Origin of the sequence: Methanobrevibacter sp. UBA188 (genome assembly GCF_905234905.1) — an archaeon.
Classification (GTDB): Archaea; Methanobacteriota; Methanobacteria; order Methanobacteriales; family Methanobacteriaceae; genus Methanocatella.
Map to the genome: position 1 here is coordinate 1 of NZ_CAJOJM010000004.1, position 57,671 is coordinate 57,671.

At 33.1% G+C, this 57,671-nt stretch carries 55 protein-coding genes and 5 tRNA genes (1 of these 60 running past the window's edge); 38 read left to right on the forward strand and 22 right to left on the reverse strand.

What is annotated here, in order from left to right; translation table 11 throughout:
• Window positions 1-290: 290 nt before the first annotated feature.
• Complete coding sequence (locus QZ143_RS01445) at window positions 291-908, reverse strand: KH domain-containing protein (RefSeq protein ID WP_292880493.1); 618 nt, start codon at window positions 906-908, stop codon at window positions 291-293.
• Window positions 909-1,210: 302 nt separating this feature from the next.
• Complete coding sequence (locus QZ143_RS01450) at window positions 1,211-1,723, reverse strand: hypothetical protein (RefSeq protein ID WP_292880494.1); 513 nt, start codon at window positions 1,721-1,723, stop codon at window positions 1,211-1,213.
• A gap of 154 nt (window positions 1,724-1,877) precedes the next feature.
• Here QZ143_RS01450 and QZ143_RS01455 point away from each other — a divergent pair, with 154 nt between their 5' ends.
• Entirely contained in the window at window positions 1,878-2,636 is a 759-nt protein-coding gene (locus QZ143_RS01455; protein WP_292880495.1) for a TMEM175 family protein, read from the forward strand.
• Between the two features lie 211 nt (window positions 2,637-2,847).
• Window positions 2,848-4,302 (forward strand): sodium-dependent transporter, encoded by a 1,455-nt coding sequence (locus QZ143_RS01460; protein WP_292880497.1) that lies wholly within the window; start codon window positions 2,848-2,850, stop codon window positions 4,300-4,302.
• A gap of 152 nt (window positions 4,303-4,454) precedes the next feature.
• Here the strand turns inward: QZ143_RS01460 and QZ143_RS01465 are convergent, their stop codons facing one another.
• The 3 genes from QZ143_RS01465 to eif1A all read right to left on the reverse strand — a co-directional run bounded on the left by QZ143_RS01465 (window position 4,455) and on the right by eif1A (window position 6,467).
• A complete protein-coding gene (locus QZ143_RS01465) occupies window positions 4,455-4,697 on the reverse strand; it encodes an Ig-like domain-containing protein (RefSeq protein WP_292880602.1) in 243 nt (80 codons plus the stop codon).
• Window positions 4,698-5,322: 625 nt separating this feature from the next.
• A complete protein-coding gene (locus QZ143_RS01470; RefSeq protein ID WP_292880499.1) occupies window positions 5,323-6,096 on the reverse strand; it encodes a serine protein kinase RIO in 774 nt (257 codons plus the stop codon).
• A gap of 29 nt (window positions 6,097-6,125) precedes the next feature.
• Entirely contained in the window at window positions 6,126-6,467 is a 342-nt protein-coding gene (eif1A, locus tag QZ143_RS01475; protein ID WP_292605355.1) for a translation initiation factor eIF-1A, read from the reverse strand.
• Window positions 6,468-6,539: 72 nt separating this feature from the next.
• On the opposite strand from eif1A, the gene glp reads away from it, so the two are divergent.
• From glp to QZ143_RS01490, 3 genes are read left to right on the forward strand one after another with little or no spacing between them, the layout of a single operon-like run.
• Complete coding sequence (glp, locus tag QZ143_RS01480) at window positions 6,540-7,763, forward strand: gephyrin-like molybdotransferase Glp (RefSeq protein ID WP_292880501.1); 1,224 nt, start codon at window positions 6,540-6,542, stop codon at window positions 7,761-7,763.
• Window positions 7,764-7,789: 26 nt separating this feature from the next.
• Window positions 7,790-8,251, forward strand: coding sequence for a GyrI-like domain-containing protein (locus tag QZ143_RS01485; protein WP_292880503.1), 462 nt, complete (start codon window positions 7,790-7,792; stop codon window positions 8,249-8,251).
• Between the two features lie 8 nt (window positions 8,252-8,259).
• Window positions 8,260-8,508 (forward strand): hypothetical protein, encoded by a 249-nt coding sequence (locus QZ143_RS01490; RefSeq protein WP_292880505.1) that lies wholly within the window; start codon window positions 8,260-8,262, stop codon window positions 8,506-8,508.
• Window positions 8,509-8,524: 16 nt separating this feature from the next.
• Here QZ143_RS01490 and QZ143_RS01495 read toward each other — a convergent pair whose 3' ends face one another.
• The 3 genes from QZ143_RS01495 to hypD are packed head-to-tail and all read right to left on the reverse strand — an operon-like array spanning window position 8,525 to window position 11,599.
• Complete coding sequence (locus QZ143_RS01495) at window positions 8,525-9,835, reverse strand: TldD/PmbA family protein (RefSeq protein WP_292880507.1); 1,311 nt, start codon at window positions 9,833-9,835, stop codon at window positions 8,525-8,527.
• Window positions 9,836-9,843: 8 nt separating this feature from the next.
• Window positions 9,844-10,548: a phosphoglycolate phosphatase gene (locus QZ143_RS01500; protein ID WP_292880509.1), complete on the reverse strand. Its 705-nt coding sequence runs from the start codon at window positions 10,546-10,548 to the stop codon at window positions 9,844-9,846.
• A 4-nt stretch (window positions 10,549-10,552) separates the two neighbouring features.
• Entirely contained in the window at window positions 10,553-11,599 is a 1,047-nt protein-coding gene (gene hypD / locus QZ143_RS01505) for a hydrogenase formation protein HypD (protein WP_292880603.1), read from the reverse strand.
• An 88-nt stretch (window positions 11,600-11,687) separates the two neighbouring features.
• Between hypD and QZ143_RS01510 the strand changes: the two genes are divergently transcribed.
• Together QZ143_RS01510 and QZ143_RS01515 are read left to right on the forward strand one after the other, a co-directional pair.
• The gene (locus tag QZ143_RS01510) at window positions 11,688-13,352 is read left to right on the forward strand and encodes a UDP-2,4-diacetamido-2,4,6-trideoxy-beta-L-altropyranose hydrolase (RefSeq protein WP_292880513.1); all 1,665 of its coding nucleotides are present in this window, start codon (window positions 11,688-11,690) and stop codon (window positions 13,350-13,352) included.
• Between the two features lie 8 nt (window positions 13,353-13,360).
• The gene (locus QZ143_RS01515; protein WP_292880515.1) at window positions 13,361-14,413 is read left to right on the forward strand and encodes an N-acetylneuraminate synthase family protein; all 1,053 of its coding nucleotides are present in this window, start codon (window positions 13,361-13,363) and stop codon (window positions 14,411-14,413) included.
• 37 nt (window positions 14,414-14,450) lie between these two features.
• Here the strand turns inward: QZ143_RS01515 and QZ143_RS01520 are convergent, their stop codons facing one another.
• From QZ143_RS01520 to QZ143_RS01535, 4 genes are all read right to left on the reverse strand, one after another.
• Window positions 14,451-14,630 (reverse strand): 4Fe-4S binding protein, encoded by a 180-nt coding sequence (locus QZ143_RS01520; protein WP_292605371.1) that lies wholly within the window; start codon window positions 14,628-14,630, stop codon window positions 14,451-14,453.
• 100 nt (window positions 14,631-14,730) lie between these two features.
• Complete coding sequence (locus QZ143_RS01525; RefSeq protein WP_292880518.1) at window positions 14,731-16,278, reverse strand: NERD domain-containing protein; 1,548 nt, start codon at window positions 16,276-16,278, stop codon at window positions 14,731-14,733.
• A gap of 137 nt (window positions 16,279-16,415) precedes the next feature.
• Window positions 16,416-18,128 carry a glycosyltransferase family 39 protein gene (locus tag QZ143_RS01530; protein ID WP_292880521.1) on the reverse strand — a complete coding sequence of 571 codons (1,713 nt, stop codon included), beginning with the start codon at window positions 18,126-18,128 and terminating at the stop codon, window positions 16,416-16,418.
• Between the two features lie 12 nt (window positions 18,129-18,140).
• On the reverse strand, window positions 18,141-18,983 hold the full coding sequence (locus QZ143_RS01535) for a UbiA family prenyltransferase (RefSeq protein WP_292880524.1): 843 nt from the start codon (window positions 18,981-18,983) through the stop codon (window positions 18,141-18,143).
• Window positions 18,984-19,142: 159 nt separating this feature from the next.
• Between QZ143_RS01535 and QZ143_RS01540 the strand changes: the two genes are divergently transcribed.
• The 5 genes from QZ143_RS01540 to QZ143_RS01560 all read left to right on the forward strand — a co-directional run bounded on the left by QZ143_RS01540 (window position 19,143) and on the right by QZ143_RS01560 (window position 26,513).
• Window positions 19,143-20,237: an inositol-3-phosphate synthase gene (locus tag QZ143_RS01540; RefSeq protein ID WP_292880526.1), complete on the forward strand. Its 1,095-nt coding sequence runs from the start codon at window positions 19,143-19,145 to the stop codon at window positions 20,235-20,237.
• 168 nt (window positions 20,238-20,405) lie between these two features.
• Window positions 20,406-22,118 (forward strand): sodium-extruding oxaloacetate decarboxylase subunit alpha, encoded by a 1,713-nt coding sequence (oadA, locus tag QZ143_RS01545; RefSeq protein WP_292605381.1) that lies wholly within the window; start codon window positions 20,406-20,408, stop codon window positions 22,116-22,118.
• A 114-nt stretch (window positions 22,119-22,232) separates the two neighbouring features.
• Window positions 22,233-23,234: a tRNA-dihydrouridine synthase gene (locus tag QZ143_RS01550; protein ID WP_292605383.1), complete on the forward strand. Its 1,002-nt coding sequence runs from the start codon at window positions 22,233-22,235 to the stop codon at window positions 23,232-23,234.
• A gap of 392 nt (window positions 23,235-23,626) precedes the next feature.
• Window positions 23,627-24,595, forward strand: coding sequence for a transposase (locus tag QZ143_RS01555; protein WP_292880530.1), 969 nt, complete (start codon window positions 23,627-23,629; stop codon window positions 24,593-24,595).
• 214 nt (window positions 24,596-24,809) lie between these two features.
• On the forward strand, window positions 24,810-26,513 hold the full coding sequence (locus tag QZ143_RS01560) for a hypothetical protein (RefSeq protein WP_292880534.1): 1,704 nt from the start codon (window positions 24,810-24,812) through the stop codon (window positions 26,511-26,513).
• A 396-nt stretch (window positions 26,514-26,909) separates the two neighbouring features.
• Here the strand turns inward: QZ143_RS01560 and QZ143_RS01565 are convergent, their stop codons facing one another.
• A complete protein-coding gene (locus tag QZ143_RS01565) occupies window positions 26,910-27,629 on the reverse strand; it encodes a DUF4012 domain-containing protein (protein ID WP_292606394.1) in 720 nt (239 codons plus the stop codon).
• A 112-nt stretch (window positions 27,630-27,741) separates the two neighbouring features.
• Window positions 27,742-28,347: a hypothetical protein gene (locus tag QZ143_RS01570; RefSeq protein WP_292880537.1), complete on the reverse strand. Its 606-nt coding sequence runs from the start codon at window positions 28,345-28,347 to the stop codon at window positions 27,742-27,744.
• Window positions 28,348-28,424: 77 nt separating this feature from the next.
• On the opposite strand from QZ143_RS01570, the gene QZ143_RS01575 reads away from it, so the two are divergent.
• Entirely contained in the window at window positions 28,425-29,441 is a 1,017-nt protein-coding gene (locus tag QZ143_RS01575) for a M48 family metallopeptidase (protein ID WP_292880540.1), read from the forward strand.
• A 145-nt stretch (window positions 29,442-29,586) separates the two neighbouring features.
• Complete coding sequence (locus QZ143_RS01580; protein WP_292606400.1) at window positions 29,587-30,198, forward strand: vWA domain-containing protein; 612 nt, start codon at window positions 29,587-29,589, stop codon at window positions 30,196-30,198.
• Here QZ143_RS01580 and queC read toward each other — a convergent pair whose 3' ends face one another.
• Together queC and larC are read right to left on the reverse strand one after the other, a co-directional pair.
• Window positions 30,199-30,876 (reverse strand): 7-cyano-7-deazaguanine synthase QueC, encoded by a 678-nt coding sequence (gene queC, locus QZ143_RS01585; RefSeq protein WP_292606402.1) that lies wholly within the window; start codon window positions 30,874-30,876, stop codon window positions 30,199-30,201.
• Window positions 30,873-32,042: a nickel pincer cofactor biosynthesis protein LarC gene (gene larC / locus QZ143_RS01590; RefSeq protein WP_292880552.1), complete on the reverse strand. Its 1,170-nt coding sequence runs from the start codon at window positions 32,040-32,042 to the stop codon at window positions 30,873-30,875. Before larC ends, queC begins: the two co-directional genes overlap by 4 nt.
• A gap of 83 nt (window positions 32,043-32,125) precedes the next feature.
• Here larC and QZ143_RS01595 point away from each other — a divergent pair, with 83 nt between their 5' ends.
• The 3 genes from QZ143_RS01595 to QZ143_RS01605 all read left to right on the forward strand — a co-directional run bounded on the left by QZ143_RS01595 (window position 32,126) and on the right by QZ143_RS01605 (window position 34,796).
• A complete protein-coding gene (locus QZ143_RS01595) occupies window positions 32,126-33,196 on the forward strand; it encodes a phosphatidylglycerophosphatase A (protein WP_292880557.1) in 1,071 nt (356 codons plus the stop codon).
• A gap of 2 nt (window positions 33,197-33,198) precedes the next feature.
• Window positions 33,199-33,981, forward strand: a complete 783-nt coding sequence (gene cobS, locus QZ143_RS01600) for an adenosylcobinamide-GDP ribazoletransferase (protein WP_292606408.1) — start codon at window positions 33,199-33,201, stop codon at window positions 33,979-33,981.
• Window positions 33,982-34,253: 272 nt separating this feature from the next.
• A complete protein-coding gene (locus QZ143_RS01605) occupies window positions 34,254-34,796 on the forward strand; it encodes a tRNA (cytidine(56)-2'-O)-methyltransferase (protein ID WP_292880606.1) in 543 nt (180 codons plus the stop codon).
• On the opposite strand, the gene QZ143_RS01610 is transcribed toward QZ143_RS01605, so the two are convergent.
• Window positions 34,793-35,887, reverse strand: a complete 1,095-nt coding sequence (locus QZ143_RS01610) for a DUF763 domain-containing protein (RefSeq protein WP_292880560.1) — start codon at window positions 35,885-35,887, stop codon at window positions 34,793-34,795. The genes QZ143_RS01605 and QZ143_RS01610 overlap by 4 nt on opposite strands.
• A 210-nt stretch (window positions 35,888-36,097) precedes the next feature.
• On the opposite strand from QZ143_RS01610, the gene QZ143_RS01615 reads away from it, so the two are divergent.
• Entirely contained in the window at window positions 36,098-36,832 is a 735-nt protein-coding gene (locus QZ143_RS01615) for a peptidylprolyl isomerase (RefSeq protein ID WP_292606412.1), read from the forward strand.
• 79 nt (window positions 36,833-36,911) lie between these two features.
• The gene (locus QZ143_RS01620) at window positions 36,912-37,487 is read left to right on the forward strand and encodes a sugar O-acetyltransferase (RefSeq protein ID WP_292606414.1); all 576 of its coding nucleotides are present in this window, start codon (window positions 36,912-36,914) and stop codon (window positions 37,485-37,487) included.
• Here QZ143_RS01620 and QZ143_RS01625 read toward each other — a convergent pair.
• Window positions 37,484-37,975 carry a fumarate hydratase C-terminal domain-containing protein gene (locus QZ143_RS01625; RefSeq protein ID WP_292606416.1) on the reverse strand — a complete coding sequence of 164 codons (492 nt, stop codon included), beginning with the start codon at window positions 37,973-37,975 and terminating at the stop codon, window positions 37,484-37,486. The genes QZ143_RS01620 and QZ143_RS01625 overlap by 4 nt on opposite strands.
• A gap of 137 nt (window positions 37,976-38,112) precedes the next feature.
• On the opposite strand from QZ143_RS01625, the gene QZ143_RS01630 reads away from it, so the two are divergent.
• The 5 genes from QZ143_RS01630 to sucC are packed head-to-tail and all read left to right on the forward strand — an operon-like array spanning window position 38,113 to window position 42,062.
• Window positions 38,113-38,379, forward strand: coding sequence for a ferredoxin family protein (locus QZ143_RS01630; RefSeq protein ID WP_292880565.1), 267 nt, complete (start codon window positions 38,113-38,115; stop codon window positions 38,377-38,379).
• A gap of 10 nt (window positions 38,380-38,389) precedes the next feature.
• A complete protein-coding gene (locus QZ143_RS01635; RefSeq protein ID WP_292880568.1) occupies window positions 38,390-39,520 on the forward strand; it encodes a 2-oxoacid:acceptor oxidoreductase subunit alpha in 1,131 nt (376 codons plus the stop codon).
• Window positions 39,521-40,384, forward strand: coding sequence for a 2-oxoacid:ferredoxin oxidoreductase subunit beta (locus QZ143_RS01640; protein WP_292606422.1), 864 nt, complete (start codon window positions 39,521-39,523; stop codon window positions 40,382-40,384).
• Window positions 40,385-40,392: 8 nt separating this feature from the next.
• A complete protein-coding gene (locus QZ143_RS01645; RefSeq protein ID WP_292606424.1) occupies window positions 40,393-40,941 on the forward strand; it encodes a 2-oxoacid:ferredoxin oxidoreductase subunit gamma in 549 nt (182 codons plus the stop codon).
• Window positions 40,942-40,949: 8 nt separating this feature from the next.
• Window positions 40,950-42,062: an ADP-forming succinate--CoA ligase subunit beta gene (sucC, locus tag QZ143_RS01650; RefSeq protein WP_292880571.1), complete on the forward strand. Its 1,113-nt coding sequence runs from the start codon at window positions 40,950-40,952 to the stop codon at window positions 42,060-42,062.
• Between the two features lie 111 nt (window positions 42,063-42,173).
• Here sucC and twy1 read toward each other — a convergent pair whose 3' ends face one another.
• Window positions 42,174-43,091: a 4-demethylwyosine synthase TYW1 gene (gene twy1 / locus QZ143_RS01655; protein ID WP_292606428.1), complete on the reverse strand. Its 918-nt coding sequence runs from the start codon at window positions 43,089-43,091 to the stop codon at window positions 42,174-42,176.
• Window positions 43,092-43,222: 131 nt separating this feature from the next.
• Between twy1 and QZ143_RS01660 the strand changes: the two genes are divergently transcribed.
• Genes QZ143_RS01660 through QZ143_RS01675 form a run of 4 tightly spaced genes read left to right on the forward strand, consistent with a single transcriptional unit; the run spans window position 43,223 to window position 46,914 of the window.
• Window positions 43,223-44,092 carry a hypothetical protein gene (locus tag QZ143_RS01660; protein ID WP_292880574.1) on the forward strand — a complete coding sequence of 290 codons (870 nt, stop codon included), beginning with the start codon at window positions 43,223-43,225 and terminating at the stop codon, window positions 44,090-44,092.
• A gap of 1 nt (window position 44,093) precedes the next feature.
• The gene (locus QZ143_RS01665) at window positions 44,094-44,972 is read left to right on the forward strand and encodes a site-specific DNA-methyltransferase (protein ID WP_292880582.1); all 879 of its coding nucleotides are present in this window, start codon (window positions 44,094-44,096) and stop codon (window positions 44,970-44,972) included.
• Between the two features lie 46 nt (window positions 44,973-45,018).
• A complete protein-coding gene (gene tpiA / locus QZ143_RS01670) occupies window positions 45,019-45,687 on the forward strand; it encodes a triose-phosphate isomerase (protein WP_292880584.1) in 669 nt (222 codons plus the stop codon).
• Between the two features lie 9 nt (window positions 45,688-45,696).
• Window positions 45,697-46,914, forward strand: coding sequence for a phosphoglycerate kinase (locus QZ143_RS01675; RefSeq protein WP_292880609.1), 1,218 nt, complete (start codon window positions 45,697-45,699; stop codon window positions 46,912-46,914).
• Between the two features lie 90 nt (window positions 46,915-47,004).
• On the opposite strand, the gene QZ143_RS01680 is transcribed toward QZ143_RS01675, so the two are convergent.
• From QZ143_RS01680 to thiM, 3 genes are all read right to left on the reverse strand, one after another.
• The gene (locus QZ143_RS01680) at window positions 47,005-47,907 is read right to left on the reverse strand and encodes an AEC family transporter (RefSeq protein WP_292880587.1); all 903 of its coding nucleotides are present in this window, start codon (window positions 47,905-47,907) and stop codon (window positions 47,005-47,007) included.
• 189 nt (window positions 47,908-48,096) lie between these two features.
• On the reverse strand, window positions 48,097-48,717 hold the full coding sequence (gene thiE / locus QZ143_RS01685) for a thiamine phosphate synthase (protein WP_292880591.1): 621 nt from the start codon (window positions 48,715-48,717) through the stop codon (window positions 48,097-48,099).
• Window positions 48,714-49,580, reverse strand: a complete 867-nt coding sequence (gene thiM / locus QZ143_RS01690; RefSeq protein ID WP_292880595.1) for a hydroxyethylthiazole kinase — start codon at window positions 49,578-49,580, stop codon at window positions 48,714-48,716. Before thiM ends, thiE begins: the two co-directional genes overlap by 4 nt.
• A gap of 115 nt (window positions 49,581-49,695) precedes the next feature.
• Here thiM and QZ143_RS01695 point away from each other — a divergent pair.
• The 10 genes from QZ143_RS01695 to rpoA2 form a co-directional block, all read left to right on the forward strand.
• A tRNA-Thr gene (locus QZ143_RS01695) sits at window positions 49,696-49,769 on the forward strand.
• A gap of 115 nt (window positions 49,770-49,884) precedes the next feature.
• Window positions 49,885-49,959 (forward strand) — tRNA-Pro (locus tag QZ143_RS01700).
• Window positions 49,960-49,963: 4 nt separating this feature from the next.
• Window positions 49,964-50,037, forward strand: a tRNA-Tyr gene (locus QZ143_RS01705).
• Between the two features lie 134 nt (window positions 50,038-50,171).
• Window positions 50,172-50,243, forward strand: a tRNA-Asp gene (locus QZ143_RS01710).
• A 30-nt stretch (window positions 50,244-50,273) separates the two neighbouring features.
• Window positions 50,274-50,347, forward strand: a tRNA-Lys gene (locus QZ143_RS01715).
• 43 nt (window positions 50,348-50,390) lie between these two features.
• On the forward strand, window positions 50,391-50,624 hold the full coding sequence (locus tag QZ143_RS01720) for a DNA-directed RNA polymerase subunit H (protein WP_292606440.1): 234 nt from the start codon (window positions 50,391-50,393) through the stop codon (window positions 50,622-50,624).
• 245 nt (window positions 50,625-50,869) lie between these two features.
• Complete coding sequence (locus tag QZ143_RS01725; RefSeq protein WP_292606442.1) at window positions 50,870-52,414, forward strand: DNA-directed RNA polymerase subunit B''; 1,545 nt, start codon at window positions 50,870-50,872, stop codon at window positions 52,412-52,414.
• An 18-nt stretch (window positions 52,415-52,432) separates the two neighbouring features.
• On the forward strand, window positions 52,433-54,238 hold the full coding sequence (gene rpoB / locus QZ143_RS01730) for a DNA-directed RNA polymerase subunit B (protein ID WP_292606444.1): 1,806 nt from the start codon (window positions 52,433-52,435) through the stop codon (window positions 54,236-54,238).
• A gap of 25 nt (window positions 54,239-54,263) precedes the next feature.
• A complete protein-coding gene (locus tag QZ143_RS01735; protein WP_292880599.1) occupies window positions 54,264-57,479 on the forward strand; it encodes a DNA-directed RNA polymerase subunit A' in 3,216 nt (1,071 codons plus the stop codon).
• Between the two features lie 8 nt (window positions 57,480-57,487).
• On the forward strand, window positions 57,488-57,671 hold the beginning of the coding sequence (gene rpoA2, locus QZ143_RS01740) for a DNA-directed RNA polymerase subunit A'' (RefSeq protein ID WP_292606448.1). Its footprint extends 1,010 nt past the window's final position; 184 of the gene's 1,194 nt are visible here — the first part of the coding sequence; its start codon is at window positions 57,488-57,490; its stop codon lies beyond the right edge, outside the window.

Sequence of the window (57,671 nt, forward strand, 5' to 3'; positions counted from 1 at the left end):
AAAAATATAGTATTTACACTATGTTATCTATATATCTTGGTTAAAGTATATAATAGTTTGCTATTACTAATGTTATTTTTACATGTATCTTTCATTAAAATTGATTTGATAATATACTATTAGTTCCAATTAAATTTTGGATAGGAATCTGAAAATTGTATTGGTATTATTAATGAAATTTCCAGTGTGGCTAGTGAATAATACAATGTAATATTGTAAGTGGTCAACTCCTAATTTGGTGAATGTTATTGGTGTTATAAATTAAAAAATAGGGTTAGGAGTTCAAACTCCTAAAAATCTTTTTCGTCAAATTCGATTCCATCTTTAAATTCGATTTTATCGTCTTCGATTCCAACTAAGTCTTTGAATTCTTTCATTTTTAATGTTTCTTTTTTATGTTCTAAGAATCCATAAACTGATTTGTGTCTGGAACCATTTAAAATCATTTCAACAGCTTCTTTAGCAATCATGATGTTTTCCATTTCACCAATAAATGAAACGGTTTTACCATACACTGCCATGTCAACTTCTGCCATTTCCATAATTATTTCACGTGTTTTTCCATCTTTTCCAATAATTCTTCCTTTATGTCTTGCAAGGGCTTTTTTTGATTTTCCAATATATAATGGTAAGCTAATTACTTCAAGATAAATGTCATCACTAACTAATTTAAGTGCAACTTCTGGATTAAATCCACGGGCTACTGCTTTAACAATATGGTTTGCATTCCATACTCCTAATGGATCCTCCATGTCTTCTCTAGGTGTGATATAAACTGTGCCTTCATCACTATCGATGTCTAGGATGGTTCCGGTAGCTTTTTCAATGGATTTTTTAACATTACCATTGCTTCCAATCAATGCTCCTACTCTATTTTGAGGTATTTTCAAATAATCTGTTTCTGGCATAATATCACCTTTTTTTAGTTAATAATATTTTTTTAATCTATTTTATATAATAATTTCTAAAAAAGTGGTTAGATTTTAGAGTTTCATTGTTTTCAAATCTTTGTGTTGAAGTTAGTCAATGAAATTTGGAATTAAGGGGGTTGGTATTGAAAAGATGTTTGCATCCATACTCTTTTAGTTATAACTGAAAAGATGCAATAGCCATATTTAAAATTGGTTGATATTTCTGTAAAAAAAGAGATTTTGGTCATAAAAAAGAAATAGTTGAAATAAAATTTCAACATTATTTCCTTTAAAATTAATTATTCTTTAGATTTTAAGCTAAGGGTTTGTTTTTCAATTGCAATTTTTTGATCTAAGATATCTGAAATTTCATCCATTTCTTCATTTAAAAATTCGAGATCTTCTTCAATAGATGCTAATTCGATTACTCTTTCCATATCTTTTTCAAGATTTTTAATTAAATCATTTTTAGCTTTTTGCATTTTTAATTCATATTTCAATAAGATTTCTTCTAAATTATTTGTTGCTTTAAATAAAATGAATTCGATAGGTTTTTCGTCTTCTTCTACAATTTCCTTGTCAACAGCATCTAATAATTTAGTAATCTCTTTATCAGCATCATCTTCCACTTTATCGATTATTTTAATGGCTTTTTCAAGATGTCCTTCAATTTTTTTGTCAGCATAGGATGCTTTCATTTTTAATTTTCTTTCTTCATGGTTGATTTTAGCTTGTGCTTTTTTTTCTTCTAATTTTGCTTTTTGTTCATCGATTTTTACTGAAAATTTTGCTTTTTGTTCATCAAAACTCATAATTTCACCTATATTTTATTTAGATAAATTAATTTTTATATTATATATATTAATATATTTTTTTATAACCTTATGATTGGAATATATTTTTTCAAGTGAATAATGTCTTAATATTACATAATCTTAAATAAAATAAATTCATTATTTATTATTGATGGCAAATAATATTTTTAATAAGTTAACTGATAGGCATGCTGCCATTACTGATGGTGTTTTTGCAATCGCTATGACAATTCTTGTTTTGGAATTTGCGGTTCCAACAGTAGCGGAAATATCATCTGGTGTTGCTTTGAACGAATATTTTATAAATTATCTGGCACCGTCCATTTTAATTTATTTCATAAGTTTTTATATTGTTTATAATTTCTGGGAAAATACTGTCATTCTTTTTAATTTTAATAAAATAAGCTATGGTATATTAACCTTAAACATACTTACAATGGCTTCTGTTTGTTTAATACCATTTGCAACAGGATTTCTTTTTAAGTTCTACAATTATACTAATGTAAACTTATTCTTTTCATTATTGGTACTAGTTATTAGTTTATTATACGTATTGATATTTATATTATTAATTAGGAATAATTTTAAGGGATATTTCGATAAAAAAGATGAAATAAAAAACTCTCTTCAGAATGATGGAATTGAATTGCCTAATTTAAAATTATATGTTAAAGGGGTCATATTAACATTGTTTTATATCTTGTTGGCGCCGATTGGCACTTCATTAATATCTATTGGATTGGCTTTCATATCTCCATTATTGAGTGTTTTATCCTTTTTATTAACTTTAGTTTTCGTATCTGTAATTCGTATGAAACGTATAAGCAAAGACAGTCTGGAAAATGTTGATTTAACGGATGATGAAAAAGAGTTTGTTGACAATATTCGAAAAAGCATTTATGGTGAATGAGGATGTTCATTTAATATAATTGTATTTAACAAAAATGATATGTGGAAATGCATTGTTTTTAGTGTATTATTTGATAATCTACAATAATTCACATTTCATACTTTTTTTTTAACTGGTATTAGGTTGGCTATGGATGTCTACAACAATTTGTGAATATTAATCAATATATTTATATTATTTTTAAAAGAAAGAAATAATCGGTGCAAGATTAATGAATAATCAAAGTCAATGGAATTCAAGAATTACTTTTCTTTTAGCCATGATTGGTGCGGCTGTTGGATTGGGAAATATTTGGCGTTATAGCTATGTGGTTTATTCCAATGGTGGAGGAACATTTTTTATACCATATCTGATTGCAATTCTAATTATGGGCATACCATTTCTTGTATTGGAATATGGTATTGGGTTTAGACATAAGGATTCATTTTCCAATATTTTAAAAAGCATTAATCCTAAATTGGAGTATGTGTCCTGGGCATTAGTTTTAATTATCTATTTTGTTTTAATTTATTATGTGGTTATAATAAGTTGGGATTTGGTATATTTGGGTGCTAGTTTTAATTTTAGCTGGGGAGCGGATTCTGCACTTTATTTTGTAAAAAATGTTGGTGGGAGCTCAAATTTATCTAATATGGCAAGTTTCATAATTCCAACAACTATTTCAATGGTAATTGTATGGATTTTTGTCTGGTATATCTCACATAATGATTTAAACGATGGAATAGGTAGGGCTTCAAAAATTTTAATGCCTTTGCTTTTTTGTATAATGGCTTTTATTATTGTTTTCGCATTAACACTTCCTGGTGCGGGCATAGGAATAAATGCATTATTGAAACCGGATTGGCAAATGCTTTTTAATATTAATATTTGGCTGGCTGCTTTTTCACAAATTATTTTCTCATTAAGCATGGGAGAGTCCATTTCATTAACATACGCAAGTTATTTGCCTGAAGGATCAAAATTAACTGACAATGTTTTGATTGTGGTTTTTGCAAATTGTGTATTTGAGGTATGTACTGCATTTGGAATATTTTCTATTCTAGGATATATGTCTTATACTTCCGGAACTCCAATGGTTGAATTGGTAAGTGAAGGTACTGGTTTGGTATTTGTTGTTTTTCCAATGATTTTTAATATTATGGGTCCTATTGCCCGTATAATTGCTCCATTATTATTTGTAGCGATATTATTTGCCGGAATATCTTCTGCTGTTGCAGTATTCGAACCAATGATTAATTCATCAATCCATAAATTCAATTGGTCTCGTAAAAAAACAGTAACTGTATGGTCCATAGTTGGTTGTATACTTTCATTATTGTTCACAACAGGAATTAGCAGTTATATGGTGGGGATTGTCGATAGTTTCATTACAGGATTTTGCATTCTTTTTTTAATTGTAATTCAATGTATAATATTCACATGGTTCTATGATGTTGAGGGCGTTATTCCTATATTGAATGAAAATGATAGGGTTAAAGTTGGAAAAACATGGTTATTTGTACTTAAATATGTATTGCCTTTATTCTTATTGTTCATGTGGATTACTGGGGTATATCATTTACTTTTAAATTCAAATAATTTTGAATTAATTGTTTATGGAATCATTTCTGTTGTTGTGTTAATATTGAGCTATATTTTTACAAATATCAACAAAGAACATCATTGAGTATATTTCCTGTAAAAATTTCGATTATCGATGAATTCTTTGGCCTGTTGGTAAAAGTGTAGTCAACAGGTTGATTTTCATTGATATGATGGATTTGTAATCAATTAAAAAAAGGGAGAGTTTTGAGTTTAAAACTCAAAACATTTTAAAATTTATTTTATGACAACTTTAACCTTTTTACTAATAGCTTTGTAGGTATTGTCTCCTGCAAATTTAGCTAATGCAGTATATTTGCCTTTTTTAGCAAAGTTCACTTTAATGGTAGCCACACCTTTATTGTTGGTTTTAGCTTTGAAAGTTTTATTTTTAATTTTTAAGGTGACATATTTGCCTTTAATGGCTTTTCCTTTTGCATTTTTCAAAGTTACTTTAACTGTTTTTTTAGCTTTTACTATCTTTTTATTATTCCTCCATGCATATTAAAAAATTTAGAATATTTTAAACATTCGTATATATTATTCTAAATCAGAGGGTATATAAATTTATTTAAAATATTGAATTTTATTTAAGTATTGTCATAAAAAAATGTGTAAATGATAATATAATGTAATATATTTCTTTATAATATTAAATATTCTAAATTAAAATTGAATTAAATATTATTTATAATACTTTATTATTATTAAAAATTATTAACAAATATATAAAATAAAATTAATAACTTTCAAATTAATGCTTTTATCAGAAAAAAATTTTCTATAAAAAAATAAACTTATAGATAAAAATTATATAAAATGCGATTTTGAACAAAAAAATTTAAAAAGAAATTAAATATTCAAAAAATTACAAAATTATTTGACAATTGAATATATTTAATTATAAATTGGAGCAAAATATTTCGTATTTTCTAAAAAATTATTTTTGCATTGGTTATTGCTAATGTTTAGATTAGTTATCAATTTTAGCACTTATTTTAGGATTCTTTAAATTTGTTTTCAGCATATGCAATCTCTTCATCATTGGCATTTTGGGGGTGATGTCTAATGTTCGTTGATTTTTTCCGATTTCTTATTGATGTATTTAAAACTTCGGATTAACATATTCCCAAATTTCATCAAAATTGGTTTTAACGCCTAATTTGGTATATTCCCTTACTAATGTGTTAATGTCACGTTCAAGCAATTCTTTTGAAATGGGATTGTCAAGAACTACTGACTGGGATACGTCAATTATCACAGGCTTTTCATTTAAATTTAGGATATTATAATTGGACAAGTCTCCATGCACCAGTTTTGCTTCGTTCACGAATAATTTTAATTGAACCAATAACTTATTGAAGAATTCCTCCGGATTTTGTGGAGGTTGATTTTTAACTGGTTGTGCAGGATTTCCTTCGTCATCACCAATAAATTCAATGAGTAACACATTATTGGAGCTTGTAATCGGTTCTGGAACATTAACTCCTGCAGAGTATAATCTGGTTAGGTTCTTGAATTCTTTTGTAACCCAAGAATAAATAATTTTTCTTTTATTTTTGGTTTTAACGTTAAATCTTGGATCACCTTTAAGGTAATAATCCATTTTTTTAAAATCAGAAGTGGCTATCCTATAGATTTTAACGGCCACAAACTTTTCATCATCGGTAATGCCTGTAAGTACATTGGCTTCTTTTCCGGTACTTATGGCACCATTTAAAACATCAATGTATCCCTGATTAGCTAGCTTGTATAATGTCTCTAAAGTAATTTTATCAAAAATTTCATTCCCGGTTTTTCTCTCGGAATTGTCCTTTTTTCTTTTTTGTGAATGTAACTTTTCATGCTTGGCGTCAGCTTTAGCTACTTTAGGATCCATTTAAATCAAAAAAAATAAGTTAATAAGGCTTACATTTTTAAGTAGCCTTTTCTTTCAAGCCAATTTGATTCGGTTTTTGTGTATCTCCAAATTACATCGGCTTTTTCATCAGATTGGAAATCCCATGGTTTTACAAGGATTACGTCTCCTTCACGAATCCAAATACGTTTTTTCATTTTTCCAGGGATTCTGGTCATTCTGATATTTCCATCAGCACAGCGGACTTTTAATTTTCCATGTCCCATGATTTGTTCAACTACTCCAGGGATTTCTCCTTTTTTAGGAGTCCTCACTCTTCTGTATTCTTGTTGTTGATTTTGATTAGGTTTAGACAAATACTCTCCTCCAAAAATATAATAGCATTTAAGCATAAGATTAAATTATTTATATATTTATCAAGATATTATATATTAAGTTATTGGATTTTATATAAAGTGAATACTATGGGTACTGAATTTTTAAAAATTAAGGAATGCGAAGAGGCAATTGATATTATTCAAGAATTATTTGATGAAAATCTAAAGCCCCAAAGCGAAGAAATTGATGTTGGCGAAGCTTACGGCAGGATTTTGTATGGGGATGTTTATTCCAGAATGGATTTTCCACCATTTGATAAAGCATTAAAGGATGGATTTGCTGTTTTGTCAGAGGATAGTTTTGGAGCTTCTGAAGAATCACCAAATACTTTGGAAGTCATTGATTTTTTAGAGGCTGGTGCCATAACCGACAAAAAGGTTGAAAAAGGAAAATGTATTGAAATTAGTACTGGTGCGGCTATGCCTGAAGGTGCAGATGCTGTTTTGATGGTGGAATATGCTGAAAAAATGGGTGATAAGGTTAATCTCTTAACTACTGTAACACCTTCACAGGATGTCGCCCGTAAAGGTTCTGACATTGAAGAGGGAAACCTTATTCTTAAAAAAGGCGATTTCTTAAATCCTGGTAAAATTGGAGTGTTGCTTTCGCAGGGCTTTGAAACTATTGAAGTTTATAAAAAACCGAGTGTCGGCATAGTATCTTCTGGTAATGAAATAACTCTTCAGGGCGAAGAGCTTGAATATGGAAAAATCTATGATGTAAACGGTGGAATGATTAAAAACGATGCCGTTTCCTGTGGTGCTGATGCTAAATTTTTAGGTGTCATGAGAGATGACTATGATGAAGTTAAGCAGAAAATCACAGATTCCCTAAATGAAGTGGATATATTGTTCTGTTCCGGCGGAACCTCTGCAGGTCTTGGAGATGTCCTAAAGCATGTATTGGATGAGCTGGGTGAAGTTCACATTCATGGAATTTCAGTTCAACCTGGAAAACCGACAATTGTTGGAGTCATTGATGGGAAACTTGTAATTGGCCTTCCGGGAAATCCTGTTTCCGCTTTGATGATATTCAATGCATTTGTAGCTGAACCTTTAACAAAACTTGCCGGCATTGAAAAAGACTTTGAACTTGAAACTGTTAAAGGCAAAATCACAAAAAGAATCCATTCGCAAGTCGGAAGGATGCAATATCAGCTTGTAAAAGTTGATGGGGAGAATATTCAGCCAATTTTTAAAGATTCAGGTGCAATCTTTTCACTTTCAACTGCCGATGGTTATGTAAAAATTCCAAAATTGGTGGAACTGGTTGACGAAGGTGAAGAAGTAGAAGTTTATTTATTTAATTAGATTATAAAATTTATGTAGGTGTAATTATGGATTATGAAGTAAAAGTAATTCCAGAACAAAAGTTGGGTGTTATTAACTGTAAAACCCCAATCGAAGATTTAGGTGTATTTCTTTCTATATTGATGGATTGGGTTGATACTGAAGATATTGAAACAGATGGTGATCCATTCATTGTTTACTTTTCACCAAGACATGAAGTAAACCAGGGCGACGTGGTTTATGATGTAAGTATTCCAATTAAACAGGATGCTGAAGAAACTGATAGAATTCGTGTTGTAGACATGATTGAAAATAAGGTTTTGAGTGGAATGCACTATGGCTCAACTGAAAATATTATGGATACCTATGCCGAATTGGTTGAAGTTGCTCAAACTAATAATTATGATATAATAGGTTCTCCAAAAGAAGTTTTAATCAAGAATTTCTACAACTGTGATGATGAAAAAGATTTCATTACCGAAATACAATTGCCTATTATAGAAATGTAGGTGATGATATGTCTAAAAAAGAATTGGATTTGGATAAGGAAGTCGAAAAGCTTGCTCGAAAATCCAACTTAAATATGAGAAAATCGGAATATGCTTTTGAAAAGCAGCTAAAAAAATTGGATGCTGATATTGACAGTCTTGTAAATGAAAAGATAAAAGATTTTGACATTGATAAAAAATTGACTGAGCAATATCTAACAATCGACTACAGCAATTCCACAGTTGACAGGTATAGAGAAAAGTTAAAGAAAATTTAAATTTTCTCTCTTTTTTTTAATTTTGACCAACCACTCTTAAATCATGCACCAATAATTTTGGAAGAATAAATGAACCGTATTGCTTGATTTCTGATTTTAATCCTTCTACTTGTTTCATGATTTCAAAGATATTTCCTGAAATCATTGCTTTATTGATTGGTTCGGTAATTTCTCCATTTTCTATTTTGAATGCGTTATTTGCTTCTACTGAAAAGTCTCCTGAAATTGGGTTGGCAGTATGCGCTCCAAGTACGCTGGTAGTCAGCACTCCTTTTTTAATTTCGGATAAATCTTTCATTTCATCAAATTTGAACTCAAGATTTGATGGGGAAATCATTGGAGTTGATAAATAGCTTCCTCGATATCCATTTGATGTTGTTTTTACACCTTCCTTATTTGCTGTGTAGATGTCATATATAAATGAATTTAAAACACCGTCTTTAATCAATTCAGTAGTTTCGGATACGCTTCCTTCACCATCACATCTTGTTGTATTCATTCCCTTTTCCAATAATGGGTTATCAATAATGCTCAATGATGGATTGACTATTTCGCTGCCGATTTTATCTTTCAATATTGATCTTCCTCTTGCCACATTTTCCCCATCAAATGCTGTGATGAATGTTTGAAGAAGTCCTGTAGCAGCATAATAATCTAAAACAACATTATAATTGTCTGTTTCAATAGGTTTTGAATTTAGGGAACTTTTGGCCAAATCACATACTTCATTGGCTAATTTTTCACCATCCAAATCATAAAATCTTGATGATGCGGAATTATATGCTGTTGCAACTTCACCATCCTTTTGAATGGTCACAGATAATGAGATTCCAAATCCTGTTCCGTTATTTTCTATTGAAACACCGTTTGAGTTAAGTATTAATGACCTTCCAGCACTTGCAGAAAAACCAGATTCCGTAACTTCACATCCGCTATCGATAGCCTGTGATATTACACTTTTTAGCAATTCTACGGATTCATTCAGGTCAAGGTCGTTAAATCTTTTATCATAAACTTTTTTGACATCTTTTACTTTTTCCACTTCTGCGAAGGAATAATTTTCATCGATTTTGTTTAATTTTGTATTTTCAATTGACTGTTTTGCGGTTTCGGAAATTTTATTGAGGTTTGAAGTAAATGCAAAACCAATTTTATTGTCTTTTATTACTCTAATTCCTATTCCTGCTTCAATTTCTTCTTTTGCAAAATCTAATTCGTCCTGTTTAGAATCCAGTTCAATTAGTTTGGATTCATCAACATAAATTTCATAAGCATCACAATTGTTTTCAACTTCTTTTTTTGCTTTTTCGGCTATTTCATAAATCATATTATCACTTATAGGGCAAATTTTTCAATAGCTTCAGCTACGCCGTCACCAAACTTATTTTCGCAGGTATATGTGCTTATCTGTTTTAATTTATCTTCTGCATTTCCGACAGCTATTTTATAACCTGCTTGCTTTAAAAAGTCTTCATCGTTTTGGCTGTCTCCAATGGCCATGACATTGTCCATGTTGATTCCATTCCTTTCACATAAATATTTAAGTGAAGTTCCTTTGTTAACTCTTTTATCAGTAATGTGGAGAGCAAATCCGCTGTCGTATAATTCTAATTGATCGATGTACTTAAAATCTTTCAGTGCTTCTTCAAGTTCGCTTCTGGCCAAGGTTTTGTAGAATACGGTTTCTGTCAAGCGATACATATTGTCATGGGATGCATGTTTGTCGAATTTTTTACCCAATTTCTCTTTCAGGTGTTTTTCTGCGGATGTTACAAAATCCCTTTCAACCATTGTCTCGACGGCATTGTTGTTTTCTCCTTCTTTAAAAACAACGCCACCATTTTCAGCAACTAGTCCTCCGCTGCATCCGATTAATACTTCTGCTGCATAAGCATAATTTACAACATTTCCTGTAACGATGATGGTGGGAATCCCATTTGATTCCGCTTTTCTCAATGCTTCAATTGCAGAAATGCAAATTTGTCTTTTTTCATCTGTAATTGTACCATCAATATCTACTGCAATCGCTTCTATTGTCATTTTATCACTGTCTTGAATATCTATGTGCAATATTACAGGTTCCTTCTTTACTTACCATACACGCTCCGATTGGATGTAATGGGTTGCATGCTTTTCTAAATAGTTTGCAATCTTCAGGACGTGCAAGTCCTCTTAAAATAGGTCCACATATGCATCCTTTAGGAGCTTCATTAACGTCTTTCACTTCAATGTCATATTTTTCACGGGCATTGAATTCACTGAATTCATCTTTTATTTCCAAAATGGAATTAGGTATTTTTGGAAATCCTCTCCATTCTCTTGAAGTAACATCAAATACCTGATCAATCATGTCCTGGGCAATGACATTTCCTTCTTCTCGAACTGCCCTTTTGTATTCGTTTTCTATTTTCGGTGTTTCATTATGAATTTGTCTTAGAATCATATAAACTGACATCAATATGTCTAATGGATTGAATCCGGCTACTGCCTGTGGGATTCCAAAGTCTGTTGAGAAGTATTCGAATGGTTTTGTTCCAATAATTGTACAAACGTGTCCTGGCTGTATTAATGCATTTAAGCTTGTTTCTCCCGAATTGATTAAAAAATCAATTGCCGGTGGAATTAATCTGTGGCATGAAAGTACTGAGAAATTTTCAGGAGGTTTTGCTAATAATTCTGCAGCTGTTGTAGGTGCGGTTGTTTCAAAACCTGCGGATATGAATGCAACATCGTTGTCTTCTTTTTCAGCTATTTCAATAGCTCTGTTGATTCCATATACTACTCTCACATCACCTCCCTCAGCTTTAGCATCAGCAAGAGACCTTTCAGAACCTGGAACTCTTAGCATGTCTCCAAATGTTGTGATTGTAACTCCTTTGTCGATAAGTTCCAATGCTTCATCAATTTCACGTGATGGAACGACACAAACTGGACAACCTGGACCTGCAATAATTTCAACTTCATCCGGAAGCAAACTTCTAATTCCGTTTTCCATGATTGTGTGTTCATGAGATCCACATACATGCATTATTTTCACAGGTGCGGATAATTCTTTTATTCTTTTTAATAATTCTTGTGACATATTTTTCATATTCATATTAACACCGAAGATTTAATATTACATAATAAATATATTAATTGTATTAATTAAATTTTGTTGTAAAATTCTAGGGATTGTTATGTTTAATAATAATAAAATTTTAGTAGTAATTCCGGCTCGGGGCAGTTCTAAAGTCATTCCTCGTAAAAATATGCGTTTACTTTACAGTAGGCCATTAATATATTACTCAATTAGAACCGCTAAACTATCCCAATATGTTGACGATGTTGTTGTTACTACTGATGATTCTGAAATTGCATTGCTTGCTGAAAAATTTGGCGCAAGTGTGATTAGATATACTAATTTGGTTGAAGAAGAACCTGTTTCTTTGGATGCACTTGTTCACAATGCAATGATTCAAAAAGAAAAATTAACTTTTGATGAATATGATATTGTAATAACTCTAAAGCCTACTTCTCCGTTGCTTAAAACACAGACACTGGACAAGACTATTGAAAAATTTGAAGACTTCTCAATAGATAGTGTTGTTACTGTTGTAGATGATAGGCATTTAAATTGGGGATATGATGAGAATAACAAGAGATATTTCCCATTATACATTAAAAGAGTTGAAAAAGAGTTGTTGCCAAAGTCATTTAAGGAAACTGGAGCTATATTGGCTACTCGTAGATCATTTGTACATGAAGATTCACGTTTGGGAACCAATATTGATTTGGTTGAATTATCAAGGGAAGAAAGTATCGACATTGTTAATAAGGAAGATTGGATTGTTGCTGAAAATTACCTTCAAAAGAAAAGGGTTGCGATTATTGTAAATGCATATGAAGAAATTGGAACAAGACATATTGACAGATGCTTATCTATGGCTTCAAAATTCGTTTTCCATGATATCCTATTTTTAATTGATGAGAATCATCCATTAGGTATTGATATTTTAAAGAAATATAATTATCCTTTTGATGTTTACGATGGTGAAGATGAGTTATTTGAAAAATTACGAAGATTCCATACTCAAATTGTTGTTAATGATATTTTGGACACATCTTCGGAATATATTCTTAAATTAAAAAATGAAGGTTATTTCGTTGTTAACTTTGAAGATTTGGGTGTTGGCAGTGAATTTGCCGATGTTGTATTTGATTCACTCTATGAGCATGATTCCTCTCAGAAAAATATATTTTCAGGTTATAAATATTATATCTTGAAGGAAGAATTCTATTTCCAACCTCAAAAAATAATCACTGATGAAGTAAGAAATGTATTGATATTTTTCGATGGAAGCGATTTGGACAACTTAACCGGAAAGGTATTGAATTCTATTTTGGCTACTAACTATCAAGGTAGAATAAACATTATTTTGGGATTGGATTATCCTAATAAAGAAGAGTTTGTATCTAAAATCGAATCAAATCCTGCCATTCAGGTTTATACTAACGTATCAGATATAAGCGAATTCATTTTTAAAGCAGACATTATTTTTACTTCCGCTGGAAAAACAACATATGATATCTGTTCATTGGGTGTTCCAACAATTTGCTTAAGTCAGGATGAAAGGGAACTTACTCATGTCTTTTGCAGTGAAGCAACTGGATTTATCAACTTGGGTCTTGGGGTGAATGTTGACGAGACGGAAATTGGCGAGCAATTTGTGAGTCTTGTAAATAATTTTGATCAAAGAATTGAAATGAATAAAAGAATGCTCTCCATTGATTTGAAAAATGGATTTGATAATATTTCATCAACTATTAAAGCTGAATATAGGCGGTTTAAATTACGTAAATAGGTGTTAATTTGAATATTTTTAATAAAAGACCATTTTTAATTGCAGATGTTGGATTTAATTTCTTTGACATTGCTCAAAAAGAAGGGATTTCAGACATTGATGCCGCAAAGCTTATGATTGATGAGGCAAAGTCATGCGGTGTTGATGCAGTAATGTTTCAGTCATACAGTTTGAAAAATATAATATCTCAAAATGCTCCTGCTTATTGGGATTTGTCTGACGAACCAATTGATTCTCAGTTTGAATTGTTTAAAAAATTCGATAAATTTGGTCGTGATGATTTCAAACAGTTATCTGATTATTGTAATGATGTTGGAATCATGTTTTTGTCAACACCTTATGATTTTGAAGCTGTTGATTATTTGGATGAGTTTATGGATGTTTATGCCATATCCTCTTCAGACATAACAAATATCCCATTCATTGAGTATATTGCAAGTAAGAATAAGCCGATATTGCTTTCAACAGGAGCATCGACTTTGAAAGAAATTAAAGATGCAATTGATGCAATTGAAGAGGTTTCTACTGTAGATATAGCTATTTTGCATTGTGTTTTATCACATCCTACATTTTATGAGGATGCAAATCTTTTAATGATTAAAGATTTAGCCAAAAATTTCCCGGATTATGAAATTGGGTACTCTGACCATACAAAATCCGATGAAAACATGATGATTTTAACAACAGCATATAATTATGGTGCAGTAATTTTGGAAAAGCATTTCACTCTAGATAAGACTTTACCTGGTAATGACCATGCTCATGCAATGGATGTTGATGATGTTTTAAAATTTAAAGATAATTTAAACTTCCTATCTAAAATTAGCGGTCGCATCAATAAACAACCTTTGATTTGTGAATCTGCTACAAGAAAAGAAATAAGAAGATCTGTTGTGGCTAAAAAAGATATTGCTAAGGGTAAAGTAATCGAAAAATCAGATATTGCATTTAAAAGGCCAGGAACTGGCATATCTCCAACCGATGTTGGTGATGTTATTGGAAAAGTTGCAACTGTTGATATTTTGGAAGATACTTTAATTGATTTTGAAATGTTGCAATGATGTTGGTGATGTGGTGTTTTTTTTTTAAATATTTGACCTATTCTATTGTAATGCATTCGTTAGGGCACATGTCAACACATGTTTCACAGTAACTGCATTCATCAGGGTCATTAATAGTTATTTTGCCGTCTTTAAGTACTAAAACTTCCATAGGACAAACATCGCTACAATCACCGCAGTGGTCACATTTTTCCATATCTATTGTAATATCTGCCATTTTTTCAATCTCCATTTTATTTATATAATTTAATTTAGATTTTTAGTATATAAATATGATATTTTTTTAAGTGATTTTAAAATAATAATAAAAAAAGAAATTAAATTTCTGCAGAACAATCTGCAGAATATTTGTTAATTAAAACAGCGCATTTGTCAATTGTTTCACTATCCAATTTTATTGTGCCTGTTTCGATTTTATTTAAAAGTTCTTCAACAAACAAGTCCTCATCAGTTAGTGGCATATTGATTACAACAACTTCATTGTTGATAAATCCGACTAAAGGTTCAACAAAACAGTTTTTGATATTGTTGTCGTTAAGGAAATTAATTAAATCTTCACCTAAACTCAATGATTTTTGCTTAATTTTATTGTCTTGTGAAAATTTAGCTTGCTTAGTTGTATACCTGAATTTGCTCTTGTTTTCTGAAGTGGTTACTTCTTCAATTTTGTCTTCATCTAATTCACTGGATCCAATCATGTTCAAGTTTTCATTTTCTGATTCTAACCTGAGTTTTGGATTGTATTTTTGTGAGAGAAGTGCATAGATTCCAGTTGGACCAACAACTAAATGGTTTATACTGGATGATGAAGTTGGGGTTTTAACATTGTAGAAGACATAGTAATCATCAGGAAGGGTTAATAAATGTTCTCTAATAATTCTTGTTCTTTCTTCTACTTCTTTTACATCACGAGTTTTATAAAATCCATAAATTAAGATAACCACGCCAATAATTAATGTAAATATACCAATTCCACTGTTGATAATGAGAATCTCAATTACACTTAATATAAATATGACTGCACCTATGGCAAGAATTGTTGTATTCGGATCCATATCCGGCATGTTAAATTCAGGTCCGCCATTTTCAATAAATGAAATATTTGATTCTTCAGCACTTTCATCGGGTTCTTTAATACTAATTTTATCTATTAAACCTCCAAAAGACCCATTAGATTTGCTTTCTTCAATTTTTGGATAAGTTTCGTTGATTCCTTTCATGAATTCCTCTTTAAGGAAGTTTTTCATGATGTTATAATCATTTGTTTTTGGAACCGCAAATTCTTTTCCAAATTTGGTCATGACTGCTTGAGGTATGGTTGTTCTAGCAGTTCTAACAGCTTGTTCCTGTTCTTTTTCTTGTTCTTGCTGTTTTTTCTCATCATCAGCTATTTCTAACATATGTTCTTCTGAGAAGAAGTTTTCTAGTTTATTAGTAAATGATTTTAAGGATAGGTTATCTTCTGTTTTTGTTTCTTCAGGTGTTGAATCATTAGACTTTGATTTAGATTCTTCTCTGAATTTAGCAGCTTCTTTTTTCCTTTCTTTTAGATAATTGTCCAGTTCCTTATTCATATCATCATCAAGATATCTTAAAGAACCTCCGCAACTATCACATTCATAATCAAGTATGCTATCGCTACTTTTAATTTTATATTTTAATCCACAATCCTCACATTGGACAATATATGAATTATCATATCTGAATGAATCTATAAAAGATGAACGGGATTTTTTGCTATCATCAGAATACTCTTCTAAATATTCTAACTCTCCTGCACATGAAGAACACTCGAATGTAGTAACGTCGTCGTTATCATCGAGTTGGTATTTCGCACCACAGTTCTTACAGCATACAACTTTCATATTATCCTCTTTATAATTACTTGTTATGATATTACTTTTTTATTTTTTTTATTATATATGTTTCTAAAGTAAGGTAATTTTTGATGCAATATTATTATTTAAATTTTTCCTTATTTTCATCAGTTAATTACTTATTTTTATTTATTTTTATTTGAATATAAGTAAACCTCTCCGTTTTGGTATATCTTTGTAAATGGTTCTTTGATTGTCTTATTGTCTTTGGCAATGAAGTAATCAACATTATTTTTAACCATCTCGTCCGTGAAGTTTGTTTCATTAGATTGTTTTTCGTATGAGTCTATCTGCATTTTCAGTATAAATGACATGTCTCCACCACGATCTGCCCAAATTGTTTTATTCATATATTGGGGGTCGTGATTTACTAACCATTCACCCACCGCCTTTTCTTCGGATGCTGCACTTTCAAAGTTTGGATGCATCTGATTGTCAAAGGTGTGCGGTGAATTTCCCATTGCATAAATTCCTGTACATAACAGTATTATGCAAATCAGTGCAATCGGAGCTATCACCTTAATCTTGTCCATGTATCTGATGGATTTCAATTTGTCAAAGATTAATGCTAATGATAAAATTATGTAATACACGATGGCTGGAAACATCGGTATGAAATATCTGTCCACTTTTATGTGATGGTAGGTAAAGAATGATAAATTGACTACAAACCAGTAAATCATTATAAAATCCAGTGGAAAATCATCCATGTCTGTTTCATATAATCCTCTATAAAGCGCCAAAAGGGCTAATGAAATAATTATTATTGAAAAAATAATTGAAATTTTGATGAATGTTAATACGAATATTGCTGTTCCTACGATAAAAATTGCCAGGCATATCTTATTCTTTTTATTTTTCATTATTTCTCTATTCTGGGAGCTGAATAATTTTGTCAGATATATTATTGCTCCAACAATTAATATGGTTAGGAATAGGTATGATATTCTTGATGGGTGTCCTCCAATCCATTGCATTTGGGAGATGTTAAATGCTCCTGGTTTGAGGGAATATGGAATGAAATGATTGGCTCCCATATAAATTAAAAAGTTGTCTTTATAATAAAAGATGTTGTTGTATGTTGTATCAATGACTGCATGAGTTGAAGCTGAAATGTCCTGGCCTTGGCTTAAGAAAAACATTCCAATGTTTAGATATTGATAAATTCCAATGAATATTGCAAAAACCAATGCTCCAAAACCTACTCCAATGAGAATGTCTTTTAAATTCTCTTTAATGTAAGTGATAGGTTTTTTGACCATGAAAAATTGAATCAAAAGTACGGGTATCATTAAGACTACCGTAAATCTTGTGAAAAATCCAAGGGCAACTAATGGGAATGCAATGTAGAAATATTTCGTATTTTTCCGGAATGCTAAAAGCATGAAGTAAACGGACCAGATTGAAAAGCACAATCCAGGTATATCAAGCATTCCTTTTGTAACCCATACAATAATCAGCGGAAATGTTGATAAAATCATTGATCCTGTAAAACTTAAAACTTCGTCAAATCTTAGCCTTAGTAAAAAATACATTCCCAAAGCCGAAAATATGTAAAATACGCTACTTACAATGATTATTGTTCCATCGGATATGAATCCCATTCTAAAAAAGATTGAGGTTATCATTGGAATTAAAGGAGATAATCCTCGTGTATTTGCTAATCCAGTATCATAGCCGGCATAAAACAATGCATTGTTCAAATAGAAGAATACGTCTCTGACATAGTAAACTCCGACTTTCAAATCAATATTTAGAAGCAATAACGTTATTGCAGTCACGATTATTAACAGGGATGATATTGCGAGTATATCCTTTTTATGTTCCTGTAAATTCATTTTGATACCTCATTAAAATGATCCGAATATAAAAGCCACAAATGCAATCAGCATTCCAATTTTTAGATATTTTGAGACTTTGGCTGCTGTGGTTTTATCCTGATTTTTAATTATTAAAAATGCGGAGTATAGGAATAGTAGAACTGCAATGGCTATTACTATAAGATAATATAAACCGAAGATATTGACATAGTATAGCAAGGGGCATAATGCACAATCAATGATTATTAGTATGAATGCCAAAATTGAAGTTATTTTTTCTCCATATAGTATTGGCAGTGTTTTTGCACCCTCTAACTTGTCTCCTTCCATATCTTCAATATCCTTTACAAGTTCCCGTGCAGTTGTCATGACAAATGCAAAAAATCCTAAGAATATGGATGTGATTATTATGCTTTCATGGTTTAATGTAAATCCTCCAAATACAAATCCAAATCCAGTCATAAATCCTACTGCAAGGTTTCCAATCAATGGTGTTGACTTTAATTTGTAAGCGTACAGATAAAGCACAACATCAGCCAGTAAAACAATCAAAAATGGAATCCAGTTATTGGTCAAGTAACTTATTAGAAAACCGCAGATTGTACCAAGAATAAATAATAGGTATCCATAGTTTTTCCCATTTTTTAGAGATATTCGTCCGGAAGGAATAGGTCTTTCAGGCTTATTTATCAAATCGATATGGTAATCGAAATAGTCATTGATTACATTTCCAGCAGCAGTTTCAAAAAATACTGCAAGCATTGCAAGAAATATTGGCAAATTAAAGCTTCTATCAATAATTGCAACTAAAATTATGACAATTGCACTCATAATTGCATTGCCTGGTCTTATAATTTCAATATAGGGATTCATATTATCTCTCGTAAGAATAATAATCATTTATTTTTTTATTATTTTTTTTAAATTGTATTAAATAAAGCATACTTTTATATAATTTTATTATATACATAATATTAGTATTTTATTTAATAAAAATTATACTCAAATTAAATTATTTAGCTGGTGTTATATTTGAATAAAATTAAGATAGCTATTGTTGGAATTGGTAATTGTGCAAGTTCCCTTATCCAAGGAATTCATTATTATGATGGTAAAAAACCAGAAGATGCAATAGGACTTATGCATTGGGATATTGGAGGATATGAACCTAGTGATATTGAAGTCGTTGCGGCTTTTGATGTTGATGCAAGAAAAGTAGGAAAAACAATTGATGAAGCAATTTTTGCGAAACCTAATTGTACTACTGTCTTCCAAAAAGACATTCCAAAATATGATGTTAAAGTTAGCATGGGTCATGTTTTAGATGGTGTTGCAGATCATATGTCTAATTATGATGATGAATACACATTTGTTGTAAGTGATGAGGAACCTGTAGATGTAGTAAGTGTTTTAAAAGAAAGCGGTGCTGAAATATTGGTAAATTATTTGCCTGTGGGTTCTGAAGAAGCAGCAAGATACTATGCACAATGTGCTCTTGATGCGGATGTCGCTTATGTCAATTGTATGCCTGTATTTATTGTTAGTGATGATGAATGGGATGCAAAATTCAAAGAAAAAGGAATTCCTATTGTTGGGGATGATATTAAAGCTCAAATTGGTGCTACTATCACTCACAGAACACTAGCTAATTTATTCATGGATAGGGGTGTAAAATTAGATAAGACCTATCAAATAAATACTGGTGGTAACACTGATTTTCTTAATATGTTAAATAGGGACAGATTAGACTCTAAAAAAGAATCTAAAACAGAGGCTGTTCAGTCAGTTTTAACTCAAAGAATGGATGATCGTGATATTCACATAGGTCCAAGTGATTATGTCCCATGGCAAAACGATAATAAATTATGTTTCCTCAGAATGGAAGGGCGTACATTTGGTGATGTTCCAATGAATATTGAACTCAGATTAAGTGTAGAAGATTCTCCAAATTCTGCAGGATGTGTAATTGATGCTGTAAGGTGTTGTAAAATTGGTTTAGAAAGAGGTATTGGTGGACAATTAACTTCTATTTCTTCATATACAATGAAACACCCTCCTATTCAATACACTGATGATGAAGCATATGAAAATGTTGAAAAATTCATTTCTGGCGAATTAGAAAGATAATTTTTCATTTTTTCACTTTTTTTTATTTAATTCTTTTTTTATTTCAACTCTTGTTTTTGCCTTTTTTTTAATATTTAATATAATAAATTTATATAATACAAAAAACATATATTATAGTTGGATTATTATTGATTATTTTTAAATAAATATTAAAAGAGGTGTAATTTAATGGCAAAAGTAAGATTTACAGAAACAGCTCTTCGTGATGCTCATCAATCTTTACTCGCTACCAGGATGAGAACTAGGGACATGATTCCTATTGCAGAAGAAATGGATAAAGTAGGTTATTTTTCAGTAGAAGCCTGGGGTGGAGCTACTTTTGATACATGTATTAGATATTTGAATGAAGACCCGTGGGATAGATTAAGACAATTGAAATCTGAATTTAACAGAACACCAATCCAAATGCTTTTAAGAGGGCAAAATTTGGTGGGTTATAAACATTATCCTGATGATGTTGTAACAAAATTCGTTGAAAAATCTTATGAAAATGGTGTGGATATTTTCAGGGTTTTCGATGCTTTAAACGATATTAGAAATATGGAAAAAGCAATTAAGGTTGCTAAAGACCAAGGAGCACATGTTCAAGGTACAATTAGTTATACTATTAGTCCAGTACATACTTTGGATGATTTTGTAGAATTGGCTAAAAATCTTGAGGCTCTTGATTGTGATTCTGTAGCTATTAAAGATATGGCTGGTTTAATTACTCCTTCAGCTGCTTATGATTTAGTTTCAGCTCTAAAAGAAGAAACTGATTTGCTTGTAGATTTGCATTGTCATTGTACCAGTGGTATGACTCCTATTAGTTATTATGCAGCTTGTCAAGCGGGAGTTGATGTTTTAGACACTGCTATTTCACCTCTCTCTTGGGGAACAAGCCAACCACCTACTGAAAGTATGGTTGCTGCATTGCAAGGCACAGATTTCGACACTGGTCTTGACTTAAAATTATTAACTCACATTAAAAAATACTTCGATGATATTAAAGAAAAATACGCTGGTATTTTAGATCCGATTTCTGAAAGTATTGATGCTGAAGTGTTGTTGTACCAAATTCCTGGTGGAATGCTTTCAAACCTCATTTCACAACTTAAAGAGCAAAATGCTCTTGACAGATACAATGATGTATTGGAAGAAATGCCTCGTGTTAGAAAAGATATGGGATATCCACCTCTTGTAACTCCGACAAGTCAAATTGTAGGTATTCAATCTGTAATGAATGTATTAGGTGGAGAAAGATACAAAACAGTATCTAACGAAGTTAAAGAATATATGAAAGGAATGTATGGTAAACCTCCAGCACCTGTAGATGAAAAAATATCTAAAAGAATCATAGGTGACGAAGAAGTTATTACTTGCAGACCTGCAGATTTATTGGAACCTGAATTTGATAAATTCAAATCTGAAGGTGAAAAAGAAGGATTTGTCAAATCTGATGAAGATGCATTAACTTATGCATTATACCCACCGATAGCTCCTAAATTCCTTAAAGGAGAAGCTGAAGAGGAAGAACTTAAAGCACCTTCTTTAATGGATGAAAATGATGCAATCGGAATTCCAACTCAATATAATGTTGAAGTTGATGGGGATGTATTTGAAGTTAAAATCATGCCTACCGGATTTATGGAAATCGAAGAAACCGATTCAGGAAACTTCAAACCAGTTGAAGGTGGAGTCACTTCATCCATGCAAGGTATGGTAATCAAACTCAATGTTAATGTTGGGGATAAAGTTACAAAAGGATCCACTATCTGTGTCATTGAAGCTATGAAGATGGAAAATGACATTCAGTCTGAAGTGGATGGTGTTGTAAAAGAAATCTTTATAGAGCCTGGAGATGCAGTTAGTGCAGGCGATACATTAATGGTAATCCAATAGATTACCTTTTTTTACTCTTTTTTTTGCTTTTTTCAGTAATTTTAAACTTACTAATGTTTTTATATACTTTTTAAAATTATATAATATAAAGAAGTAGTTATTTGTGGGATTATTATGAAGGATATTTTTGATGAATGTCAATTTGGAGATTTAAAACTTAATAGTAGAATTGTCAGAACCGGAACTTGGGAAACTGAAACAGAAGAAGGGGGATTTCTTTCTCCGGCTATTTATGATAGGTATGAAAAAATTGCAGGTAGCGGTGCAGGTTTGATAATATCTGAAATGTTTGCGCTTGATTACAAGGACCGTTTCGCATCATACTCTGCAAATTTAAATTATGTGGGTTTTGTAAAAGATTATAAGATGATAACCGATATTTGCCATAATCATGATGTTCCTATTCTTGGACAATTGGCATTCTTTTACTATGATGATGGTGACAATCAAAAAGCCGAACCAAATGACCTGACAATTGAAGGAATTAGGAAATTGCAATCTGAAGTAATAATGGCGGCTAAAAAATTCTCGTTCGCAGGTTTTGATGGAATTCAAATCGACATGGGAAATAATTTTTATCTGGCACGTTTCATAAATCCTTATTTCAATCAAAGAGAAGACCAATATGGTGGAAATACTGAGAATCGCGTAAGGGTTGCATCAGAAATCATTAAAGTAATTAAAAAAACAATGGATATGCATGTGAGTGTTAGGATTAATCCGTGGGATGTTAGAAAAGATGGAATGACTGCTGAAGAAAGTCTGAAAGTTGCAAAGGAACTTGAAAAAGCGGGTGCAGATAGTATTCAATTGACTGCACGTACAATTTCTTATCTTTATGATGGAAATGAAAAGAATCCATTTTTGGTTTATGTTGACAAATTAATTGATGAAATTGACATTCCTGTAATTTTAGGAGGATCTCTAAGGGACATGAAATCTATGAATGATGTTTTGAATAATACTGAAGTTGAGTTAATGTCAATGTCCAAGCCATTTGTGGCCCAGGCTGACTTTTTAGCTGATTGGAAAGCCAATGGTGGGGGAGTTTCAATTTGCCAAAGCTGCAATAACTGCTACTCTAAAAAAACCAGTACTTGCTTTAAACATTTTTAAATTTTAGTTAGCTTATAGAGTTGATTTTGTTTAAATTTCATTGAGGAAAAATGGCATTAATTTCAATCCTTTGTTGTGGATGACTTTTGATAATGTCTCCTTCTTTTTTTTTTAATCTGAACTCAATTCAAGGTTCAGTAGTTATATATTTACAACCATTCAACATCGCTAGATTATTTTTTTAGATTGAAACGATTTGGGAAATGGCAATGTTGAAATCCTAGAATTCACTTGAAATTTCACATCGATGTGATTTCTTGATGTGAAATTAGTATTTCTTTTATTAGCCGGATATATGTAATTTATTTTATTACAGTTGAAATATTACTTTGCTATTTTAAAAAATAAGATATAATAAATTATATATAATAAAATGGAGAATATTTATATATATGAACCAAAAAAACAAACATTCTCCAGTTATAGTTAGGTTTTCAAAGCATAAAAACCTTTTGGATTTTGGCTTTAAAAAACAAACAAAAAAATTTTTCAAAAAATTTGAAAAAGACAGTAAAATCGATATTAACTCAAATAATTTGATTAAATTTATTGAACAATCATATAGTTATGCTAGAATAGTGTTAAATCTATATTCAAGCAAATATTCGAAGAAATTGTACTCGCAACCGGCATTATTCACAATTATTGCATTGAAAACTTATTTAAATTTAACTTATAGGGAAATAGTTGAATTTATTAGTTTTTCAGATAGATTGCAGAAGTATTTGAAGATTAGAAGTGCTCCCAATCATTCAACTCTTCAGAAATTCTTCAAAAGGATGCCAACCGACATGTTTGAAAGAATAACAACTCAAATTATTTCACATTTAGAAATACGACCTAAATTAGTTGCTCTTGATGGAAGTGGATTCACCAGCGACTACGCAGACAAATATTACTCAAAAATACGTAGTCATGACGTGAAAAACTTCACCAAATGCCATATTGCAATTGATGTGGATTCAAGAATAATACTATATTCACAAGCAGTAAAAGGACCTAGACATGATGTAAAATTTGCAATTGCATCAATAAGAGGTTTAAAAAAATATAATCCTCAATTTATAATAGCAGACAAAGCATATGATACTAATGCTATTAGAACATGCATCAATGAAGAAATAAAAGCATCAGACCAAATACCACTCAAATCTAACTTCAGACACGGATGGTACAGAAGATTAAGCATCAAAACATTTAAAAAAGAAATATATTCAAGAAGAAACAATGTAGAAAGTATATTCAGCGTAATAAAAAGAAAATATTCTGGTATTAATAAAAGTAAAAGCACACGTTTACAAAATAAAGAAACAAGACTCAAAACATTAGTTTATAATATTGATCTTTCAACAAAAATTTAAAAAAGGATTTCAACAAGACCACATTTGCATAAGTTATATATCATACGAAACATATAGATACATATCTTTTGTTTAAACAATGTTTGATTTGAAATTGGTTGGGAAAACATGACACTCAGACTGCAATTGTTTGCAATCTTTCCCAATATTTTTGAATTTTTAAACAAACTTGATAAGAGATAATTTGAAAGACATGTTAAAAATATGTGGTATTATGAAATTTAAAAAGATAATGTTCGTAACGCTCCTGTTACTTGCAGTTTTAACACTTGGTGCAGTTAGTGCGTCACAGGATATGGATGCATCTGCTCTTGAAAACAGCAATGATGAGGTGATTGTTGGTGAATCTCAGACAGATGCCCTGGTGGATGACGGGTCAAGTGAATTAAGTCAAGACAATGTGCACATTATAGGTGCTGAAAGGGAGTACGACACTGACACCTCAAATCAGGAGGACAATTTTGGTGTTGAAGTTCCAGATAATGCAAACGGCACTGTAATTGTATCATCTAAAGAACAAGAATCTCTCAACGAGGACTTGAATGATATCAATGAAGAAAACACTCTGGAAAACGAGAATACTAAAGTATTCGGTGAGACATTAGCATTTAGCGGATATGACAACTTTAACCAAAGTGAAAAATCTGCTGTCGGACTTGAAGTCTATGGCAGTGACAATATCTTGGGAAAAAGCATAGACAATGATATAAATCTGGGGGTCGGAGAAAAAGCCTTTGCAATTTTGGATTTGTTGAATTTTATTGAAAAAAATTTACCTGTTATCAAAACAAATATTATCAATCCATTGCTAAAAAATGAGTTGGCTTTGTATCTCAATGGCATAAAGGCAGCTACAATAAAATTGATTAATGGTGAATTTAAATTAGCTGATTTTAATCAAAGTTTCCTTAATATATTGGAAGGCTTAACATCAGGCAAATTCGTTGTAACAATTAAATTAAATGATGGAATGGTGATTTATAATGCTTCATTCTCCACTTTAACCAAAGATGCGCCTATTGATGCCAGCATGCCTTCAACTGCTCTAACCAGTCAGGATGTATATATTACACTTTCCACAAACAAACCAAAAGACAAAGAGTATACAATCCGTGCGGGATTAATTGCATTGATTGATCCTCATTTTGAATCTGGAAGGCCTGTAAGTGACTTTGCCATTGACTTATGGGGCAGTGACATGAAAGATTTTTGGGAAAAAGGCGGAGGTAAAGTTAACTTAGGTCGCTTTTCTGAAGGTTTACATAAAATAATCGTTCTATATGCTATTGATTTCGAAGATAGACACGATGAATATGACTATTTGTCAAAAATATTTACCCTAAATGTCACAAAGGATAAACCAAAAATCATTGCATCTGCTGTCACTGCAGCATACAAATCTGATAAAAAGCTTGTAATTACATTAAAAGACAGTCAGGGCGTTGTATCAGGTAAAAAAGTAACTGTTAAAGTTGGAAGCATTTCAAAAACTTTGAAAACCAATAGTAAAGGTAAAATTTCAATTGACATTTCAACTTTAGCTCCTAAATCCTATAAGGCAACAATTAATTCTGCCGCAGATGGCGTCTATAAGGCTGCAAGCAAAAGCAATGTCAATGTGGTTGTTAAAAAAGCAAAAACCAAAATAACTGCAAAAACAGTAAAAGCTAAAGTCAATGCAAAAGTCAAGAATGTTGTTGCAGTAGTGAAATTCAATAGCAAAAAGTTATTGAAAGGAAAATTAGTTACTTTGAAAATCAAAGGAAAAACCTACAAAGTCAAAACCAACAAAAAAGGTAAAGCCGTCTTTAAAGTTAAAAATTTGAATAAAAAAGGCACATTTGTTGGAACCATTAAGTTTGCAGGTGATAAATATTTCAAAGGAACTTCCAAAAAGGTAAATGTGGTTGTTAATTAAAGGAAGGGATTTAATATTCCTTCAATTTTCTTTTTTTTATCTGATTAATGCAAACTCTTAAACATTAACACTAGGATTTTTTAGTTTTGCTTTGCTTTGAATTGTTTGATATATATCCTAGAGTTTTTCAAAACTATATTTTGAAATAGCTGTTGTTAATGTTGATGCAGCATTGATTAAAATGGGTTAATGTGAAATATTTTTGATTTAATTAATCATTTGTAAAATTTGAATAATGTTAATCATTGAATTCAGTATAGTTTCTGAATCTGAAGTTGACTATAATTAAAATTCAATAAAAAATAAAGATGCCACCACCAAAATTCAAATTATTGGTGATGTCCTAAAATAAATAAAAAAAATTCTTTAAAGAATTTGAATTAAATCCTTTAAAGATTATCCTGTTAAACTTTCAAATCCTCTTGAAGCAAGTAATCTAGTGAATGAGCCTTCTGGTTTCATAATGATGTTTCCGTTAGAATACTCTTTTAGTGCAGTTTGTACCATGGTATTTTTCTTATCAGGATCTTTGGAAGCATTAGCAAGTGCTTTAACTAATACCATTACGGAATCTCCTCTTGACATGTTTCCTTGAACATTTTCATTACCTGGATAACCTTGGTACGCGTCGTTTTGACGAATAATTTCAGTAGCAGAAAGGTTTGTTACTTCACCATCTACTTTAAGTGGACGAACAGAATTTATGATATCATCTACTGCAACATCATAAACAACCACGACAGCATCTGATTTCATTCCGGTATTAGCTTCAACTATCTCTTTAGCATACTCCATACCTTGACCTACTCCATCCCACAGACAATCGTGTAGGAACATGTTACCTCCCAGACCTCCTGGGGCGGGCTGTGTAGGATGTGTCATTCCTCCAGGGTATACTGGAGTATAGTTTTTCAAAGATCCGTTTTCTAAACGAATCATAAATGCCATGTCCACTCCACCGTTGGATTGTTCTTCTTTATCAGAAGCTAATACAAGTATGTTCTTGGTTTCACTTGATAAATCTGGACCGCTGAATAACGCTCCAAAGATTACTGCTATTAATCCAATAAGAACGATAACAAGAATAGCTATGATTAATTTTTTTGTTCTATTCATTTAATTCACTCGCTTTGATTTTGATGCAAATTAAACTTTAAGTAATATTTAAAGAAATACGATACTTAATGTATTTTATTATATATTTAGTTTTTAACTTATTTAAAAGTTATCACTTTCTGTAATGAGTTAACAATATTTCTTTAAAGTGAGTGTCATCTTGTTTTTCGTTTGTATGTGGGGATGATTTGTATTTGGCTTCTAAATAATTATATTCTCCCTCTTGATTTAATTTGCCGGTTCTTTCTTTTTTGTATAGGTCAATTGATTTATCTAATTCATAATAGAATTCATCATAATCTATTTGGGCTGGGGGAGTGTTTCTAATCATGTCTTCAATTTCTTTTGTAATTTCATTGCCGGTCCATACAATTTCATAAATTGAATCTCTGGATGCAAAATATGCATGGGACTGGTTGTCATGGACATATTGGTTGTATTGGCAGTAATATCTAACTGGATGTTTGCCTATTGTCAAATTCTTTTCATATTCTTTCTCACAGGCCCAAAGTCCAATGTGTTTTTCAAGATTGTCATCAACGCATTCAATGGAAAACTCATTATTTAATTCATATCGGTTATTGTCTATTTCTCCACCTTTGTATTTGGAAGGTATTTCAAAATTGACATTGTTTAGAGTAATGTTTGAGTCATTTTGAGCCCAAACAGCTCCAATAAATAGAATAGTTATCATGAAGATAAATATTTTTTTACTCATATTGCTTTTAATTATATCCATCATATATTAAAAAACTTATTAAACACAACTTGTAAATATAATTATTGTGATGTAATATGGCAAAGGATGATAGGAGCGCTATAAACCCATTTACTGGAAAATCCCATTTTGATATAATTAATGACGATAAGTTTTTGCAGGATTCATATAATGAGTATTATGCTATGGTCAATCAGTCACAGCTTCTTGACAACACATCTCAAGGTCAATTGGTTAGAAACGTTGCCATAAGATTGATTCAGGCGGTTGAAAACTATTTGGCTCAAATAGGCAGAAGTGATTATACTGAGGATTATTATGACTGGGACTTTCATTTGATTGCAGACAATGCGGTGAATGCATTCTGCATGCCTGGCGGTAAAATTGTCATGTTTTCAGGTATTTTATCCGTTGCAGATAGTGAAGAGAAAGTAGCATTTATTTTAGGTCATGAAATGGCTCATGCACTGCTTGACCATGCCCGAACTAGAATCAGTGCTCAAAATGCTCAAAATACTATTACTTCGGCTGCATGGTTTGGTAGTTTCGCTCTTGATCTTGTAGGTTTGGGTGGAGTCGGTGACCTTACAAGGGCTGCAACCAATGTTGCAAGTATAGGGTCTCAATTTTTCCTGATGAATCCATGGGGAAGAGACCAGGAATTGGAAGCTGACAAGCTTGGAATGATGATAATCCATTGGGCAGGCTATGATATTTCTCGAATTCCTGATTTTTGGCAGAGCATGGCTGGAGGAAATCCAAATGATCATGATTTTTTCTCAACACATCCTTCAGACAGCAAAAGAATTGCAGTCATGAATGAATTGATTGTGGAAATTGAAAATCAAAAGGATTTTTATTCATCTCCTGTTTTAAGTGAGGTGCCAACTCCAAAAGATGAATTCAAACAGTCTAATTTTGCAAGCGGAAATAAGAAATATTGTCAAAATTGCGGCACTGTTGCCGATTCAAGTGACAGATTCTGCACAAATTGTGGTGCTAAATTTGAAGTTGAATTAAAATGTCCTAATTGTGGTGCTTCAGTCGGTAGTGATGATTCATTCTGCACTAATTGTGGAATTAAGCTTCATTAAATGCTTATTTTTTTATTTTAGGTCTTATTTTATATTTTTCATGATAATTTTTTGTATTTTCCGAAACATTTATATACTACATTTGGTTAATATATTGTGTGTAAGTTATTAACAACTTATTAACAATATTTGGGATGTGAATATCATGAAGGATTTACCTCAAAATCAGGACTTGGATTTGATTTTTGTAATAGATAAAAGTGGATCAATGTGGGGGTCTGAAAAAGACACCATGGGTGGCTTCAATGCTTTCATTGAAAAAGAAAAGAACAAGGAATTTAATACTAAAGTAACTACAATCCTTTTCAATGATGGATATGAAGTATTATATGAAAGAAAAGCAATTGAAGATGTTGGTGAATTAACATCCAAAGAATACTATGTTGGAGGTTCAACAGCTCTTTTGGATGCGATTGGAAGGACAATTACATCACTTAACAGCAAAATTGAAAATAAGGTATTGTTTGTTGTCATGACTGACGGTATGGAAAATTCATCCATTGAATATTCCAAAAAGCAAATTAAAAACATGATTTCAAGTCATAGTTGGGAATTTATTTTCATTGGTGCTGATATTGACTCTTATGGCGAAGCGGGTTCAATCGGATTTAAAAAATCCAGAATTGCAAACTATGAGAAATCTAATGCTGGAATTAATGATGCATATTATTCAGTTGCTTGCGCTGCAGATTCTATGAGAAAAAATATTGATTTGGATGATGCCAATTGGGATGCTGAATTAAGAAAGTATGATTAGTCATTTTTCATATTCGGTTAAATCTTTAATTTTTAATTTTTTAAATGCTCGTTTCCGCCTCATACAACTTTCGCAAACGCCACAATGTTTGTCTCTACCTGCATAACATGAATAGCTTAATTCCATTGGAGCACCAACTTCAACACCTAACTTAACAATTTCCTCTTTATTCAAATCAATGGCTGGTGCTTCAATTTTTATATTTTCAGGCGAACCAATGCTTATTAACTCATTGGATGCATCCATAAATTCTTTTGAGTTATCTGGAAATGTTGCAGCTTCTTCTGCATCCCAGCCCACAATGATTATTTCAGCGCCAATGCTTTCAGCAAATGATGTTGCAATTGATGTAAACACCATATTTCTTGCAGGAACCCAGACGCTTTTTGCAGTCTCTTGGCTTTTTTCCAGATTGTCCAATTCATTTTCTTTAATTTCAGGAATGTCCTCATCAGTATTCAAACTGGATGTGCTGATTTGAGCAAGCCATGGAAGATCAATCACATAATGCTTAAAGCCCATCTTTTCGCAAATTTCTTTTGATGCTTGCAGTTCTCTTTTAAAACTTTTTTGACCGTAATTGAATGTAATTGCGTGGATTTCATAGTCATTTGAATAAACGCTTGTTGCAACAGTACAGTCAAGTCCTCCGGATAAAACTGAAATCGCTTTTTTCATCTTATCATCTCTTTTACCTTTATTAATGGAAGGCCGGTCTTTTGTGCGATTTTTTTCAAATCTTCATATTCTGCTCTTGATGAAATAATCTCGCCGTTAACATAGCCGTTTTTAAATGTGACTTCAAATGTTTCGCCATTTATCTCAAACTCTTTTTTAACAAATTCTCTTTTTGCTATTCCTCTGTGTAAATTTGGAGCGATTCTAATTCCTAAACTTCCGGTTTCTTTAAAAATTACATTTACAAGTTGATTTCTATTTTTTCTTTTTGAAATTACTTTTAAAAGACTTCCTTGGCGGTTTTTCTTCATGATTATTGGTGTGATTGACACGTCGCTTGCTCCGTTATCCAGGAGCTTGTCAAATAAATATCCAATTTCTTCACCGGTTAAATGGTCCAGATTCGTTTCAATAACATCTATGGTATCCTTTTCGGATATGTCTGATGTTTCTATAATCCTTAAAATGTTCGGATGGTCAAAATCCTTTTTGCCTGCACCGTAAGCTATTTTTTTAGGTTTGATGTGTGGAATGAATTCGCTTATTTCATCGCAAATTTCAGCATAAATCGCACTGCCTGTAGGTGTTGCAAGTTCGCTGTCCACTGGTCCTCCAACAATATTTGCATCTTTTAGGATTTCTAAAACAGCAGGTGCCGGAACAGGTATTGTTCCATGGGCAGTTTTTACTCTACCTCCGCCAACAGCTATTGGAAGGCCGATTATTTTTTGCTGATTTAAATTAAGTGAATAATAAGCATATATTGACCCAATTACGTCTGCTACTGCATCACTTGCACCGACTTCATGAAAATGTATTGTCTGCAATGTTTTTCCATGAACTTTTGATTCGGCTTTAGCTATTCTTTCAAAAACATTTATTGAAGTTTCTTTAACTTTTTCATCTATGTCCAAGCTTTCAATTTTTTCAATGAATTCAGGATAATTGACTGGAGGTTGATGTTCAATCATTTCCACATGGCAGAATGTCGAATCAATTCCATGTTTTGAGATTTTATTAAATGATACTTTCACTTTACCGAATGCTTCAGCTGATTTTTCCATTATTTCCTTTAGCTCATCTTTATTTGCACCTAAGTCAACCAAAGCACCTATAATCATATTTCCAGCAATTCCGCTGGATTGGGGGTCAATAATAATTGTCATAGTATGATGTCCTTTTTTGTGATTGATATAAAATTTAAATTAAATAATTAATATATTATATGTATAATTGATTAGGTTATAACATGAAAATTGGTGTCATTGAAAAAGATTATGGGATTTGCATTAATAACCCAAAGCATTTTTTGGCATTCAGCGACTTCACGGTTAGTGACGGTATTGACATTGTTGAAAATGTCAATGTTGTTAAGGCTAAGGATGATTTTAAATCAACTGCAAAAAAAGCGGAAGTTTTCAATCAGTCTCAAGGTTCTTATATTGCACAGGCAAGTGAATCTTTGGATTATTTTGAAAATACTTATGGGGACTTGACTATTTTTACATTTATGGCAAATGATGTTGTTGTCGAGGAGTTTACCAAACAATTAAAAGTGGCCAATTCTCCTAAAGGATTTCTGGATGCAAGAATTAACTTAAGCCATATTGTTTACATTGATAAGGTTTTATCCCCAAAAGACTTGCTTAAAATCTTTAAGGCGGTTACCAATATTAAGGCAAAGGCTTTGGCCAGCATGGCATTGCCTATTCACATTCAAAACATTTTGAATACCAATGAGTTTCTTGCAGTTCTTTCAAATATTCCCGAAAGCGATGGCGAAAGCCTTGATATCAATAATGCCCAATATGATGAAATTGATTTTGAAGAGATAAAAGTTCAAATTGAAGAAGCGATTGAAATAAGTCTTGAAGATGCATTTAAAAGACTTGATTTGACTTTTGGAATATTGGATTATCTTGTGGCCGAAGGTATTCTTATAGGGGATTTGATTGAAGCTGGTTTGGAGCTTGTTGATGATGAAGTTAATGATGATTTAAAACAAAAAATGGAAGCGCAGATTCTCAAGTCATTGGCAGACATTGATGTTATAACTCTGATAGTTGCTGCAATGAGGACAGAACAGGACCTGGCCGGAGACCATATTAGAGAAATCAATATGGGTGATGATTCAAATCACTATGCTGATGATGTGCTGGGTTTAGCTGTTTCTAACCAGATTGCAGGAACAAAAGCAACTTTCAACTTTAGGAGATACTGTGAAGCAAAACCTGGCATTATCTATGGCTTGCCTCCTTTTTTGGAGGATGTATTTGCAGGTTTGATAGCCGGTTGTGTTTCAAAAATTTTTGAGGAATGATTATGGAAGATGATAGCTATTTTGAAGATGAGGAATTTTCACCGATAAGGTCTTTGCTGGGCCTTTTGACATTTTCAACAATTTTGCCGATTCGCGTATATACTTCAATAGAGTATATGACCAAATTGACCTGGTGCTGGCCATTTCTACATATATTCATAGGCCTTTTGGCAGCAGCTTGCGGTTATGTCTCTTTGAATTTCCTGCATTTGAATACATTTTTCACGGCCGTAATTGTCTATGCATTTTTGATGATTATTACAGGTTATAATCATTTGGATGGCGTAATGGACATGGCCGATGGAGTAATGGTTCATGGTGAACCTGAACGCAAAATCAGGGTGATGAAAGACCCGTCCGTAGGTGCAGGTGGTGTTGCAACACTGTTTTTGGTGGCCAGTTTAACAATAGCGGGCTTATACAATATTCTGGATTATAATTTCATATCCGGAATAATTATTTGTGAAATGGTTGCAAAGACTTCCCTTATTACAACTGCACTTTTATCAAAACCGTTAACTCCTGGAATTGGAAGCTATTTCATGCTTGAAACAACTCCGTCAAATTACTTGATATCCACAATATTCGTTTGCATAATATCATTTTTATTGGGTGGTGTTGTTGGAGTCTGCGGAGCTTTAGGGGCTATGTTTTCAGGCATCATCATTGCTCTTATTGCCAGAAGGAATTTCGTGCTTGCCAACGGTGATGTTTTGGGAATGAGTAACGAAGTAGGTCGTTTAATGGCATTGTTGTTTATGGCTGTAGCTTTATATTTCTTCTAATTTTTCATTTTTAAAGCAATTTAGTGTGTTAAAATTAAAATTGCTTTCTTAAAAAGCATTAGTTTATTAAGTAGGTTCTATATAGTTAGTTTTGATGTGTGTCACTCACCAGTTTACATATTCATCACCTCCATTTTTTAAATACAACTTCGTTCATAAGCAAACATCATCCAATCCTGTTTCAATTAGTGGTGAGTGGCCCGTCATCATTCATACAAATTTTTAAATATTCAAAATTTAAAATATTAGATTAATTAATTTATTTTTTTGATATTATGAATGTAAATGTTTTAAGATTAGATCACAGATTAAAAAGAGATACTCGTATAACAACTCATGTATGTTTGACTGCCCGTGCATTCGGAGCCAGCAAAATATATCTTGCAGGAGAAAGGGACAATAAGCTCATGGAAAATGTGAGGGATACCTCTTCACGTTTTGGAGGCAACTTTGAAATAGAATATGCTGAAGGTTATATGGGAGTTATCAATAAGTGGAAAGCTGATGGTGGAAAAGTAGTTCACCTGACAATGTATGGATCACAAGCTCATGAAGTTGCTCCTGAAGTTCGTGCAGATGGTTCTGATATTTTAATCATTGTTGGCGGTTCCAAAGTTCCTGGAAAAGTATATAAGGCAGCAGATTGGAATGTTTCCGTTACAACTCAGCCTCATTCTGAAGTATCATCTCTTGCTGTATTTCAACATCTTCTGATGGATGGCAAGGAGTTTGATTTGGAATTTGAAAATCCTGTACTTGAAGTTATTCCGACTGCTCATGGAAAAAATGTCAATATCCATAATGAAAACCGTTAGGAAATGAAGTCATCCAATCTTTTGATTGCTTTTAGTTTTGTGTCTTTTTTTATGCGTGCCTGGTCAATTGCATCCCTGATGGTTTGAATTGAATTGTCGTAGACTTCCCTGTCAACAGGATAGGGAAAACCGTCTTTTCCTCCATGGGTAAAACTGTATTTGACAGGGTCCTTCCAGCTGGCAGGTTCTCCGTATACCAAGTCGGATATCAATGCCAATGCTCTTATTTTTTTAGGTCCAATTCCCTGAAGAAGAATTAGCTCTTCATAGTTTTCGGGCTGAATTTCCCATGCCTTTGTCAGCACTTCAAATTCCTTGTCTGAAATGTCCATGTCAAGCACAGGATGGTGTGCAGGCATTGTAAAATCTTCCAAAAGCATTTGATTGTCTTTTCTTTTGAAATATTGTCTTAGGTGGTTTGGATTGTCGTTGATTAAATCAACGCTAATTTTTTGAGCTTCCTCACTATCCTTTGAAGACATGTTCAATGTGTTTGGAGTTTTTTTGTCGCATGAAATTCCGCTGTGAGGATCATTTAATAATTCATCAACCTCTTCGCCTAGCCAATGGTATCTGCGGGCGTATTTGGTTTCTGTGTTCATTCCCTGCTGGATGACAGCCCAATTACCCTTTTCGGTAATGAAGAAGTTGTGCTGGTATAATGTGTATCCATCTTGAATGCATGAGTTGTCAATTTTGGCGGATAATCTGCTTGTTTCAACTAAGGTTTCGGTTGTTTTGGTTTTTAGGTTAAATACCTCTCCAGCATGTTCAATTCCTTCGGGAGTCTTTCTGGATTTCGCGCCTTTTCCTCCTGTCAGATAAATTCCATGTTCTTCAGGAGATAGTGATGCCTTTAAAGCTCCTAATGTGGTTGTGGTTGTTCCTGAAGAGTGCCAATCAAAACCTAAAACACAGGAGAATGCCTGAAACCAATATGGATTTGAAATTCTGTTTAGAAATTCATTCAAGCTATATTCTTCAATGATGACCGAAGCTAGTGCTCCTGACAAGTCAACCATTCTGGAAAATAGCCATGCAGGTGGATGACCTCCATGTAATGGTAAGTTTACTGCTCCTCTTCTTTTCATGAATTATGTTATAGTTTTATTTATATATTATTCTTTTACAGAGAGCGTATGAAAAGTATTAGTGTAATATTTATATTTTTTCAGCAACACTTATTTTTTACATTAAATTCTCATATAAACAAAACTTTAATAAGTAATGGTTACTAAAATTTTATATGTTATATTTATTAACAAATTATTTAATCAAAATTATTATGGAGCGTAATTTTTATGGCTATAGATAACGGAGATTTTGTTAGAGTAAACTTTACTGGTAAAATAAAAGAAACTGATGACGTATTTGATACTACTTATGAAGAAATAGCACAAGAAGCAGGAATTTTCGAAGAAAATAAAACTTACAAAGCAATTCCAATTGTTGTTGGAGGAAATCATTTATTACCTGCTATTGAAGAAGCAATTAAAGGATTAGATGCTGGAGACACCAAACATGTTGAAGTTGAATCAGATAATGCATTCGGACCAAGAGATCCTAAAATGATTCAATTAGTACCTATGAAAGAGTTCAAAAAACAAGGTATGACTCCATATCCTGGTATGAAAATCCAATCTGAAGGTTCAACCGGTAAAATCTTAACCGTTAACGGTGGAAGAGTAAAAGTTGATTTCAACCACGAATTAGCAGGAAAAGACTTAATTTATGATGTTGAAGTAACTGAAATCATTGACAATCCTGAAGATAAAATTAAAAGTATGATCGAGTTACACTACTCCAATCCTAATGTCGATATCGAAAAAACTGAAATCGACATCGTTGATGGCGTTGCAAATATTAAATTAGATGAAATGGCTAAATTCGACCAACAATCTTACATGGACATTACCTTTGCAAGATTCAGAATTGCTAAAGACATCTGGGACAACATCGAAGAAATTACCAAAGTTAATTTCGTAGATGAATTCGAAAAAAGAGAAGAATCTGACGACGAAGAAGACGAAGAATAGATTCATTTTCTGAGTTATTTTTAATAATAACTCCTTTTTTTACTTATTTTTAAATATTATTTTTTATAAACCATTATTCATGTTACAACTTAATGAACTTTTAGATATTTTTAATGAAGGCAAAACATTGGTAATGGATGAAGAAGCTGCTGACGCTTGTAATTATTATTCCCAGGAAGCGCAAAAGATTACTTGTGAAATTAATTATACTTACCATGATTTTGATGAAATCAGGGATTTATTTTCAAAATTGATTGGTTGTAAAGTCAGTGATGATTTTAGAGTTTTTCCACCATTTTTCACAGATTTCGGAAAGAATATACATCTTGGAAAAAATGTCTTTATCAATGCAGGCTGCAAATTCCAGGACCAAGGCGGAATCTATATCGGGGATAATGTGCTCATTGGCCATAATGTTGTCCTGGCCACTTTAAACCATGATGAAAATCCTGCCAAAAGAGGTAATTTGAAACCTTCATCAATTAAAATAGGCAATGATGTATGGATTGGATCTAATGCTACAGTTCTTGCAGGTGTCACAATCGGTGATGGTGCTATTGTTGCAGCAGGAGCTGTTGTAACTCGGGATGTTGCTGAAAATACAATTGTTGGTGGGGTTCCGGCAAAGTATATTCGTGATGTCAAAATGGATTAAATCTTTTTTCCTTTATGGATGGCCACAATTCCAGGTATTTCATCTACCTTCAATTCAAACATGGCTTCCATACCTTCTTTTTCGAATAAAACACATTTCTTTTCCAATACTTTATTTGTAAGCAATGCTGCTACCGGTGGTGTGATAACAAAAATGGAATTGTTTTTATTTAATTCAATTGCAGTCTCATCACTCAGGGTTCCTTTTCCTATATGGATTTTAACGCCATTTTCACTTAAAAAAGGAATTGTGGATTCAATTTCCTCTTTATTACTTGTTGTTGGGGCTATTCCTGCATCGCTAAATGCTGTATGCATTATGACCATTCCATCCATGTCGAATGGTATTTCATTTTTCTTGATTAATTTGACTAATTGGGGGAGTGCTGCGTCACGGCCAGTATAAATAGTTCCGGAAATGGTGATTTTATCGCCAACATCAAGATTTTTCAGGTCACTATCTGTGATTGGTGTTTTTAATTCTTTCATACTACATATATTTGTATTGTATTTTTTATATAATTTTTATTTTAGGTGATATTTTAATAAGATATTTAAATGTTTGTTAACAAAGATATATCATAATCTGTATTTATTTATTATGGATTTTTTAGGAGATTTTAAAATTGATTATTATTAATGAAGATTTGTGTAAAGGATGTCACCTTTGCTTGTTTATGTGCTACAAGAATGTATATGCAATTTCTTCAGAAGTTAATAAAAAAGGTGTGCAATTGCCTTTTGTTAAGTTTGAAGAAAGATGTACAAAATGTGGTACTTGTGAAGTTGCATGTCCCGATCAAGCTATTACAGTAGATTTAGGTGAAAACTGGTGGATGGATGAAGATAACAATACAAACTTCAATCCTAAATTTACAAATGGCAAAAAGTAGGTGTTAAAAAATGGCTCAAGAATTTTTTATTCAAGGTAATGAAGCATGTGCTAAAGGCGCAATAACTGCAGGTTGTAGATTTTTTGCAGGTTATCCCATTACTCCTTCTACTGAAGTTGCAGAAACTCTTGCTAGAGAATTGCCTAAAGTAGGTGGTTCATTTGTTCAAATGGAAGATGAAATTGCTTCTGCAGGTGCGATAATTGGTGGTTCTTGGGGAGGAACCAAATCAATGACCGCAACTTCAGGACCTGGTATTTCATTAATGCAGGAAAATATTGGTTATGCATTTATTAGTGAAACTCCAATGGTTATTGTTGATGTTCAAAGAGGTTCTCCTTCAACTGCTCAACCAACAATGACTGCACAAGGTGATATGATGCAAGCTCGTTGGGGTTCTCATGGAGATTATGAACCAATCGCATTAGCACCATCAAGCGTTCAGGAATTTTTTGATTTCACAATTAAGGCATTCAACTTAGCTGAAGAATTTAGATGCCCTGTATTTGTCATGGCTGATGAAATTGTTGGTCATATGAGAGAAAAAATCACTGTTGAAGATGATATTGAAATAGTTCCAAGAAAAAGACCTGAAAAATCAGATAAATATTTACCATTTAAAAATGTTGAAAATGGAACTAATCCTATGCCTTCTTTTGGTGACGGGTTTAATATTCATGTTACTGGATTAACTCATGATGAAAGAGGATATCCGGATACAAACAATCCTGAAACTCATGATAAATTAGTTCAAAGAATTTGTGATAAAATTTTAAATAATAGGGATAAAATATGTTCTGTTCAATCAGATAAATGTGAAGATGCAGATATTATGATTTTATCATATGGCTCACCGGTAAGGTCTGTTGTCGAAGCTGTAAACAAAGCTAGGGATGAAGGTAAAAAAGTTGGTTATATTAAACTTGACACTCCATGGCCGTTTCCAGAAGAACAGGTTATTCAATTGTCATCTAATGCAGATGATGTGATTGTGGTGGAAATGAATTTAGGTCAAATGTATTATGAAGTTGATCGAGTTCTTAAAAGAAGTGCTAATGTTCATTTGATGGGTAAAATTGGAGGAGCAATGCCAACTCCTGATGAAATATTAGTTCAAATTAATAGAATAGGAGGAAACTAAATGTCAGAACAAAAAGAAAATAGGTTTCTCCCATATTTAAGGGAAGATAGGTTGCCTCATATTTTTTGTCCGGGTTGTGGAAATGGTGCGATTATCAATGCATTTTTAGCAGCTATGGAAAAAGCAGAAATGGATTTTGATAATATTGCTATGGTTTCTGGAATTGGATGTTCTTCAAGAATTCCTGGTTATTTAAACTGTGATTCACTTCATACAACTCATGGAAGAGCTTTAAGTTTTGCAACTGGTTTAAAAGTTGCTAATAAAGATTTGGATGTGGTTGTTTTCACTGGTGATGGTGATGCTGCTTCTATTGGAGGTAATCATTTAATTCATGCCGCAAGAAGAAATATTAATCTTACTGTTATTTGTATCAATAATAATATTTATGGTATGACTGGTGGTCAGATTAGTCCTACCTCTCCTAAAGGTAGTTTTGGAACAACTGCACCTTACGGTAATCGTGATGCTCCATTTAAATTGGCTGAACTTGTTGCAGCTGCCGGTGCATCTTATTCTGCAAGATGGACTACTGTTCAAATTGAAAATCTTGTTTTATCAATTAAAGAAGGTTTGAAAAATCCTGGATTTTCATTTATTGAAGTTGCAACTCAATGTCCTACTTATTTTGGTCGTAAAAATAAACTTAAAACTCCTACTGCAATGGCTGCAGTTATGAAAGCAAATACTGTGTTCAAATCTGCTGCAGAAAGAATGAGAGCAAAAGAGTTAGAGGGAAAAATTGTTGTTGGTGAATTTGCTAACTCTCAAAGAGATGAATTTACTGAAGGCATTGAAAAAATTAGTGTGGAAAAATCTGGTAAAAAAACTATTGTCAATTCCGCATTTGAATCTAAATTATAGGTGGAAATATGAGAACTGAAATAAGAATTGGTGGATTTGGAGGTCAAGGTGTAATCCTTGCAGGTATCATATTAGGTAAAGCTGCAAGTTTGTTTGATGAAAAGGAAGCTGTTCAAACTCAATCTTATGGTCCTGAAGCTCGTGGAGGGGCTTCTAAATGTGAAGTTGTTATTAGTGATAGTGAAGTTGATTATCCTAAAGTTCAAAGTCCAGATATTTTAATTGCTATGTCTAATGAGGCTTTAATTAAATATATTGTTGATTTAAAGGATAATGGAACTTTAATTGTTGACCCCGGAACAACAGATGTTGAAGATGTAAGAGAGTTTATTGATGAACATAATATTAAGGTTCATGAAGCTCCAGCTACTAAAACTGCAACTGATGAAATAGGTTTAAAAATTGTGGCAAATATAGTTATGGTTGGAGCAATTACAAAAATTACTAATGTCATATCTAAAGATGCGGCTATTAAAGCCATTGAGGATAGTGTTCCTAAAGGAACTGAAGAAAAAAATATTAAAGCTTTTGAAGCTGGATTTAATTTAGTTGAATAGGTGTTACAATGAGATTTTTTGAAAATATAGCAAAACAAATTTTTAATCAAGAGGGCATACCAATTTTAGAAGGACATGTCGCTTACTCTCCTGAGGAAGCTATGACTATCTCTTCTGAAATGGGCGTTCCTGTAGTGATAAAGGCTCAAGTTTTAACCGGTGGTAGAGGTAAAGCAGGTGGTGTAAAATTTGCAAATAACCCTGGTGAAGCTTTAAAAGTAGCTGATGAAATTTTGGGAATGGAAATCAAAGGCGAAAAAGTTAAACATTTATTGATTGAGAAAAAAGCCGAAATTTTAAATGAATTTTTCGTAACTGTATCCGTAGATAGAGGTGCTAGAAAACCCGTTATTTTGGCAAGTAAGGAAGGTGGGGTTGAAATTGAAAATTTAGCAAAAACAAACCCTGAAAAAATCATTAAATATTATCCAAATCCTTTAATTGAATTTTTACCTTATGAGGCACGTGAAATTGCACGTAGAATGGGTGTTCCATCTGAATTAATTTCACCAATGGGTGACATGATTTGGAAATTATATGATGTATTTGAAAAGTATGATGCGGATACCGCTGAAATCAACCCGTTAGTTTTAACTCCTCAAGGATTGATTGCTGCCGATGCAAAACTTGTTGTTGAAAATGATGCATTATTCAGACATCAGGACTTGGTTGAAAGACTTCACTACAAAAAGAAAGCTGTTGACTTTGTGCAATTGGATGGTGACATTGCCGTAATCGGTAATGGTGCAGGTTTAACATTAACTGCTATGGATATGATTAAACTTAACGGTGGAGAACCAGCGACCTTTTTAGATATTGGTGGTGGAGCTTCCGAACAAATAATTGACCAGGCTTTAAACCTTGTATTGAGTTATGAACCAGTTAAAGTTGTGTTCCTGAATGTTTTAGGTGGAATTACTAAGGCGGATGATGTTGCTCGTGGTGTAATTAAAGCTTTAGAACATTGTGAAAGAAAGGTTCCTATTGTCATTAGACTAACCGGTACTAATGAAGAGGAAGGTCAAAGAATTTTAGAAGAAGCTGGCATTTCCTATGAAGTTTCAATGGAAAAAGCTGCTCTTAAAGCTGTTGAGTTATGCAATGAGTTAAAAGCTAAATAATTTAGTTTTAATCAATATTTCATTAAATCTTAATTGTTTGCATTAAAATTAATTGTCGTCATTACATAATGTAATGATGACTTTCAAACCTATTTTTTATATTAAAAAGAGTTATTCCAGTAGGACTACTCTGCTAACTTTGGATTCATTAACTATTTCTCTGCCGCATTCATTTCCTATTTTTGTTGCAAATTCTGTAACTTCATCAAATGTTGGCATGTTGTCTGGTGTTAATCTGTCTCGTGATGAACCGACGCACATGTATGCTTTTACTTCAACATAATCGGGATTTGCCTTATCGATTAATTTTGCATATTCTTCGGGATTTTCCATATTTCTTCCTTTGACACAGGTATTTCGTATACATGTTCTGGAGTTGAAACTGGATAATGTTTCAAGTGATTCATTTAAATTAATCCATGCATCGTTTATTCTAGGTCTGCAGACTGTATTAAATATTTTCTCGTTAGGCGCATCTAAGGAAAGGTATAGTTGGTACGGATCGTTTTCCAGATTTCTTAGTCTGTCTACGCATTGGCCATTGCTCACTACAAATGTTGTAAAGTCCCTTCGGTTAAACTCTCCAATCAATTCATCAATTTTCGGATAGAGTGTAGGTTCGCCGGCCAGGGAAATGGCTGCATTGGTTGGCTTTTTCAGTTCATCTAACTTTTTTTTGTTTGCTTTGTCATTTCCATAAAATCCGCATAATAGATTATTCTGTGCTTCAATTGCTCCGTCGATTATGGTTTTAGGGTCATCGTATTCTTCATCTTCCCAATTGGTTTGGGTATATGTTAGGTCTCTCCAGCAGAATTCGCATTCCTGTTGGCAGTTGGGAACTGCTGGAGACATTTGCAAGCATCTGTGTGATTCGATTCCATAGAACTTTTCCTTATAGCAAACGCCTTTATCAACTATGCTTTGGCGTGTCCAATGGCATGTCTTGACTGCGGCATGGCCATGTTGTCCGACGAATCTGTATCCACTTTTTTCTAATTTTTCTATTTGGCTTTCATTGAATGACATAAAATCAAGTTAATGTTTAGTTTTGATAGTATATACATTTATTCAAGTCAAAAACAATTTAACATATATTGAACAATATTATAATTATATTATTAAAAGTATTTATATGTTTAATAATAATATTTTTTATTATGAATTTGTGGAATAAAAATCAAGAAAAGTTATTTTTTACAGAATCCCTAAAACTTGCAAAGGCAAATCATCTGTTCTATCTGGATGAAGACGGTCGGCATTTGGCATACTGGCCGAAAAGTTATAGGGGTGTTAAATCGACATTACAGTCTAGGAATTCATTAATTGGAAACTATACTGAAAATTGGGTTAAAAATCTTTTGAAAAGCCTAATATCTGATGAAAATTTGCATGTGGTCAATCAGGCAAGAATACCTGCTTTGGGCATCACATCAAGGTCTCCTGCAGATATTGTAATTTCAACTGTTGATAAAAAAATTTTAAAAGCCAGTGAAGTTAAAGTAATATTTGAGGTTAAGATGTCAATAGTGTGGAATTGGCAATATGATGTAGAGTCAAATGAAATTTTGGAAATTGGTGATTATAGGACTCATCAGGGAAAGCCAAGTTTCACACGTTCAGATTCAATCTTAAAAGCTATTGGAAAATGTATTGATATTCGTGTTTCAAATTTCAAAGCGTCTAAAATACCAATAATTGTTCTGGGCAACGCTCCACTGTCAAATGGATTCTGCAAAAAGGCGGATTATCTGAAAAGTGCAGGCATTATTCAGGGGTTCTGGTCTTTAAACCCATTTCCATTAAATCATGGAAATACAAGAAAAACAACTCCCAAGTCTGGTTTTTTAAGAATGGATTCAAGTATGGAGTTAAAAATACATTTAAATCGTTTATTTAATCAAAATTTAAATTTCTTCTCTGGAATGCAGGATTTGGAATCATTAGGTCAATATATTGAAATGGCAGATATGGAAGATAATTGCAAACAAAAAGGATTGAAATTTTTAAATCTTTTAAAGAGGTCTTAAATTGGTTAGAAAAACACAAACAACATCTTTTGGTTCTGTTGTCAGAGAATCTCATAGTTCAAAGAAGTTTTACAGTTCAAAATTATTTAAGGATTTTGAAGTTCCAAAAAGCATTGATTTTAAAGAGAACGCCATTGATGGTGCTGATTTAAATAGGATATATTGTAAATCCAGCGAAAACATGGATGAAGTTCCAGATGACAGTATTCATTTGATGATTACGTCTCCTCCGTATAACGTTGGAAAGGAATATGATGATGACTTGAGCCTGGATGAATATCTTGAATTGCTGACATCAGTATTTCGCCAGTGCTATAAAAAACTGGTTACTGGTGGAAGAGCATGCATAAACATTGCAAACATTGGACGAAAACCATATATTCCACTTCATGCAATGATAATTGAAATAATGTTGGATTTGGGTTTTTTAATGCGTGGAGAAATTATATGGGATAAATCAGCCAGTGGCGGAGGATCATGCGCATGGGGAAGTTGGATGTCAGCTTCAAACCCGGTTCTTAGGGATTATCATGAATATATTCTGGTATTTTCAAAAGGTTCATATTCCAAAAATAAAAAACAAGCCAAAAAGGACACTATTGAAAGGGATGATTTTATCAGTTGGACAAAAAGTATTTGGACATTTCCGGCAGTAAACGCTAAAAAAATTGGCCATCCTGCTCCATTTCCTGTTGAATTGCCCCATAGACTTATAAATCTTTATAGCTATGAAGGTGATGTCGTTTTAGACCCTTTTTGCGGAAGCGGTACAACTTGCATTGCAGCAGTTCAAAACAATCGTAGCTATATTGCTTATGACATTAAAAGGGAATATGTTGAATTGGCTGAAAAAAGAATTTCCAATCAAAAATTTATTTAATAATGTTATTCAAATATAATTATCAAAGAGTAGTTGTGGGATTATTATGGACACACCAATTGTTATATTAAACTATAAAACTTATTTGGAATCAAGTGGTATGAATGCATTAGAACTTGCACATGACTTAGAAAGCGCTGCAAGTGAATCTGGAATTACTATGGTTGCAGCTCCACAGGCTGCTGATATTTATAGAATTAGTGAAGAAACTTCCATTCCAATTTTTGCTCAACATATAGATCCGATTTCTCCAGGTGGACACACAGGATCCAACTTAATCAATACTTTAATTGATGCTGGAATAAGCGGTTCTTTAATTAATCATTCAGAAAATAGGATGAAGTTGGCTGACATCGATGAAGTTGTGAAATTATGTAAAGTCAATGGAATTGAATCATGTGTTTGTACTAACAATATTGAAACTTCAAAAGCTATTGCCGCTCTTGCACCTACTGCAGTAGCTGTTGAACCTCCTGAATTGATAGGTACCGGTATTCCTGTTTCACAAGCTCAACCTGAAGTTGTTGAAGATTCAGTAAAAGAAGTTAAAGCCATCAATAAAGATGTTAAGGTTTTATGTGGTGCTGGAATAACTACTGGTGATGACATGAAAGCTGCTATGGATTTGGGTGCTGATGGAGTATTGCTTGCATCCGGAATTATTAAAGCAGAAAGTCCAAAAGAAGCCTTACTTGATTTGGTAAGTAAATTGTGATGATGTGAGATAATGGTGGATTTTAATACAATTGATGATTTTGATATTGAAGATAAAACTGTATTGGTTAGAATTGATATTAACTCTCCGGTAGATCCAAGCTCTGGGATTATATTGGATGACACTCGATTAAAATTGCATGCTCAGACTGTTAAGGAATTGTCTAATAAAGGGGCTAAAGTAGTACTTCTTGCTCATCAAAGCCGTCCGGGCAAAAAGGATTTCACAACCTTGTCCCAACATGCACAGGCATTGTCAGATATTCTAAATTTAAGGGTTAAATACGCTGATTCATTATTTTCCAATGCTGCTAAAGAAGCAATCAAATCTCTTAAGCCGCATGAAATTTTATTACTTGAAAATGCACGTTTCTTTTCAGAGGAGTCCCTTTCAAGAACTCCTGAAGAACAGTCAAAAACTTTACTTGTAAGGCATTTGTCTCCATTAATCGATTACTTTGTAAATGATGCTTTTGCAGCTGCTCATAGATCTCAGGCATCATTGGTTGGTTTTACTGTTGATACTCCTTCAGCTGCGGGACGTGTTATGGAAAAAGAGTTGACTGTAATTCAAGATGCGCTCGATAATGTGGAACATCCATGCGTATTCCTGCTTGGTGGAATGAAGCCTGAAGATTCCATCGATGTTATGGAAAACGTATTGAGCAACGGTACTGCAGATTCCATATTGACAACAGGTATTGTTGGAAACATTGTTTTATGGGCTGCAGGCGTTGATATCGGTCAGGTTAATAAGGATTTCATTGCAAGCAGAGGATATAGGGACATGGTCGAAAAAGCCAAAGAATTAATCGATAGATTTGGCGATAAGGTAAAATATCCTATTGATGTTGCTTGTGATATTGACGGTCAAAGGGTTGACATTGATTTTAAAGAAATTCCTAATAAATCCATTTTTGACATTGGTGTTAAGACTATTTCATATTATGCAAAAGAAATCAGGGACGCCAAATACATTTTCGCTAATGGTCCTGCAGGTGTATTTGAAGACCCTAAATTTTCAATGGGTACTGAAGACTTGATTAATGCTATGGCTACCTCAAAAGGTTTCACTTTAATTGGTGGAGGTCATATTGCTGCAGCTACTGCTGGTTTGGGTCTTGAAGAACATATGAGCCATTTAAGTAGTGGTGGCGGAGCTTGTATTAGTATGTTGGCAGGTAAAAAGCTTGCTGCTGTAGAAGCTTTGAAAAATAGTAAAAAATAATATTTTTTTACTTTTATATCCTTTTTTTAATTTTCTCTATTTAATCCTTAGGAGATTTAACTAAATCTTTCACACACTACAAACTATTTTTTAGCTTAAAAAGCCTATGATTGCAGTTAATGTAAACACGCTTAAAACAACATTTGTAAATGTTAAAGATCCCATCAAATCAGCATCAAGGCCATATTCTATAGCAAGTACCAGAGCATTTCCTGCAGTTGACATTCCTGCTTCAAGAATTGCAATGTTAAAAGCCATACCTGATATCTTGAATATTGAAAGCAGTCCAAACATTATTACAGGAGCAATCACCAGCTTAATGACAGATACTGCTATTGAAGGAGAGAGATAGTTTTTCACATTTCCAAAATCAAGTGAAAGACCCAGTGACAGCATGATTAATGGTATTGTAGCCTGTCCGAAATAGTTTAGAGTGTTTTCAACAACATAAATCAGCGGAATATTGAAAACATTAAATATTAATGCCAATATCACTGCCCAGACTGGAGTAAAGGTCAGTGCTTTTTTTAATGCCTCCTTTCTGTTGCCTCCGAATTTAGTTGCAAGGATAACGCCGTAGAGAACTACCCATGTTGATGTTGCAAGATCATAAAACACCGCATTGATAAATCCTTCATTTCCAAAAACCCCTAATGATACTGGAAATCCTATAAACCCAGTATTCATGATTGATGCTGCAATAATTATTGTCCATGTGGTCTTTTTAGAGTAATTTCTCACTCTACAGTAAGCATATGCTATGACTATAAGTATGCATGTTAGGGTAAAACCCAGAACAGGTAAAAAGAGCATGTTATGAGATATCTGGGCATCATACAGATTTATAAAAATCATTGCAGGAAGTGCAATGTATAAAACAATCTTTGAAAGAAGTTCCCTATCTGATTTTTTTAGAAAACCCTTTTGCCTTAAAAATACTCCTAACAGAATCATTATTGTCGGCACTAAAATAACTTCAATTGGACTTGCCATCTAAACTTCCTCAATTAATCATTTCTATATTATTATTTAATATTTTTTGATATAAGATAATCATTGTTTTAAATTGAATTTAGGTTAAAAATCATGACTTTCAATAATGAAATTCAATTTACTACAAAAATAAGAAAAATAAGAAAAACTATCAATAATTTAAATTATTGAAAAGCCCTTAAAATAAAATTAACTATTAAAAATATTTAATAGCTCTTCGGATGATTTTTTAGGATTTTCAGAACTCATTATTGCACTAACGACAGATAATCCTGCGATTCCGGTGTCAATTAATGTGGATGCATTGTCAAAATTTATTCCTCCAATTGCAACAACCGGAATGTTTATTGACTCGACAATTTCTTTTAAATCCTCTTTGGTAATTGAAGGAGCATCGTCTTTGGTTGCTGTTGGAAAAACCGCACCTGTTCCAATGTAATCGGCACCATCTCTTTCAGCTTTTTTTGCCTCTTCAATGGTTGCAGCTGAAACGCCCAATATTTTATCTTTTCCGATTAGCTTTCTTGTAACGTCACAAGGCAGGTCTGATTGTCCAACATGCACTCCATCGGCATCAATGGCCAGTGCTACGTCAACTCTGTCATTGATAATTAATGGAACATTGTATCTTGTGGTAATCTCTTTAACTTTCAGTGCCAATTCATAAAAATCCAGAGTTTCTGCTGTTTTTTCTCTAATTTGAACTACAGTTACTCCGCCTTTTATTCCTTCTTCTATTGTATTTAAGAATTTTTCTACATCATCACTGTTGTCGGTGACGAGGTAAAGTGATAAGTCTATTTTATTCATAATATCCTGATGTTTGATTCATTTATTAAGCTTTCAGCATTGGTTTTATAAATGTAATCAATTAAATAAGCTCTAAATGATCCTGTTCCTTCATCTTTTTCATCTACTTTTGCTCTTGCTTTTTCACCTGCAAGGTTCATTGCCAAAATTGCCACCAAGCTTCCTTCAAGTGGAGTTGATCCTCCAATACAACTTCCAACTATAGATGACAACATGCATCCGCTGCCTGTAATTAAAGGCATCATGTCGTCTCCATTGTCAATGGCTATTGTTGTTTTTCCATCGCTTAATATGTCTATTGGTCCGCTTGCTAAAATTGTTGTATCCAATTTTTCTGCAAGTTCTCTTATGATTTCTCCATTTGCAGATAGGTTTTCTTCAGTAATTATGTCATCAATATTTACATCAACGCCTTTTGCAGTGTTATTTTCATCGATAACACCAACTAATTTGGCAATTGATTTGATTTCTGTAATGTTTCCGCGTATTGCGGCCATATTATAATTATTAATTAGGTCCATGGTTGTTTTGTTTCTAAGTTCTGTTACGCCAACACCTACAGGATCAAGTATTATTGGGGTGTCGGTTTCATTTGCTGCTTTTGCACTTACATTCATGGAATTGATTTGTTCTTTGCTTAATTTGCCGATATTTATAACTAATGCATCTGCTATGGTTACAACTTCTTCGAGCTCTTCTGCATCTTCAGCCATAAATGGTGATCCTCCAATTGCAAGAACTGCATTTGCACAATCGTTGATTGTAACTGAATTGGTTATGCAGTGTGTTAAAGGATTTTTTTCTTTTATTTGAGATAAAGTTTCATTAATATTATTAAGCAAACTTTCTTTTTGATTTGTCATGATTATTAATTATAAATTCTATAATATTTATATTTTCATATTTTTTAGTGAATTTATAGTAAAGTATTTAAACTACTTTTAACATAAATTACATTGTTCTATAATATAGAGTTACGCCTCGGTGGCTCAGTCTGGTAGAGCGCGAGACTTGTAATCTCGTGGTCGCGGGTTCAATTCCCGTCCGGGGCTTTATAATTTTATATTCAATTTTGATTTTTCATCATTTTGTTGAAATTATAGTAACCTTTATATAATAGAATGTTTATATTATTATTAGTATGCTATCTCATGCATAGTTATGCGTGGGTCCGTAGGGTAGCTTGGTCGATCCTTTGGGCTTTGGGAGCCTGAGACTCCGGTTCAAATCCGGGCGGACCCATTTTCCCGCCTTAGCTCAATTTGGCAGAGCGTTGGACTGTAGATCCAAATGTTGCTGGTTCAAGTCCGGCAGGCGGGATTCCAATATTTATTTATTTGTTATCATATGTTATTTTTTAGCAAAATATTGCTATTTTCCAAAACATTTATATATGATGATGTAAATATTTATTAAATAGTGTATTATTACACATTATCGTTTAAGTATTTCTTGCCCTGGTGGTGTAGGGGCTATCATGTGGGCCTGTCGAGCCCGCGACTCGGGTTCAAATCCCGGCCAGGGCGCTTCAAATACTAGATGATAAAAATTCATGTAGGCCTGTAGCTCAGTCTGGCAGAGCGCTTGGCTTTTAACCAAGCGGCCGCGGGTTCAATTCCCGTCAGGCCTGTTTCTAATTTTATATTTTAACTTTTCTATCTGGAGGAAAAAATTTGAAAATTGATATTCAAGACCATATGTTAGTACCAACACATGAAATCATGACCGAAGATGAAATTGCTGATGAATTTAGTGATGTTGAGTATGATTTTAAAAATCTTCCTAAAATTAGATCAAATGATCCTGTTGTAAAAGCTATTGATGCAAAACCAGGAGATATTTTAAGGATTACTCGTGAAAGTCAAACTGCGGGTGTGTTTGTTACTTATAGGATAGTGGAAGATTAATTTAAATATAATTTTAGAGTTAGTGAAATTTATATATAGTATAATTTCTGTGTTTTTTTCTTTTTAGAAATTCATTATAATAAATTTAACTTAGTTTGAGAGGAATTATCTTATAGGAGATAGTTATGAGTAAATTAAGAATAATGATTAAATGAATTAGTTGTTAGGTTTTTACCTAATCTTATTATTTACTTTTATTTAGTTTATTATTTTTATAGCGTTTACGTAAATGCTGGAGGAAGTCCATGACAGAGAATAATTGGAAATTAGTTGATGCATTTTTCGATAAATATGATTTAGTAGATCACCATATTAAGTCATATAATGATTTTGTAAATAATAGGATTCAAAATATCATTGATATTACTGAACCTATTACATTAGATGATGGAAAATACACTTTAAAAACTGGTAAAGTACGTATTGAGAAACCATCTAATAAAGAAGCAGACGGATCAAGCAGTATTATTGACCCGACTGAAGCAAGACTTAGAAATTTAAATTATTCTGCAGACATGTACCTTGAAATGGCATTAAATGCTGAAGGAGAAGATAATCCTTTGGAAGAAGTATACATTGGCGAATTGCCTGTTATGCTCAAATCTGATATTTGCCACCTCAATGGTTTAACTGCTGAAGAATTAATTGAAAAACATGAAGATCCTCAAGATTTAGGAGGTTACTTTATTGTAAATGGTTCAGAAAGAGCTGTTGTTACAATGGAAGAAATTGCTCCAAATAAAATCATTCTTGAAAGATTGGATGAAGTTGAAGATAGACATGCTAAAGCAGTCGTAACTTCAATTAAAAGTGGTTTCAGAGCTAGAATTACTTTGGAATATAAAAAACCACGTAAGAATGGTGTATTTTTAAGAATTTCTTTCCCATACCTTCCGGGTGAAATTCCATTAGTTATTTTATTAAGGGCTCTTGGATTATCTACCGATCAGGAAATTATTACAGCAATATCTGATGACAATAACTTCCAGATGATGGTTGCAGACGATATTCAGGTTTCACTTGAAGCTTTAAAATTGGATCAAACTGAAATGGATAGCATGACTCTTGATGAAAGAAGAGAATACATGCAGGATGCTGCTATTAAATACATAGGTAACAGAGTAGCTAAAAACATGCCTGCCGACTATCGTACAAAACGTGCTACCGATGTAATAAACCGTTACTTATTGCCTCATATGGGTACTGAACCTGAAAGATGTTATGATAAGGCTATTTACTTAGCTGAAATGACTGAAATGTTACTTGAAGTTATTGAAGAAAAAAGAGAACCTCACGATAAGGACCATTATACTAACAAAAGACTCAGAGTATCTGGAGATTTAATGGAAGATTTATTCAGAGTCGCTTTCACTAACTTGACCAGAGATATGAGTTATCAACTTGAAAGAAGTCTTTCCCGTGGAAAAGACCTTTCAATTAAGCAAGCTGTTCGTAGTGATGTTTTAACTGAAAATATTAAGCACGCTATTGCTACCGGTAATTGGGTAGGTGGAAGAGCTGGTGTTAGTCAGTTATTAGACAGAACTAGTTACATGGGTACACTTTCTCACTTAAGACGTGTTGTATCTCCATTAACCAGAAGTCAACCTCACTTTGAAGCAAGAGATTTACATCCAACTCAATTTGGTAAAATATGTCCAAACGAAACTCCTGAGGGACCTAACTGTGGTTTGGTAAAGAATTTGGCTTTAATGTGTAATATTTCTGAAGGTTCTGATGAACAGGAAATTATAGATGTTATTGAAAGTATGGATGTATTAATTAAATAAGCTAAGGAGGGAATTTATTTGCAAAAATGTAAGATTTACATAAATGGTGAACTTCTCGGGGCTTGTGAAAATCCGGTTGAGTTTACTCAAGAAATGAGAGAAAAAAGAAGAAATGGTGAAGTCTCTCATGAAATGAATATTACCTATTACGAAGACAATAATGAGATTTATATATTTAATGATCCTGGAAGGGCAAGAAGGCCATTAATCATTGTTAAAGAGGGCGTTCCACTTCTTAAAGAAGATCATTTAAATAAAATCGCTAATGGAAAATTAAGATGGGACGATTTGATAGATGATGGTCTTATCGAATATTTGGATGCTGAAGAGGAAGAAAACTCATACATTGCAATGTCTTTAGCTGATTTGAATGAAGAACACACTCATTTAGAAATTGACCCAGCTACCATGCTTGGTATCTGTGCTGGAATTATCCCATTCTCTGATCACAACTCTTCTCCAAGGAATACAATGGAAGCAGGTATGACAAAACAGGCTTTAGGTTTATATGTATCTAACTATGCATTACGTACTGATACAAGGGCTCACTTGTTACACCATCCACAAACTCCTATTGTAAAAACACGTATTATCGATTCAACTAATTACGATTTAAGACCATCCGGTCAAAACTTTGTTGTTGCATTAATGTCTTATGAAGGATACAACATGGAAGACGCAATGGTCATTAACAAAGGTGCTTTAGAAAGAGGTTTAGCTAGATCTTCTTTCTTCAGGGCTTACGATACTTCAGAAAAAAGATACGCCGGTGGGCAAGTTGACAAATTTGAAGTTCCTGACAAAAACATTAAAGGATACAGATCCGAGGAAGCTTACAGAAACTTGGACGATGACGGTGTAGTTAACCCTGAATCTGTCGTAAAATCCGGTGATGTATTAATTGGAAAAACTTCACCACCAAGATTCTTGGAAGAGGACTTCGGTACTGTTGCTGATAGAAGAAGAGAAACTTCCGTAACTGTAAGACATGGTGAAAAAGGTATTGTTGATGCAGTTCTTTTATCAGAAACTGTTGAAGGTTCAAGATTAGCAAAAATTAGAGTAAGGGATACAAGACAACCTGAATTTGGTGATAAATTCGCATCAAGACACGGTCAGAAAGGGGTTGTCGGTTTAATATTATCTCCTGAAGACATTCCATTTACTGAATTTGGTGTTGTGCCTGATTTAATTGTTAACCCTCACGCTATTCCATCAAGGATGTCTATTGGACAGGTGCTTGAGATGGTTGCAGGTAAAGCAGGTTGTCTCGAAGGTGAAAGGGTGGATGCAACTCCATTCAACCAAGCTCTTGAAGATGAAATCAAACAGCAACTCTTAAACAACGGTTTTGAATCTGCAGGATGCGAATCTCTCTACAGTGGAGTAACCGGTGAAAGATTGGATGCTGAAATATTTGTCGGTGTTGCTTATTACCAAAAATTACACCACATGACTACTGATAAAGTTTATGCTCGTTCCAGAGGTCCAGTACAAGTGCTTACACGTCAACCTACTGAAGGTAGAGCACGTGAAGGTGGTTTAAGATTTGGAGAAATGGAAAGAGATTGTCTTATTGCACACGGTGCAGCATTAACTTTAAAAGAAAGACTTTTAGATGAATCAGACAAATACGAAGCTATTGTCTGTGAAAACTGTGGTATGTTAGCAGTATATGATAAGAATAGAAATAAGAAATACTGTCCAATTTGTGGAGATGTCGAAACATACCCTGTTGAAATATCTTATGCATTTAAATTATTATTAGACGAACTTAAGAGTTTATGTATTTTCCCTAAATTAGTTTTAGGAGACAAAGCATAATTAAATTGATATAAGGAGCCAACATATGAACGGTTATATTAAAAAAATTGAGCAAATAAATTTTGGGCTAATGTCTCCTGATGACATTCGTGAAATGTCTGTTGTTACTGTTGAAACTCCGGATACCTATGAGGATGATGGTTTTCCTATTGAAAAAGGTTTAATGGATCCTCGTTTAGGTGTTATCGACCCAAGTTTAGTTTGTAGAACTTGTGGTTTCAGAGGTGGGGACTGTCAAGGACACTTTGGTAGTATTGAACTCGCAAGACCTGTTATCCACATTGGTTTTGGTGATGTAATTCATAAGATTTTACGTTCAACCTGTAACAGTTGCGGTCGTGTTCTATTGCCTGAAAACGTTCTTGAAGAATACACCAAAAAAATTACTGAAGCAATGGAAAACAAGGAAAGCATTTCAGAAATTTTGAAAAAACTACAAAACGAAACCAAAAAAGTCGAAATGTCTGATGCTAAACAGAATGACATTGTTGATAAAATCATGAAAGAAGTCTATCCTGAAGGAGAAGACAACTATGATGATGCTGATAGGGAAGATTTATTATTGAACATTTTGGATCAACTTTATGCTGAAGCTTACATGGAAAGAGATGAAACTGAGGAAAAACCTCACTTCAAATACATTGACCCAAAACAGCTCTGTCCACACTGTAAGAAAAATCAATCAATGGCTGATATTGAAGCAAGCTATGATATGATTGAAGCTAAAAATGCTGATGATTTACACAAACTTCATGACAAGATAGTTGAAGATGTCGAAGAGGAATTCGAGAAAAAGGTTGCCAAAATCGACAAGAAAATTGAAAAACTTCAAGAAAGCGATGAAGTTGATAAAGATGCAATTGCTGAGTTAGAAGAGGAAAAAACCGATATTCTTGCTGAAGCTGAAGAAAAATCTGAAGATAAAGTTCAAAAAGAATTCAAAAGACGTTTAAGAGATTTCGTCAAACAATACTTGCAAGAATTAATCCAAGAACCTATTCTTTTAGACAAACCTGTAACAATCCGTCGTGGAGATTACAAGTTGACTGCATCTGAAGTACGTGAAAGACTTGAAAACATCACTGATTATGATTCATTTGTTTTAGGTGTTAATCCTGAAGTTGCAAGACCTGAATGGTTAGTATTAACAGTACTTCCTGTTCCTCCTGTAACCGTAAGGCCATCAATTACTTTGGATACTGGTGAAAGGTCAGAAGACGACTTGACTCACAAGCTTGTAGATATCTTAAGAATCAATCAAAGATTGCTCGAAAACATGGAAGCTGGTGCTCCACAATTGATTGTTGAAGACTTATGGGAATTATTACAATATCACGTTACTACTTACTTTGATAATGAAGCTAGTGGTGTTCCACCTGCAAGACACAGATCCGGAAGACCTCTCAAAACATTAACCCAAAGGTTAAAAGGTAAAGAAGGTCGTTTCAGATCAAACCTTTCAGGTAAACGTGTAAACTTCTCTGCACGTACTGTAATTTCACCTGACCCAAACATCAGTATCAATGAGGTCGGTGTTCCTGAAATGATTGCAAAAGAAGTAACCGTACCAGTATATGTAAACGAATGGAACATGGATGAAATGATTAAATACATTGAAAACGGTCCTGAAGTTCACCCTGGTGCAAATTATGTAATCAGAAAAGACGGAAGAAAAATCAGAGTGCATTCCGAAGAAACCAAAGAGTTAATCCTAGAACAATTGGAACCAGGTTTCATTATTGAAAGACACTTGAAAGATGGTGATATGGTACTGTTCAACCGTCAGCCTTCACTTCACAGAATGAGTATGATGGCTCACGAAGTAAGAGTACTTCCATACAAGACTTTCAGATTAAACTTATGCGTATGTCCTCCATACAATGCGGACTTTGACGGAGACGAAATGAACATGCACGTATTCCAGACTGACGAATCTCGTGCAGAAGCTAAATCCTTGATGCGTGTACAGGAACACATTCTATCTCCAAGGTTCGGAGGACCAATTATCGGTGCTATTCACGACCACATTTCCGGTGCTTATCTTTTAACCAGGGATGGTGTCGAATTCACAGAAGAAGAAGCACTACAAATCATACGCAAATCCCACTTGAAAATACCTGAATTCAAGTCCGGTCAATGGATTTTAAAATATGACCCTGACCACGATGAAGAATCATTTATCTACAAAGACAAAGGAGATAAATGGACAGGTAAAGAATTGTTCTCATTATTATTACCAAATGACTTAAACTTATCTTACAGTGCTGAAATTTCAAAATGTCCTGTAGTATACCCTGAAACAGATGCAAGTGTTGTTATCAAAAACGGTATCTTGACTCAAGGTGTAATCGATGAATCCGCTTACGGATCATTTTCAGGTAAAATCTTAGATAAAATCGTTAAGGAATATGGTCCTGGAAGAGCTAAAGAGTTCTTAGACCGTTCCACTGACCTTGCTATCTGTGGAATCATGAAAACAGGAATTACCACTTCATTAAACGATGAAGAGATTCCTTCCGAAGCTCAAGACCGTATTAACGAGCACTTAGATAAAAAGATGGCTGAAGTAGATAAACTTGTTGAATCTTATGAAGAAGGTTATCTCCAAGCTTTACCTGGTAGAAGTCTTGAAGAGACTTTAGAGATGAAAATCATGCAAGTTCTCGGGGAAGCTAGGGATATGTCCGGTCAGATTGCAGAAAATTACCTTACCATGGGTAAACAATCTGATGATGACTCATACGAACATGTAATGGCTGTTGAAAACCACTCTGTAGTAATGGCACGTACCGGTGCAAGGGCATCCATGTTGAACCTTACTCAGATTACTGCTTGTGTAGGACAACAAGCGGTTAGGGGTGGACGTATCGAAAGGGGTTACCTAAACCGTACCTTACCTCACTTCAAGAAAGGTGAGTTAGGGGCTAAAGCGAAAGGATTTGTACACTCAAGTTACAAATCAGGTCTTGACCCAATTGAATTCTTCTTCCACGCAATGGGAGGAAGAGAAGGTCTTGTAGATACAGCGATTCGTACCGCACAATCCGGTTACATGCAAAGAAGACTCGTAAACGCATTGCAAGATTTACAAGTTAAACAGTCAGGACTTGTTACTGACAACCAAGGTAATGTTATCCAAACCATGTTCGGTGAAGATGGTGTGGATCCTGCAAAATCAGACTTTGGTAAACCAGCTGACTTAAATAAACTTATTGATGAAATCAGAATGGAAGGTAAGTAGGTGTAACTATGGATGATATTATAATTAAGATAAATGACACAATTGCTGAAATTAATGATTCAGAAAATCTCAACATTGATTTTCCAGATAGTTATATCGAAGATTTAGCTAAAGCTTATATTCAAAATGATTTATCTGATGATGAGTTAAGAAAATTAGTAATCAAGCTTAAAAATGCCTATGACCGAGCTC

Coding starts and splice junctions, on each gene's coding strand:
- QZ143_RS01445 (WP_292880493.1), bottom strand. CDS start 908: ATGCCAGAAACAGATTATTTGAAAATACCTCAAAATAGAGTAGGAGCA.
- QZ143_RS01450 (WP_292880494.1), bottom strand. CDS start 1,723: ATGAGTTTTGATGAACAAAAAGCAAAATTTTCAGTAAAAATCGATGAA.
- QZ143_RS01455 (WP_292880495.1), top strand. CDS start 1,878: ATGGCAAATAATATTTTTAATAAGTTAACTGATAGGCATGCTGCCATT.
- QZ143_RS01460 (WP_292880497.1), top strand. CDS start 2,848: ATGAATAATCAAAGTCAATGGAATTCAAGAATTACTTTTCTTTTAGCC.
- QZ143_RS01470 (WP_292880499.1), bottom strand. CDS start 6,096: ATGGATCCTAAAGTAGCTAAAGCTGACGCCAAGCATGAAAAGTTACAT.
- eif1A (WP_292605355.1), bottom strand. CDS start 6,467: ATGCTTAAATGCTATTATATTTTTGGAGGAGAGTATTTGTCTAAACCT.
- glp (WP_292880501.1), top strand. CDS start 6,540: ATGGGTACTGAATTTTTAAAAATTAAGGAATGCGAAGAGGCAATTGAT.
- QZ143_RS01485 (WP_292880503.1), top strand. CDS start 7,790: ATGGATTATGAAGTAAAAGTAATTCCAGAACAAAAGTTGGGTGTTATT.
- QZ143_RS01490 (WP_292880505.1), top strand. CDS start 8,260: ATGTCTAAAAAAGAATTGGATTTGGATAAGGAAGTCGAAAAGCTTGCT.
- QZ143_RS01495 (WP_292880507.1), bottom strand. CDS start 9,835: ATGATTTATGAAATAGCCGAAAAAGCAAAAAAAGAAGTTGAAAACAAT.
- QZ143_RS01500 (WP_292880509.1), bottom strand. CDS start 10,548: ATGACAATAGAAGCGATTGCAGTAGATATTGATGGTACAATTACAGAT.
- hypD (WP_292880603.1), bottom strand. CDS start 11,599: ATGAAAAATATGTCACAAGAATTATTAAAAAGAATAAAAGAATTATCC.
- QZ143_RS01510 (WP_292880513.1), top strand. CDS start 11,688: ATGTTTAATAATAATAAAATTTTAGTAGTAATTCCGGCTCGGGGCAGT.
- QZ143_RS01520 (WP_292605371.1), bottom strand. CDS start 14,630: ATGGCAGATATTACAATAGATATGGAAAAATGTGACCACTGCGGTGAT.
- QZ143_RS01525 (WP_292880518.1), bottom strand. CDS start 16,278: ATGAAAGTTGTATGCTGTAAGAACTGTGGTGCGAAATACCAACTCGAT.
- QZ143_RS01530 (WP_292880521.1), bottom strand. CDS start 18,128: ATGAATTTACAGGAACATAAAAAGGATATACTCGCAATATCATCCCTG.
- QZ143_RS01535 (WP_292880524.1), bottom strand. CDS start 18,983: ATGAATCCCTATATTGAAATTATAAGACCAGGCAATGCAATTATGAGT.
- oadA (WP_292605381.1), top strand. CDS start 20,406: ATGGCAAAAGTAAGATTTACAGAAACAGCTCTTCGTGATGCTCATCAA.
- QZ143_RS01550 (WP_292605383.1), top strand. CDS start 22,233: ATGAAGGATATTTTTGATGAATGTCAATTTGGAGATTTAAAACTTAAT.
- QZ143_RS01555 (WP_292880530.1), top strand. CDS start 23,627: ATGAACCAAAAAAACAAACATTCTCCAGTTATAGTTAGGTTTTCAAAG.
- QZ143_RS01560 (WP_292880534.1), top strand. CDS start 24,810: ATGAAATTTAAAAAGATAATGTTCGTAACGCTCCTGTTACTTGCAGTT.
- QZ143_RS01565 (WP_292606394.1), bottom strand. CDS start 27,629: ATGAATAGAACAAAAAAATTAATCATAGCTATTCTTGTTATCGTTCTT.
- QZ143_RS01570 (WP_292880537.1), bottom strand. CDS start 28,347: ATGAGTAAAAAAATATTTATCTTCATGATAACTATTCTATTTATTGGA.
- QZ143_RS01575 (WP_292880540.1), top strand. CDS start 28,425: ATGGCAAAGGATGATAGGAGCGCTATAAACCCATTTACTGGAAAATCC.
- QZ143_RS01580 (WP_292606400.1), top strand. CDS start 29,587: ATGAAGGATTTACCTCAAAATCAGGACTTGGATTTGATTTTTGTAATA.
- queC (WP_292606402.1), bottom strand. CDS start 30,876: ATGAAAAAAGCGATTTCAGTTTTATCCGGAGGACTTGACTGTACTGTT.
- larC (WP_292880552.1), bottom strand. CDS start 32,042: ATGACAATTATTATTGACCCCCAATCCAGCGGAATTGCTGGAAATATG.
- QZ143_RS01595 (WP_292880557.1), top strand. CDS start 32,126: ATGAAAATTGGTGTCATTGAAAAAGATTATGGGATTTGCATTAATAAC.
- cobS (WP_292606408.1), top strand. CDS start 33,199: ATGGAAGATGATAGCTATTTTGAAGATGAGGAATTTTCACCGATAAGG.
- QZ143_RS01610 (WP_292880560.1), bottom strand. CDS start 35,887: ATGAAAAGAAGAGGAGCAGTAAACTTACCATTACATGGAGGTCATCCA.
- QZ143_RS01615 (WP_292606412.1), top strand. CDS start 36,098: ATGGCTATAGATAACGGAGATTTTGTTAGAGTAAACTTTACTGGTAAA.
- QZ143_RS01620 (WP_292606414.1), top strand. CDS start 36,912: ATGTTACAACTTAATGAACTTTTAGATATTTTTAATGAAGGCAAAACA.
- QZ143_RS01625 (WP_292606416.1), bottom strand. CDS start 37,975: ATGAAAGAATTAAAAACACCAATCACAGATAGTGACCTGAAAAATCTT.
- QZ143_RS01635 (WP_292880568.1), top strand. CDS start 38,390: ATGGCTCAAGAATTTTTTATTCAAGGTAATGAAGCATGTGCTAAAGGC.
- QZ143_RS01640 (WP_292606422.1), top strand. CDS start 39,521: ATGTCAGAACAAAAAGAAAATAGGTTTCTCCCATATTTAAGGGAAGAT.
- QZ143_RS01645 (WP_292606424.1), top strand. CDS start 40,393: ATGAGAACTGAAATAAGAATTGGTGGATTTGGAGGTCAAGGTGTAATC.
- sucC (WP_292880571.1), top strand. CDS start 40,950: ATGAGATTTTTTGAAAATATAGCAAAACAAATTTTTAATCAAGAGGGC.
- twy1 (WP_292606428.1), bottom strand. CDS start 43,091: ATGTCATTCAATGAAAGCCAAATAGAAAAATTAGAAAAAAGTGGATAC.
- QZ143_RS01660 (WP_292880574.1), top strand. CDS start 43,223: ATGAATTTGTGGAATAAAAATCAAGAAAAGTTATTTTTTACAGAATCC.
- tpiA (WP_292880584.1), top strand. CDS start 45,019: ATGGACACACCAATTGTTATATTAAACTATAAAACTTATTTGGAATCA.
- QZ143_RS01680 (WP_292880587.1), bottom strand. CDS start 47,907: ATGGCAAGTCCAATTGAAGTTATTTTAGTGCCGACAATAATGATTCTG.
- thiE (WP_292880591.1), bottom strand. CDS start 48,717: ATGAATAAAATAGACTTATCACTTTACCTCGTCACCGACAACAGTGAT.
- thiM (WP_292880595.1), bottom strand. CDS start 49,580: ATGACAAATCAAAAAGAAAGTTTGCTTAATAATATTAATGAAACTTTA.
- QZ143_RS01725 (WP_292606442.1), top strand. CDS start 50,870: ATGACAGAGAATAATTGGAAATTAGTTGATGCATTTTTCGATAAATAT.
- QZ143_RS01735 (WP_292880599.1), top strand. CDS start 54,264: ATGAACGGTTATATTAAAAAAATTGAGCAAATAAATTTTGGGCTAATG.